At 65.3% G+C, this 55934-nt stretch carries 54 protein-coding genes (1 of these 54 only partly in view); 27 read left to right on the top strand and 27 right to left on the bottom strand.

The genetic code is table 11. The features are described from left to right. The 3 genes from TSA1_RS29280 to TSA1_RS29270 all read right to left on the bottom strand — a co-directional run. Positions 1–168, bottom strand: the start of a protein-coding gene (locus TSA1_RS29280) for a F0F1 ATP synthase subunit gamma (protein ID WP_100179355.1). It extends 705 nt beyond the left edge of the window; only the first 168 of its 873 coding nucleotides appear in the window; it begins with the start codon at positions 166–168; the stop codon falls past the left edge of the window. 174 nt (positions 169–342) lie between these two features. Further along, complete coding sequence (gene atpA / locus TSA1_RS29275; RefSeq protein ID WP_100179354.1) at positions 343–1872, bottom strand: F0F1 ATP synthase subunit alpha; 1530 nt, start codon at positions 1870–1872, stop codon at positions 343–345. Beyond that, positions 1872–2432 (bottom strand): F0F1 ATP synthase subunit delta, encoded by a 561-nt coding sequence (locus TSA1_RS29270; protein WP_100179353.1) that lies wholly within the window; start codon positions 2430–2432, stop codon positions 1872–1874. Before TSA1_RS29270 ends, atpA begins: the two co-directional genes overlap by 1 nt. 712 nt (positions 2433–3144) lie before the next feature. Between TSA1_RS29270 and TSA1_RS29265 the strand changes: the two genes are divergently transcribed. Then, entirely contained in the window at positions 3145–3648 is a 504-nt protein-coding gene (locus TSA1_RS29265) for a septal ring lytic transglycosylase RlpA family protein (RefSeq protein ID WP_100179352.1), read from the top strand. Between the two features lie 374 nt (positions 3649–4022). Here TSA1_RS29265 and TSA1_RS29260 read toward each other — a convergent pair whose 3' ends face one another. After that, positions 4023–6233 carry a primosomal protein N' gene (locus tag TSA1_RS29260; RefSeq protein ID WP_100179351.1) on the bottom strand — a complete coding sequence of 737 codons (2211 nt, stop codon included), beginning with the start codon at positions 6231–6233 and terminating at the stop codon, positions 4023–4025. A 136-nt stretch (positions 6234–6369) separates the two neighbouring features. On the opposite strand from TSA1_RS29260, the gene TSA1_RS29255 reads away from it, so the two are divergent. Beyond that, on the top strand, positions 6370–7335 hold the full coding sequence (locus tag TSA1_RS29255; RefSeq protein WP_100179350.1) for a tyrosine recombinase XerC: 966 nt from the start codon (positions 6370–6372) through the stop codon (positions 7333–7335). A 121-nt stretch (positions 7336–7456) separates the two neighbouring features. After that, positions 7457–8044: a DUF4337 domain-containing protein gene (locus TSA1_RS29250; protein WP_100179349.1), complete on the top strand. Its 588-nt coding sequence runs from the start codon at positions 7457–7459 to the stop codon at positions 8042–8044. 197 nt (positions 8045–8241) lie between these two features. Here TSA1_RS29250 and TSA1_RS29245 read toward each other — a convergent pair whose 3' ends face one another. The 10 genes from TSA1_RS29245 to zapE form a co-directional block, all read right to left on the bottom strand. Further along, positions 8242–8772: a hypothetical protein gene (locus TSA1_RS29245; RefSeq protein WP_100179348.1), complete on the bottom strand. Its 531-nt coding sequence runs from the start codon at positions 8770–8772 to the stop codon at positions 8242–8244. A gap of 34 nt (positions 8773–8806) precedes the next feature. After that, on the bottom strand, positions 8807–10207 hold the full coding sequence (gene lpdA / locus TSA1_RS29240; RefSeq protein WP_100179347.1) for a dihydrolipoyl dehydrogenase: 1401 nt from the start codon (positions 10205–10207) through the stop codon (positions 8807–8809). Positions 10208–10265: 58 nt separating this feature from the next. Next, on the bottom strand, positions 10266–11027 hold the full coding sequence (locus tag TSA1_RS29235; RefSeq protein ID WP_100179346.1) for an SDR family oxidoreductase: 762 nt from the start codon (positions 11025–11027) through the stop codon (positions 10266–10268). 55 nt (positions 11028–11082) lie between these two features. Further along, positions 11083–12318: a 2-oxoglutarate dehydrogenase complex dihydrolipoyllysine-residue succinyltransferase gene (odhB, locus tag TSA1_RS29230; protein ID WP_100179345.1), complete on the bottom strand. Its 1236-nt coding sequence runs from the start codon at positions 12316–12318 to the stop codon at positions 11083–11085. A 178-nt stretch (positions 12319–12496) separates the two neighbouring features. Continuing rightward, the gene (locus tag TSA1_RS29225) at positions 12497–15454 is read right to left on the bottom strand and encodes a 2-oxoglutarate dehydrogenase E1 component (RefSeq protein WP_100179344.1); all 2958 of its coding nucleotides are present in this window, start codon (positions 15452–15454) and stop codon (positions 12497–12499) included. A gap of 137 nt (positions 15455–15591) precedes the next feature. After that, the gene (gene sucD, locus TSA1_RS29220; RefSeq protein ID WP_100179343.1) at positions 15592–16476 is read right to left on the bottom strand and encodes a succinate--CoA ligase subunit alpha; all 885 of its coding nucleotides are present in this window, start codon (positions 16474–16476) and stop codon (positions 15592–15594) included. A 36-nt stretch (positions 16477–16512) separates the two neighbouring features. Continuing rightward, the gene (locus tag TSA1_RS29215) at positions 16513–16992 is read right to left on the bottom strand and encodes a DUF1579 family protein (RefSeq protein WP_100179342.1); all 480 of its coding nucleotides are present in this window, start codon (positions 16990–16992) and stop codon (positions 16513–16515) included. Positions 16993–16996: 4 nt separating this feature from the next. Then, positions 16997–18193, bottom strand: a complete 1197-nt coding sequence (gene sucC / locus TSA1_RS29210; RefSeq protein WP_100179341.1) for an ADP-forming succinate--CoA ligase subunit beta — start codon at positions 18191–18193, stop codon at positions 16997–16999. 204 nt (positions 18194–18397) lie between these two features. Continuing rightward, positions 18398–19366: a malate dehydrogenase gene (mdh, locus tag TSA1_RS29205; protein WP_008145224.1), complete on the bottom strand. Its 969-nt coding sequence runs from the start codon at positions 19364–19366 to the stop codon at positions 18398–18400. A 246-nt stretch (positions 19367–19612) separates the two neighbouring features. Further along, the gene (gene zapE / locus TSA1_RS29200) at positions 19613–20800 is read right to left on the bottom strand and encodes a cell division protein ZapE (protein ID WP_100179340.1); all 1188 of its coding nucleotides are present in this window, start codon (positions 20798–20800) and stop codon (positions 19613–19615) included. A gap of 184 nt (positions 20801–20984) precedes the next feature. On the opposite strand from zapE, the gene TSA1_RS29195 reads away from it, so the two are divergent. Beyond that, positions 20985–21239 carry a type II toxin-antitoxin system VapB family antitoxin gene (locus TSA1_RS29195; protein WP_028139222.1) on the top strand — a complete coding sequence of 85 codons (255 nt, stop codon included), beginning with the start codon at positions 20985–20987 and terminating at the stop codon, positions 21237–21239. After that, on the top strand, positions 21239–21643 hold the full coding sequence (locus TSA1_RS29190; protein ID WP_100179339.1) for a type II toxin-antitoxin system VapC family toxin: 405 nt from the start codon (positions 21239–21241) through the stop codon (positions 21641–21643). The genes TSA1_RS29195 and TSA1_RS29190 overlap by 1 nt, the downstream gene beginning before the upstream one ends. Positions 21644–21721: 78 nt before the next feature. Here TSA1_RS29190 and TSA1_RS29185 read toward each other — a convergent pair whose 3' ends face one another. The 3 genes from TSA1_RS29185 to TSA1_RS29175 all read right to left on the bottom strand — a co-directional run bounded on the left by TSA1_RS29185 (position 21722) and on the right by TSA1_RS29175 (position 23530). After that, entirely contained in the window at positions 21722–22168 is a 447-nt protein-coding gene (locus TSA1_RS29185) for a hypothetical protein (protein ID WP_100179338.1), read from the bottom strand. Positions 22169–22183: 15 nt separating this feature from the next. Next, positions 22184–22720, bottom strand: a complete 537-nt coding sequence (gene thpR, locus TSA1_RS29180) for an RNA 2',3'-cyclic phosphodiesterase (RefSeq protein ID WP_100181403.1) — start codon at positions 22718–22720, stop codon at positions 22184–22186. Positions 22721–22894: 174 nt separating this feature from the next. Beyond that, on the bottom strand, positions 22895–23530 hold the full coding sequence (locus TSA1_RS29175) for an arylesterase (RefSeq protein ID WP_174719120.1): 636 nt from the start codon (positions 23528–23530) through the stop codon (positions 22895–22897). 55 nt (positions 23531–23585) lie between these two features. On the opposite strand from TSA1_RS29175, the gene TSA1_RS29170 reads away from it, so the two are divergent. The 4 genes from TSA1_RS29170 (at position 23586) to TSA1_RS29155 (ending at position 28722) form a co-directional block, all read left to right on the top strand. Further along, positions 23586–24305, top strand: a complete 720-nt coding sequence (locus tag TSA1_RS29170) for an ABC transporter ATP-binding protein (RefSeq protein ID WP_100179336.1) — start codon at positions 23586–23588, stop codon at positions 24303–24305. After that, positions 24302–26872, top strand: a complete 2571-nt coding sequence (locus tag TSA1_RS29165) for an ABC transporter permease (protein ID WP_100179335.1) — start codon at positions 24302–24304, stop codon at positions 26870–26872. Before TSA1_RS29170 ends, TSA1_RS29165 begins: the two co-directional genes overlap by 4 nt. A 281-nt stretch (positions 26873–27153) precedes the next feature. After that, positions 27154–27945 carry a Bax inhibitor-1/YccA family protein gene (locus tag TSA1_RS29160; protein ID WP_100179334.1) on the top strand — a complete coding sequence of 264 codons (792 nt, stop codon included), beginning with the start codon at positions 27154–27156 and terminating at the stop codon, positions 27943–27945. 246 nt (positions 27946–28191) lie between these two features. Further along, on the top strand, positions 28192–28722 hold the full coding sequence (locus tag TSA1_RS29155) for a GNAT family N-acetyltransferase (RefSeq protein ID WP_100179333.1): 531 nt from the start codon (positions 28192–28194) through the stop codon (positions 28720–28722). 124 nt (positions 28723–28846) lie between these two features. On the opposite strand, the gene TSA1_RS29150 is transcribed toward TSA1_RS29155, so the two are convergent. The 3 genes from TSA1_RS29150 to acnA all read right to left on the bottom strand — a co-directional run bounded on the left by TSA1_RS29150 (position 28847) and on the right by acnA (position 33648). Continuing rightward, positions 28847–29218, bottom strand: coding sequence for a DUF2794 domain-containing protein (locus tag TSA1_RS29150; RefSeq protein WP_100179332.1), 372 nt, complete (start codon positions 29216–29218; stop codon positions 28847–28849). A 595-nt stretch (positions 29219–29813) separates the two neighbouring features. Then, on the bottom strand, positions 29814–30590 hold the full coding sequence (locus TSA1_RS29145; protein ID WP_100181402.1) for a DUF1223 domain-containing protein: 777 nt from the start codon (positions 30588–30590) through the stop codon (positions 29814–29816). Between the two features lie 337 nt (positions 30591–30927). After that, positions 30928–33648 carry an aconitate hydratase AcnA gene (gene acnA / locus TSA1_RS29140; protein ID WP_100179331.1) on the bottom strand — a complete coding sequence of 907 codons (2721 nt, stop codon included), beginning with the start codon at positions 33646–33648 and terminating at the stop codon, positions 30928–30930. 240 nt (positions 33649–33888) lie between these two features. Between acnA and ccmA the strand changes: the two genes are divergently transcribed. The 5 genes from ccmA (at position 33889) to TSA1_RS29110 (ending at position 37074) form a co-directional block, all read left to right on the top strand. Further along, positions 33889–34491: a heme ABC exporter ATP-binding protein CcmA gene (gene ccmA / locus TSA1_RS29135; RefSeq protein WP_100179330.1), complete on the top strand. Its 603-nt coding sequence runs from the start codon at positions 33889–33891 to the stop codon at positions 34489–34491. Positions 34492–34750: 259 nt separating this feature from the next. After that, complete coding sequence (gene ccmB / locus TSA1_RS29125) at positions 34751–35419, top strand: heme exporter protein CcmB (protein WP_100179328.1); 669 nt, start codon at positions 34751–34753, stop codon at positions 35417–35419. A gap of 91 nt (positions 35420–35510) precedes the next feature. Further along, positions 35511–36302, top strand: a complete 792-nt coding sequence (locus TSA1_RS29120; RefSeq protein ID WP_100179327.1) for a heme ABC transporter permease — start codon at positions 35511–35513, stop codon at positions 36300–36302. Next, positions 36299–36484: a heme exporter protein CcmD gene (gene ccmD, locus TSA1_RS29115; protein WP_100179326.1), complete on the top strand. Its 186-nt coding sequence runs from the start codon at positions 36299–36301 to the stop codon at positions 36482–36484. The genes TSA1_RS29120 and ccmD overlap by 4 nt, the downstream gene beginning before the upstream one ends. Then, positions 36481–37074: a DsbE family thiol:disulfide interchange protein gene (locus TSA1_RS29110; protein ID WP_100179325.1), complete on the top strand. Its 594-nt coding sequence runs from the start codon at positions 36481–36483 to the stop codon at positions 37072–37074. Before ccmD ends, TSA1_RS29110 begins: the two co-directional genes overlap by 4 nt. Positions 37075–37095: 21 nt before the next feature. On the opposite strand, the gene TSA1_RS29105 is transcribed toward TSA1_RS29110, so the two are convergent. From TSA1_RS29105 to ftsY, 3 genes are all read right to left on the bottom strand, one after another. Then, positions 37096–38292, bottom strand: coding sequence for a hypothetical protein (locus tag TSA1_RS29105; protein WP_100179324.1), 1197 nt, complete (start codon positions 38290–38292; stop codon positions 37096–37098). A 223-nt stretch (positions 38293–38515) separates the two neighbouring features. Beyond that, on the bottom strand, positions 38516–39118 hold the full coding sequence (locus tag TSA1_RS29100) for a septation protein A (protein WP_100179323.1): 603 nt from the start codon (positions 39116–39118) through the stop codon (positions 38516–38518). Positions 39119–39120: 2 nt separating this feature from the next. Then, on the bottom strand, positions 39121–40068 hold the full coding sequence (gene ftsY, locus TSA1_RS29095; RefSeq protein WP_100179322.1) for a signal recognition particle-docking protein FtsY: 948 nt from the start codon (positions 40066–40068) through the stop codon (positions 39121–39123). A 60-nt stretch (positions 40069–40128) separates the two neighbouring features. Here ftsY and TSA1_RS29090 point away from each other — a divergent pair, with 60 nt between their 5' ends. Continuing rightward, a complete protein-coding gene (locus TSA1_RS29090; protein WP_174719119.1) occupies positions 40129–40830 on the top strand; it encodes an RluA family pseudouridine synthase in 702 nt (233 codons plus the stop codon). A gap of 257 nt (positions 40831–41087) precedes the next feature. Then, positions 41088–42197 carry a DUF2336 domain-containing protein gene (locus TSA1_RS29085; protein WP_100179321.1) on the top strand — a complete coding sequence of 370 codons (1110 nt, stop codon included), beginning with the start codon at positions 41088–41090 and terminating at the stop codon, positions 42195–42197. A gap of 99 nt (positions 42198–42296) precedes the next feature. Here the strand turns inward: TSA1_RS29085 and mtaB are convergent, their stop codons facing one another. Both mtaB and dapF read right to left on the bottom strand, forming a co-directional pair. Beyond that, a complete protein-coding gene (gene mtaB, locus TSA1_RS29080) occupies positions 42297–43550 on the bottom strand; it encodes a tRNA (N(6)-L-threonylcarbamoyladenosine(37)-C(2))-methylthiotransferase MtaB (RefSeq protein WP_100179320.1) in 1254 nt (417 codons plus the stop codon). Further along, positions 43550–44425, bottom strand: a complete 876-nt coding sequence (dapF, locus tag TSA1_RS29075; RefSeq protein WP_100179319.1) for a diaminopimelate epimerase — start codon at positions 44423–44425, stop codon at positions 43550–43552. The genes mtaB and dapF overlap by 1 nt, the downstream gene beginning before the upstream one ends. Between dapF and TSA1_RS29070 the strand changes: the two genes are divergently transcribed. From TSA1_RS29070 to TSA1_RS29060, 3 genes are read left to right on the top strand one after another with little or no spacing between them, the layout of a single operon-like run. Next, positions 44424–44648: a hypothetical protein gene (locus TSA1_RS29070; RefSeq protein ID WP_145984387.1), complete on the top strand. Its 225-nt coding sequence runs from the start codon at positions 44424–44426 to the stop codon at positions 44646–44648. The two genes, dapF and TSA1_RS29070, sit on opposite strands and share 2 nt — an antisense overlap. A gap of 23 nt (positions 44649–44671) precedes the next feature. Beyond that, positions 44672–45451 (top strand): GyrI-like domain-containing protein, encoded by a 780-nt coding sequence (locus TSA1_RS29065; RefSeq protein WP_100179317.1) that lies wholly within the window; start codon positions 44672–44674, stop codon positions 45449–45451. Between the two features lie 5 nt (positions 45452–45456). Then, a complete protein-coding gene (locus tag TSA1_RS29060; RefSeq protein WP_174719118.1) occupies positions 45457–46170 on the top strand; it encodes an SIMPL domain-containing protein in 714 nt (237 codons plus the stop codon). Between the two features lie 121 nt (positions 46171–46291). On the opposite strand, the gene TSA1_RS29055 is transcribed toward TSA1_RS29060, so the two are convergent. Then, complete coding sequence (locus TSA1_RS29055; protein WP_100181400.1) at positions 46292–46663, bottom strand: hypothetical protein; 372 nt, start codon at positions 46661–46663, stop codon at positions 46292–46294. Positions 46664–46879: 216 nt separating this feature from the next. Further along, entirely contained in the window at positions 46880–47944 is a 1065-nt protein-coding gene (locus TSA1_RS29050) for an MBL fold metallo-hydrolase (protein WP_174719117.1), read from the bottom strand. A gap of 436 nt (positions 47945–48380) precedes the next feature. On the opposite strand from TSA1_RS29050, the gene ffh reads away from it, so the two are divergent. The 8 genes from ffh (at position 48381) to TSA1_RS29010 (ending at position 55926) form a co-directional block, all read left to right on the top strand. Then, positions 48381–49925, top strand: coding sequence for a signal recognition particle protein (ffh, locus tag TSA1_RS29045; RefSeq protein ID WP_100179315.1), 1545 nt, complete (start codon positions 48381–48383; stop codon positions 49923–49925). Between the two features lie 86 nt (positions 49926–50011). Beyond that, positions 50012–50344 (top strand): 30S ribosomal protein S16, encoded by a 333-nt coding sequence (gene rpsP, locus TSA1_RS29040; RefSeq protein WP_100181398.1) that lies wholly within the window; start codon positions 50012–50014, stop codon positions 50342–50344. Positions 50345–50353: 9 nt separating this feature from the next. Next, entirely contained in the window at positions 50354–50911 is a 558-nt protein-coding gene (gene rimM, locus TSA1_RS29035; RefSeq protein ID WP_100179314.1) for a ribosome maturation factor RimM, read from the top strand. A 233-nt stretch (positions 50912–51144) separates the two neighbouring features. Further along, complete coding sequence (locus TSA1_RS29030) at positions 51145–52086, top strand: IS110 family transposase (RefSeq protein ID WP_100176963.1); 942 nt, start codon at positions 51145–51147, stop codon at positions 52084–52086. Between the two features lie 84 nt (positions 52087–52170). After that, a complete protein-coding gene (locus TSA1_RS29025; protein ID WP_100179313.1) occupies positions 52171–53049 on the top strand; it encodes an SDR family oxidoreductase in 879 nt (292 codons plus the stop codon). A 109-nt stretch (positions 53050–53158) separates the two neighbouring features. Beyond that, complete coding sequence (locus tag TSA1_RS29020) at positions 53159–54112, top strand: dihydrodipicolinate synthase family protein (protein ID WP_100181397.1); 954 nt, start codon at positions 53159–53161, stop codon at positions 54110–54112. Between the two features lie 4 nt (positions 54113–54116). Next, positions 54117–54932: an NUDIX hydrolase gene (locus tag TSA1_RS29015; protein ID WP_100179312.1), complete on the top strand. Its 816-nt coding sequence runs from the start codon at positions 54117–54119 to the stop codon at positions 54930–54932. A 79-nt stretch (positions 54933–55011) separates the two neighbouring features. Next, complete coding sequence (locus tag TSA1_RS29010; protein ID WP_100181396.1) at positions 55012–55926, top strand: DMT family transporter; 915 nt, start codon at positions 55012–55014, stop codon at positions 55924–55926. Positions 55927–55934 lie beyond the last annotated feature (8 nt).

Here is a 55934-nt window from a genome sequence, read left to right as displayed (position 1 = left end):
GATGTTGGAGATCACCGCGCTCATCTTGTCGGCATAGGGACGCGCAGCTTCCGCCGCGGTCTGCGCGCGGCGCAGCTTCGAGGCTGCGACCATCTGCATGGCCTTGGTGATCTTTTGCGTCGCCTTGGTGGAGGCGATGCGGACGCGCATGTCTTTAAGTGACGCCATTCTTCGTCCCCGACGGTTCGATCCCTTGCGGACAAACCGCTAGCCTATCCCTGTCGTCATGCCCGGGCTTGTCCCGGGCATCCACGTCTTCATCGTCCACGCGGTAAGGCGTGGATGGCCGGGACATCAAATGCGAAGACGCGCTTCGCGCTTTTGGCCCGGCCGTGACGGTTCTTACGCGAAGCTCTTCGCAAAACCTTCGACCACCGACTTCAGCTTGGCAGCGGTGTCGTCGGTGAGGTCGCGGCTATCGCGGATCGAATTGAGGATCTCGGCGTTCTTGCCGCGCAGCAGCGAGAGCAGACCGTCCTCGAACGCACGCACCTTGCTGACCGGAAGCGGATCGAGATAGCCGTTGGTGCCGGCCCAGATCACGCAGACCTGCTCTTCCATCTTCAGCGGCGAGAACTGCGGCTGCTTCAGGAGCTCGGTGAGGCGCGAGCCGCGGTTGAGCAGGCGCTGGGTCGAGGCGTCGAGGTCGGAGCCGAACTGCGCGAAGGCCGCCATTTCGCGGTACTGCGCGAGCTCGCCCTTGATCTTGCCGGCGACCTTCTTGGTGGCCTTGGTCTGCGCCGAGGAGCCGACGCGCGACACCGACAGACCGACGTTCACCGCGGGACGGATACCCTGGAAGAACAGGTCGGTTTCCAGGAAGATCTGACCGTCGGTGATCGAGATGACGTTGGTCGGAATGTAGGCCGACACGTCGTTGGCCTGGGTTTCGATAACCGGCAGCGCCGTCAGCGAGCCGGAGCCCTGGTCCTTGTTCAGCTTCGCCGCGCGCTCGAGCAGGCGGGAGTGCAGATAGAACACGTCGCCCGGATAGGCTTCGCGGCCCGGCGGGCGGCGCAGCAGCAGCGACATCTGGCGGTAGGCGACGGCCTGCTTCGACAGATCGTCATAGATGATGACCGCGTGCATGCCGTTGTCGCGGAAATACTCGCCCATGGTGCAGCCGGTGAAGGGCGCGATGTACTGCATCGGGGCCGGATCCGAAGCGGTGGCGGCGACGATGATCGAGTATTCGAGCGCGCCCTGCTCTTCCAGCACCTTCACGAACTGCGCGACGGTCGAACGCTTCTGGCCGATCGCGACGTAGACGCAATACAGCTTGATGTTCTCGTCGGGCTGCGCGTTGAGCGGCTTCTGGTTCAGGATGGTGTCGAGCGCGATCGCGGTCTTGCCGGTCTGACGGTCGCCGATGATCAGCTCGCGCTGGCCGCGGCCGATCGGGATCAGGGCGTCGATCGCCTTGAGGCCGGTCGCCATCGGCTCGTTCACCGATTTGCGCGGAATGATGCCGGGCGCCTTGACGTCGACGCGCATGCGCTTGTCGGCCTGGATCGGACCCTTGCCGTCGATCGGGTTGCCGAGTCCGTCGACGACGCGGCCGAGCAGGCCCTTGCCGACCGGCGCGTCCACGATGGCGCGGGTGCGCTTGACGGTCTGTCCTTCCTTGATCTCGCGGTCGGCACCGAAAATAACGACGCCGACGTTGTCGGTTTCGAGGTTCAGCGCCATGCCGCGGGTGCCGTTCTCGAACTCGACCATTTCACCGGCCTGGACGTTGTCCAGACCGTAGACGCGGGCGATACCGTCGCCGACGGACAGCACCTGTCCGACTTCGGAGACTTCAGCTTCCTGGCCGAAATTCTTGATCTGGTCCTTGAGGATCGCGGAAATTTCCGCGGCGCGGATGTCCATCAGCCTGCCTCTTTCATCGCGTGCTTGATCGAATTGAGTTTGGTGCGAAGCGAACCATCCACCATGCGGCTGCCCAGCTTGACGACGAGGCCACCGATGATCGAGGGATCGACTTTCACGTTCAGCGCGACGTCCTTGCCGGTCACCGACTTCAGGGCAACCTTGAGGGCGTCGAGATTCTTGTCAGAGAGCGCTTCCGCCACCGTGACATCAGCCGTCGCCTCGCCCTTGAGCTTGGCGACGAGGGCGCGGTAGGCGCGGATGACGTCGGCCACCACGAACAGGCGGCGGTTGGCAGTCAGCACCTTCAGGAAATTGGCGGAGATGCCGGCGATACCGGCCTTGGCAAGCACGGCCGAAAGGGCCCTGGACTGGGCATCGGCCGCAAACACCGGGCTGCGGACGAGGCGCTTCAGATCAGCGCTCTCGTTCAGCATGGCCTCGAATTTCTCGAGATCGGCTTTGACCTCGTCGACCACTTTCTGGTCGCGGGCCAGTTCAAACAAGGCCGTTGCATAACGGCCGGACACACCTGAAACGGACGTATCTTCTGCAGCCACAGACGCGCTCTTTTTGCTGTCAAACTCGCAAGGGAAAAACCGTCGCCACAAAGCGGCGCCTAGCGATCCAAGCCCTTGGAATTCAAGCGGGACTTCGATTTTCGGCCGACACGGGAGGTGCCGGGTCCGTTAAAATCGCGGCTTTGCTAACATAGCAGGCGCGCAGGTGCAACATGACGCCAAATTAAAGGCACGAGGTTCTGTCGCCAGTTCGTCGCACATTGCGACACCTCGATCAGCGCCTGGCCCGAGGACGGGGATCAAGACTGGATCAAGGACTTGATCGGGGACATGGATCGGGGAAAGGGGCAACGACCTGCCGCGTCGCGGAATTGGCGAGAGGTCTCGCCGCGCCCTCTCCTCATGATGGTTCCTGCCCTCAGCGCATAGCGGCCATGAACACGGATCGCTGAGCCGTGATTCCGGCGCCCTGGGCTCCACTCGCCGAATACTTACCCAATTCTAAATGCTGAAAGCGATGACTTCGTTTTACAGTATTAAGCAGTAATAATGAAGTTAACAAACCGTTAAAGGCAAAGATTACGGAATATCGGCTGAATATCCCGTGGCGGTAACAAGATGTTTCATGACGACACAGAATGATCTACTGCCCAATTCACGCCGCATTGGGAATCGAAACGCCAGACCGCTCACAAACTGATGGGGGCTCCACTAGCCACATATGTGGCAATACTAGCTTAGGGACCAATAAATGCTGTCTTTGAAGACGCTGGGCTTTGCGACCCGGCCGCGCACGGCGATCGCTTTCGTTGCCGCAACTCTCCTTATCGGTGGAACTGCCACCGAAGCTTCCGCCAAATCCCGCCACCACCGGCATCACCATCATCACCGCCACCACGCCCAGGCCGATACCAACCCGACCTCCGATTGGCGCAACGCCAATGCAGCGATGACGCCGACCTCGGGCGGCGGCCACAGCTTCTCCGGCATGGCCTCCTACTACGGCAACGAGTCCGGCAGCCGCACCGCCTCGGGCCAGCGTTTCAACCAGAACGCCCTGACTGCGGCGCACCGCTCGCTGCCGTTCGGCACCAAGCTGCGCGTCACCCATCGCGGCCAGAGCGTGGTCGTCACCATCAATGACCGCGGCCCCTTCATTCGCGGCCGGGTTCTCGACCTCTCCACGGGCGCCGCCCGCGCCATCGGCCTCACCGGCGCCGGCGTCGGTCGCGTCACCGCGGAAGTCGTCTCCTAAGGCGCATCAAGCGCCTCAGCCATCGCGCAGTTTCATCAGTTTGCTGCGCGAATGAAACAAGCCCGCGGTCTTGGGGGACCGCGGGCTTTTTGTTGGGCTGTCGTGTCCCGGACAAGCTGCAACGCGTGAGCGTTGCGGCGCAGAGCCGGGACCCAGGAGCCCCGAGTTCCTCTGCGACATGGGCCCCGGCTCAGCAGCGCACCGTCGAAGTGACGCTGCGCTGCGTCCGGGGCACGAGCGAGGAGATTTGCGCGCCGCTCTCACCACGTCATTGCGAGGAGCGGAGCGACGAAGCAATCCAGATTGCCTCCGCGGAGGGATTCTGGATTGCTTCGCTTCGCTCGCAATGACGTGGGGAGAGTGTGCGCGGAGCTTTACAAAAAGCTCTGCGGATCGACGTCGACTTCCAGCTTCTGATTGCCCGTCGGCTTCGGGCACACCGCAAGCCAGCTCCGCAAATAGTCCGACAGATCGAAGCCGCGCGCCGATTTCACCAGGATGCGGAAGCGGTAGCGGCCCTTGATGACGGCGAGCGGCGCTTCCGCCGGGCCCAGCACCACGACGCGCTCGTCGCGCGGCGCGAGCGCGACCAGCCTGCGTCCGAGACCTTCGGCGCTCGGGCGGTCGCCGGCGGAGATGATCAGGCTCGCGAGCCGGCCGAACGGCGGATAGAGCGTCCTTTCACGCAGGTCGATCTCGCTGTCGTAGAAGGCCTCGCGGTCGCAGGCGATCAGCGCCTTCATCACGGGATGATCGGGCTGGTGGGTCTGGAGATAACCGACGCCGCGGCCCTGCTCGCGGCCGGCGCGGCCGATCACCTGGTTGAGCAATTGCCAGGTCCGCTCCGCTGCGCGCGGATCGCCGTTGGACAGGCCGAGGTCCGCATCGACCACGCCGACGAGATTGAGCCGCGGAAAATTATGGCCCTTGGCCACGAGCTGGGTGCCGATGATGATGTCGACGCGGCCCTCCGCGATCTCGGCAAGCTCGGAACGCATGGTCTCGATCGAGGTGATGAGATCGCTCGACAGCACCATGGTGCGCGCTTGCGGAAACAGCGCGGCGGCCTCTTCCTGCAGGCGCTCGACGCCCGGCCCCACCGCGACCAGCGATTCCTCGGCCGCGCAGTGCGGGCAGGTATGCGGGCGCGGCATCGAGAAGCCGCAATGGTGACAGACGAGGCGCTGGCGAAAACGGTGATCGACCAGCCAGGCATCGCAGATGGTGCAGGCGAAGCGGTGGCCGCAGGCCCGGCACAGCGTCAGCGGCGCATAGCCGCGGCGGTTGAGAAACAGCAGCGCCTGCTCGCGCTTCTCGATCGCGATCCTGATCTCGCCGGCCAAGCGCGGCGAGATGAAGCGGCCGCGCGCGGGCGGCTCGCGGCGCAAATCGATCGCCTCGATATGCGGCATGTGCTGGCCGCCGAAGCGCGAGGGCAGCGCGATGCGCTGATAGCGGTTCTTGCGGGCATTGACCTCGGACTCGACCGAGGGCGTCGCCGACGCCAGCACGACCGGGATTTTTGCGATATGCCCGCGCACCACCGCCATGTCGCGGGCATGATAATGCACGCCCTCGTCCTGCTTGTAGGCCTGGTCGTGCTCTTCATCGACCACGATCAGGCCGAGATTGGCGTAAGGGAGAAACAGCGCCGAGCGCGCGCCGACCACGACCGGCGCGGTGCCGCCCGAGATCGCCGCCCAATTGCGGGCGCGGGTGCGCGGGGTCAGCTCCGAATGCCATTCGATCGGCCGCACGCCAAAGCGCTGCGCGAAGCGGTCGAGGAACTGGCCGGTGAGCGCGATCTCCGGCATCAGGATCAGCGACTGCTTTCCGCGGCGGATGGTTTCCGCGACCGCCTCGAAATAGACCTCGGTCTTGCCCGAGCCGGTGACGCCGTCGAGCAGTGCGACGTGAAAGGTGCCGTTGGCCGCAAGCGCGCGCATCGCATCCACGCCAGCCCGCTGCAGCGGCGAAAAATCCGGCCGCCCGAAATCCGGATCGGGCACCGGCGGCGGCGCAGGCGGCGGCATCGGCTCGACCGTCAGCGTGCCCTCATCGACCAGGCCGTCGATCACGCCGGCCGAGACGCCCGCCTCTTTCGCCGCCTCCGACTTGCCGTGCAGCAGCCGGTCCGACAGGACCTCGATCACGCGCGCCCGTGCCGGCGTCAGCCGCTTCGGGGGATCGCCGACAAGACGCACGCCCGGACGCACCCGCTCGGGGCCGAGATTCTCGCCCATCCGCAGGCACATGCGCAGCACCATGCCGCGCGGGCTCAGCGTGTAATTGGCGACCCAGTCGACGACCTGGCGCAGCTCGGGCTTGAGCGGCGGGATGTCGAGCTTCTCGCTGACCTCCTTGAGCCGGTTGTGCAGGCGCGGATCCGGATTGGCGTTCTCGCCCCAGACCACGGCCAGCACCTCGCGCGGGCCGAGCGGCACGCCGACGAGATCGCCCGCCTTCAGCTCCATCCCGCGCGGCACCTTGTAGGAATAGGTCTGGTCGAGCGCGACCGGCACCAGCACGTCGACCATGCCGGTCGCGTTGGTGGGGGCGGTCGAGCTGCGCGACGAATGATCCATCAAGGGGGCTTTGGAAGGAGAATCGGAACCTGATGTGGCAAGACTAGCGTGGCAAGGCTAGCGCCCGGGGGCGGCCTTAGCGAACAGTAAACGGGTGTGATGCGATATACTGAGCGGAATCAATCCGTCCAGAGCGATGAGCAAAGCCGCCGCACCCCCCATCGAACTCGCCAGCGCCGATCCCTCGATCGCGCAGGAGATGACGCGCTGGCTGTCGCATCTCGGCGCCGAGCGGCGGCTGTCGCCGAAGACGCTGGAGGCCTATGGCCGCGACTTGCGGCAGTGCCTGGATTTTCTCTGTGCCCATTGGGGCGAGCGCGTGACGCTGAAGCGTTTTGCCGCGCTGGAGGCGACCGACGTCCGCGCCTTCATGGCGATGCGCCGCGCCGACGACATTGCCGGCCGCTCGCTGATGCGCGCGCTGGCGGGCCTGCGCTCGTTCGGCCGCTTCCTCGAGCGCGAAGGCAAGGGCAAGGTCGGGGCCTTGTCCGCAATCCGCGCGCCAAAGGTCGCGAAGAGCCTGCCGAAGCCGCTGCCGATGGCATCGGCAAAACGTCTTGCCGATGCCGACGAGCGCGCCGGCGAGGATCGCGAGACCTGGATCCTTGCGCGCGATGCCGCCGTGATGGCGCTGCTCTACGGCTCGGGCCTGCGCATCTCTGAAGCGCTCGGCCTGAAGCGCCGCGAGGTGCCGAAGCCGGGCGAAGGCGACGTGCTGGTCGTCACCGGCAAGGGCAACAAGACCCGCATGGTGCCGGTGCTGCAGAACGTGCTGGAACTGGTGCAGGACTATGTCGCGATGTGCCCGTATCCGCTGCCGGCGGAGGGCCCGATCTTCGTCGGCGCGCGCGGCGGGCCATTGAGCCCGCGCATCATCCAGCTCGCGATGGAGCGGCTGCGCGGCGCGCTCGGCCTGCCCGACAGCGCCACGCCGCATGCGCTGCGCCACTCCTTTGCCACGCATCTGCTCTCGCGCGGCGGTGACTTGCGCGCCATCCAGGAATTGCTCGGCCATTCCTCGCTCTCGACCACGCAGGTCTATACCGCCATCGATTCCGAGCGCCTGCTGGAAGTCTATGCCAGCGCGCATCCGCGGCGGTGATGTTGCTGAACCAGCGCTGAATGGCCGCTGCTTCCTGACATGAAGCTGTCACAGCCTGCGTGCCCCTTGCGCAGGCCGCGCGGTTCGGTCAATCGTTGCGGAACCGAAGCGGAGGGGAATCATGAGCGCACATGAAAGCATGGAGCATGCCGAGCACGCCGAACACGCGTCCGGCTCGAACAAGAAGATCGCGCTCCTGATCGCGGTGCTGGCGCTGTTCCTGGCGGTCTCGGAGACGCTCGGCAAGGGCGCCCAGACCGAATCGATCAGCAAGAACGTCGAGGCCGCCAATCTCTGGGCGTTCTTCCAGGCCAAAAGCATCCGCCGCACCGTGGTGATCACCGCGGCCGAGCAGGGCAAGCTCACGCTCGCCGCCGCGGACGAGGCGCAGAAGCCCGCCGTGCAGAAGCAGGTCGACGACTGGACCAAGACCGCGGCGCGCTACCGCTCCGAGCCCGAGACCGGCGAAGGTACCGAGCAGCTCGCCGAGAAGGCCAAGCACGCCGAGCACGACCGCGACGAGGCGACCGCGAAATACCATCATTTCGAGCTGGCGTCGGCCGCCTTCCAGATCGGCATCGTGCTGGCCTCGGCCACCATCATCACCGGCATGTTCGCGCTGGCCTATGTCAGCGGCATCCTGACCCTCGCCGGCCTGTTCATGACCGGCCTCGGCCTGTGGTGGCCGCATCTGCTGCATTTGCATTGAGGGGTTGAGGCGGCGGCGACATGCTATTTCCGTCATCCTGAGGCGCGAGGGCCGCGATGCAACGCATCGCGGGCGGAGCCTCGAAGGATGAACGGCCGAGCTGCTGCCGCGCGGATAGAGCGGGGCCGTCGCCCTTCGAGGGCCGCTGAAGAAGCGGCCACCTCAGGGTGACGGTGAGAGAACGATTGCTCCGCCGATCACCGCGCCTGGTGCACGCTCTTCCTGAACCGCTGGATCAGGCGCAGCGTCCGTGACGACCAGCCCTCGCCGTTGCCGGCGATCAGCTCGCGGATGCGGTGCTTGATCGGGTCGACGAGCGCGGTGGCCTTGGCGCGGATCTTCAGCACGAGATCGTAGATCCGCTCGAACCAGCGCATCTCCAGAAGCTTGTCGCGCGTCACGTCGAACACGAAGGCGGTGACGCCGACGCCGAGCATCTTGGCGAACAGGAACGTGGACATGCCGGTGAGCCAGTATTCATGCGTGAGCAGATACAGGCCGACCAGCTTGAGCGGAAACAGCGGAAGGATCGGCACCGCGAACACGATCAGCGTCATGGCCGGCGGGAGCGCATCGACACGCTCCGTCAGCCATTGCTTGAAGCGCGCCAGCGGGATGGCTGCGACAACCTTTGCAACGATCGGTTCGAGATGGTCCCACAGCCAGGCTTCGATCAGAAAGACGATCGCAAGCAGGACCCAGACCGGTTGAAGAAGGCGGCGCAACATGTGTTTCCCGCCCGATTCGGCGCTGGGCGCGTTACTACATATGGATGGCCCGCTTGCCGACTGCAAGCGCGGCTTCCTTGACCGCTTCCGAGCGGGTCGGATGCGCGTGGCAGGTGCGCGCGAGATCTTCCGCACTGCCACCAAACTCCATGAGAACGCAGGCTTCATGGATCATTTCGCCGGCTTCGCGGCCGATAATGTGCACGCCGAGCACGCGATCGGTCTTCGCATCTGCGAGAATCTTCACAAAGCCGTCAGTGGTCTGGTTGACCTTGGAGCGGCCGTTGGCGGTGAAGGGAAACTTTCCGACGGTATAGGCGATGCCCGCCTGCTTCAGCTCCTCCTCGGTCTTGCCGACGGAGGAGACTTCCGGCGTGGTATACACGACGCCCGGGATCACGTCGTAATTCACGTGGCCGGCCTGGCCGGCGATGATCTCGGCGACCGCAACGCCTTCATCCTCGGCCTTGTGCGCGAGCATGGGCCCAGCGACGACGTCGCCGATGGCATAGACGCCCTTCAGGCTGGTGGCGAAATGCGGATCGATCTGCACACGGCCGCGGGGATCGAGCGCGACGCCCGCTTCCTTCAGGCCGAGCGCCTCGGTGTAGGGCACGCGGCCGATGCAGACGAGCACGACATCGGCTTCCAGCGTCTCCGCAGCGCCGCCGGCGGCGGGCTCGACCGTCGCCTTCAGCGTCTTGCCGGAGGTATCGACGCCCGTGACCTTGGCGCCCAGCTTGAACGTAAAGCCCTGCTTCTCGAGGATGCGCTGGAATTGCTTGGCGATCTCGCCATCCATGCCGGGCAGGATGCGATCCAAAAATTCGACGACGACGACTTCGGCGCCGAGGCGGTGCCAGACCGAGCCGAGCTCGAGGCCGATCACCCCGGCGCCGACGATGAGGAGCTTGCCAGGGACCTTGTCGAGCGACAGCGCGCCGGTGGACGAGACGATGCGCTTCTCGTCGATCTCGATGCCCTTGAGGCGCGCGATGTCCGAGCCGGTGGCGATCACGATGTTCTTGGTCTCGACCAGCTGCGACTTGCCGTCGGCGGAGACCTCGACCTTGCCGGTCCCCAGGATCTTGCCGGTGCCCTTGAGCACGTCGATCTTGTTCTTCTTCATCAGGAACTCGACGCCCTTGACGTTGCCGTCGATGCCCTGCTGCTTGAAGTTCATCATCGCGGGCAGATCGAGCTTCGGCGCGGAAACGCTGACGCCCATCTTCGCGAAGGAGTGCCCGGCTTCCTCGAACATCTCGGACGCGTGCAGCAGCGCTTTCGAGGGCATGCAGCCGACGTTGAGGCAGGTGCCGCCGAGGGTTGCGTTCTTTTCGACCACGGCGACTTTCATGCCGAGCTGGGCTGCGCGCACCGCACAGACATAACCGCCAGGTCCGGTGCCGATGACGACGAGATCGTAGGTAGCCATGAGAGAAAGTCCCGTAAGGTTAGGCGTGATGAGGATGTGTCAGCGTCCGCGCGGCGCGTCAGCGTCCGCCGGACACATCGAGAGTGGCAGCGGTGATGTAGGACGCCTCGTCCGACATCAGCCAGATGATGGCGCTCGCGATCTCGTCGGCGGTACCGACGCGCTTCATCGGCACCATGTGGGCGAGACGATGATGCCGGTCGGGCTCGCCGCCCGATGCGTGGATTTCGGTGTCGATCAGGCCCGGGCGGATGCCCGCAACGCGAATGCCTTCGCCTGCGACCTCGTAGCCGAGACCGGTGGTGAAGGAATCGATCGCGCCCTTGGACGCGGCGTAATCGACATAGGTGTTGGGCGCGCCGAGCTTGGCCGCGACCGACGACAGGTTGACGATGACGCCGCCCGTGCCGCCGTGCTTGGTGGACATCCGCTTCACGGCCTCGCGGGCGCAGAGGATGGAGCCGGTGACGTTGACCGCCAGCACGCGCTGGATGCGTTCGGCCGACATCTCGTCGACGCGCACGCCGCTGGTGCCGACGATGCCGCCATTGTTGACGAGCGCCCCCAGCGTGCCGAACTTGTCGGCCTCCTTGAACAGATCGACGATGTCGCGTTCCTCGGCGACATCGCATTTGACCGCGATCGCCTTGCCGTTGCTGGCCTCGATCTGCGCGACCACCTCGTCGGCGGCCTTCTTGTTGCTGGCGTACCCGACCACGACCCGGTAGCCGCGCGCGGCTGCGGCAATGGCGGTCGCCCGCCCGATGCCGCGGCTGCCGCCGGTGATGACAACGACCTTATCCGTCACGCGCGCCTCCATGGTTCGACACGCGCCGTCGCGCAAGTCGGCGACGGCGCTCGCAAAGCATCAGGGATCAGAGATCGAGCACCAGGCGCGCCGGATCTTCCAGGCTCTCCTTGACGCGAACCAGGAAGGTGACGGCTTCCTTGCCGTCGATGACGCGGTGATCGTAGGACAGCGCCAGATACATCATCGGGCGGACCTCGATCTTGCCGCCGACGACCATCGGACGCTCCTGGATCTTGTGCATGCCGAGGATGCCGGACTGCGGCGCGTTCAGGATCGGGGTCGACATCAGCGAGCCGTAGATGCCGCCATTGGTGATGGTGAAGGTGCCACCCTGCATCTCGTCGATCTTGAGCTGGCCGTCACGGGCGCGGCGGCCGAAATCGGCGATGCCCTTCTCGATGTCGGAGATCGACTTGTGGTCGCAGTCGCGCACCACGGGCACGACGAGGCCCTTGTCGGTGCCGACGGCGACGCCGATGTGGTAGTAGTTCTTGTAGATCAGGTCGGTACCGTCGATCTCGGCGTTGACGGCCGGGATGTCCTTCAGCGCCTGCACGACGGCCTTGGTGAAGAAGCCCATGAAGCCGAGCTTGGCGCCGTGCTTCTTCTCGAACGCATCCTTGTAGTGGGCGCGCAGCGCCATCACGTTGGTCATGTCGACCTCGTTGAAGGTCGTCAGCATGGCCGCGGTGTTCTGCACGTCCTTGAGGCGGCGCGCGATGGTCTGGCGCAGCCGGGTCATCTTGACGCGCTCTTCGCGGGCGGCGTCATCGGCCGGCGACGGCGCGCGGACCTGAACGGCGGCGGCGGGCTGGTTGACCGGGGTCGGCGCGGACGCGGCGCGCTCGATCGCAGCGAGCATGTCGCCCTTGGTGACACGGCCGTCCTTGCCGGAGCCCGGAACGGTCGAGGCATCGATGCCGGTCTCCGCTGAGAGCTTGCGCACGGAGGGAGCGAGCGGCGCATCGGCCGGGGCCGCCTTCGCGGCCGGAGCGGGCGCGGCAGCGGCGGGCGCCGGAGCAGCGGCAGGCTTGGCAGGCGCCGCGGCGGGCTTGGCCGCGCCGGCACCGTCGGTGATCTGGCCGAGCAGCGCGCCCACGGCAACCGTCGCGCCATCGGCAGCGATGATCTCGCTCAGCGTGCCGGCGGAGGGCGCCGGGACTTCGATGGTGACCTTGTCGGTCTCGAGCTCCACCAAGGGCTCGTCGACGGCGACGGGATCGCCGGCCTTCTTGAACCAGCGGCCGATGGTGGCCTCGGTGACGGATTCGCCGAGCGTCGGCACACGAATTTCAGTCATGGTCTCTTCCTTAAGGGATCGCCAATGCGGTCATCAGTCGGTCGTCAACGGCCCGCGAAAAGCGGGCCATCCAGCAAGCCGGGACGCTTCGCCTTGACGCGGAGGCCACGAGTTACCGGATGCCCCGCTCCGGTGGGCTGGAGGCGCACGAGGCGGGGCATGACGCAGTTCAAAAAATTCAGCTCAGTGCTTCGTCCAGGAATGCCTTCAGCTGAGCCTGATGCTTGGACATCAGACCCGTGGCGGTCGCGGCGGAAGCGGCGCGGCCGACATAACGCGGACGCCGGCTCGTGCCGTTCACCTGGTTCAGCACCCATTCCAGATAGGGCTCGATGAAGTGCCAGGCACCCATGTTGCGGGGTTCTTCCTGGCACCACACCATCTCGGCCTTCTTGAAGCGCGACAGCTCGGCCACCAGCGCCTTCAGCGGCACCGGATAGAGCTGCTCGACGCGCATCAGGTAGATGTCGTCGATGCCGCGCTTCTCGCGCTCCTCGTAGAGGTCGTAATAGACCTTGCCGGAGCACAGCACGATGCGGCGGATCTTCTCGTCGGGGACGAGCTTGATCGGCTCGTTCGGCAGCATCTGGGCGTCATCATAGAGGATGCGGTGGAAGGTGGTGCCCTTCGCCAGCTCTTCGAGACGCGACACCGCCCGCTTGTGACGCAGCAGCGATTTCGGCGTCATCATGATCAGCGGCTTGCGGATCTCGCGGTGCAGCTGCCGGCGCAGCGCATGGAAGTAGTTCGCCGGGGTGGTCGGATAGACCACCTGCATGTTGTCTTCCGCGCACATCTGCAGGTAACGCTCGAGGCGCGCCGAGGAGTGCTCCGGTCCCTGGCCCTCATAACCGTGCGGCAGGAGGCAGACGAGACCGGACATGCGCAGCCATTTGCGCTCGCCCGAGGAGATGAACTGGTCGAACACGACCTGCGCGCCGTTGGCGAAGTCGCCGAACTGGGCTTCCCACAGCGTCAGCGTGTTCGGCTCGGCGAGCGAATAGCCGTATTCGAAGCCGAGCACGGCTTCTTCCGACAGCAGCGAGTTGATGACTTCGTAATGGCCCTGCTCGCCACCGAGATGGTTGAACGGCGTGTAGCGGCTCTCGTCCTCCTGGTCGATCAGGACCGAATGGCGCTGCGAGAAGGTGCCGCGCTCCGAATCCTGTCCGGACAGGCGGACGTGGTGGTTTTCGTTGAGCAGCGTGCAGAACGCCAGCGCCTCGCCTGTCGCCCAGTCGATGCCGTTGCCGCTCTCGATCGCCTTGGCGCGGTTATCGAGGAAACGCTGAATGGTGCGGTGAACGCGGAAGCCGTCCGGCACCTTGGTGATCTTGCGGCCGATGTCCTTGAGAACAGGCAGGTCGACGCCGGTGACGCCGCGCCGCGCATCCTCTTCCTGGTCGGCGATCTTGAAGCCCGCCCACTTGCCGTCGAGCCAGTCGGCCTTGTTCGGCTTGTAGGAGGTGCCGGCCTCGAACTCGGCATCGAGCCGGGCGCGCCAGTCGGCCTTCAGCTTGTCGACCTCGCCCTCGGTGACCACGCCTTCGGCGATCAGGCGCTTGGAGTAGAGCGTCAGGGTCGAGGGATGGGCCGCGATCCGCTTGTACATCACCGGCTGGGTGAAAGCCGGTTCGTCGCCCTCATTGTGGCCGTAGCGGCGATAGCACCACATGTCGATGACGACGGGCTTGTGGAACTTCTGCCGGAATTCGGTCGCAACCTTGGCCGCGAACACGACGGCTTCCGGATCGTCGCCGTTCACGTGGAAGATCGGCGCGTCGATCATCTTCGCCACATCCGACGGATAGGGCGAGGAGCGCGAGTAACGCGGATAGGTGGTGAAGCCGATCTGGTTGTTGACGATGAAGTGCACGGAGCCGCCGGTGCGGTAGCCCTTCAGGTCCGACAGGCCGAAGCACTCCGCGACCACCCCCTGGCCGGCGAACGCGGCGTCGCCGTGCATCAACAGCGGCATCACGGAGATGCGCATATCAGGGGGATCGCCGTGCTGGTCCTGCTTGGCGCGCACCTTGCCGAGCACGACGGGATCGACGATCTCGAGATGCGAGGGGTTGGCGGTCAGCGACAGATGGATGCGGTTGCCGTCGAACTCGCGGTCCGAGGAGGCGCCGAGGTGATACTTGACGTCGCCCGAGCCTTCGACCGCGTCGGGGTTGGCCGAGCCGCCCTTGAACTCGTGGAACAGCGCGCGGTGCGCCTTGCCCATCACCTGCGTGAGGACGTTGAGGCGGCCGCGATGCGGCATGCCCAGCACGATTTCCTTCACGCCGAGATTGCCGCCGCGCTTGATGATCTGCTCGAGCGCGGGGATCAGGGATTCGCCGCCGTCGAGGCCGAAACGCTTGGTGCCGGTGAACTTGGTGTCGCAGAATTTTTCGAAGCCCTCGGCTTCGATCAGCTTCTGCAGGATGGCGCGGCGGCCCTCGCGGGTGAACGAGATCTCCTTGTCGGGTCCCTCGATGCGCTCCTGGATCCAGGCCTTCTGCGCCGCGTTGCTGATGTGCATGAACTCGACGCCGAGCGTCTGGCAGTAGGTGCGCTCGCAGATCGCGGTGATCTCGCGCAGGCTGCCGTATTCGAGACCGAGCACGTGATCGAGGAAGATCTTGCGGTCGAAATCGGCTTCGCTGAAGCCGTAGGTGCGCGGATCGAGCTCCTCGCGGTTGCGCTGGGCTTCGATGCCGAGCGGATCGAGCTTGGCGTGGAAGTGGCCGCGCATGCGGTAGGAGCGGATCAGCATCAGGGCGCGGACCGAGTCGCGCGTGGCCTGGAGCAGGTCGGCGGAGGAGATGTCGGCGCCCTTGGCTTGCGCCTTAGCGGCGATCTTGCTGCCGACCGCCTTCTCGACCTCGGCCCAATTGCCGTCGAGGGCGGAGGTGAGGTCGTCCTGCGGGGTCAGCGGCCAGTTGTCGCGCTCCCAGGACGGCCCTTCCGCGTTCTTGCTGATGTCGGCGGGCGCGTCGTTCAGGCTCTTGAAGAACTCCTGCCACTCGGGATCGACCGAGGAGGGGTCCTTCTGGTAGCGGGCGTAGATTTCGTCGATATAGGTGGCGTTGGTGCCCTGCAAAAAGGATGACAAGGCAAAGGCTGCGTTCGCGTCCTGGCGAGACATACTGGAGTTCCTGGCGATTTCGGTTCGCGCGTAACAAACGGCGCTGGCGCCGAGCTCCCCGGCAGAGGCTCGGCGCGACAGGCACCCTTTACCCTATTTGCTGCGAAACTTCGCCCGGAAAAGTACGAAGAAGTGAATTAGCTTTTCAATTTTTCGGCAAGCGTGTGGCCGAGGCGTGCGGGCGACGGGGACACTGTAATGCCTGCCGATTTCATCGCTTCGGTCTTGGAACCGGCGTCGCCCTTGCCGCCCGAGATGATCGCGCCGGCATGGCCCATGCGGCGGCCGGGAGGGGCCGTGACGCCGGCGATGAAGCCGACCATCGGCTTCTTGCGGCCGCGCTTGGCCTCGTCCTTGAGGAACTGGGCGGCGTCCTCCTCGGCGGAACCGCCGATCTCGCCGATCATGATGATCGATTCGGTCTTGGGGTCGGCGAGCAGCATTTCCAGCACGTCGATGAATTCGGTTCCCTTGACCGGGTCGCCGCCGATGCCGACCGCGGTGGTCTGGCCGAGGCCTTCCTGGGAGGTCTGGAACACGGCTTCATAGGTCAGCGTGCCCGAGCGGGAGACGATGCCGACCGAGCCGGTCTTGAAGATGTTGGCCGGCATGATGCCGATCTTGCACTCGCCGGCGGTCATGACGCCCGGGCAGTTCGGCCCGATCAGGCGCGACTTGGAACCGATCAGCGAGCGCTTGACGCGGACCATGTCGAGCACCGGAATGCCTTCGGTGATGCAGACGATCAGCGGGATCTCGGCGTCGATCGCTTCGCAGATCGCATCCGCCGCGCCCGGCGGCGGCACGTAGATCACCGACGCATCCGCACCGGTCTTCTCACGCGCCTCGCGCACGGTGTCGAACACCGGCAGGTTCAGATGAGTCGAACCGCCTTTGCCCGGCGAGGTGCCGCCGACCATCTTGGTGCCGTAGGCGATCGCGGCCTCGGAATGGAAGGTGCCGTTCTTGCCGGTGAAGCCCTGGCAGATGACCTTGGTGTTCTTGTCGATCAGGATGGACATGAGGTCTGCTTTCGCGAAACTAACGGAGTGAGAGGGTCAGTGGATGCGGCGATAGACGCCGGTGAGCACGTCGGCCCAGCCTTCCGCATCCGGCGAGAACTGGATCTTCAACGAGTAGGAATCCTCATTGATGATTTCGTAGACGTGGCGCGCATTGCCGCGGAGCGAGCCGCGCACCAGCGTCAGGGTGTTGCCGACCCAGCCGCCGGAGGCGGGCGAGGGCGGCGTGTAGCCGAGCGAGTCGTACCAGAACAATTTGTAGGTCCGGTCGTCGCGGTCGTAGGTGAAGATGCCGTGGGTGGCGAAGACCTGCTTGCCGTCGCGCATCTGGACCGAGTCCTGAATCAGATAGAACCCATTGAGATCCATGCGCGCGACGGTGCGCGAGGTGGCCGGTCCGCCCGCCGTCCAGCGCGACGGGAAGACCATCTCTTCGCCATCCCATTCGCCGGCCAACGCGGAAAGACGCGCGTGCTCGGGAAGCGGAGATGATGCGGCGAGATGGTCCTGGGCCATGGCGTTAGCCTCCCTTGACGGCCTTCACGATCTTCTGCGCGGCGTCGTCGAGATTGTCGGCCGGCACCACGTTCAGTCCGGATTCATTGATGATCTTCTTGCCGAGCTCGACATTGGTGCCCTCGAGGCGGACCACCAGCGGCACGCTGAGGCCGACTTCACGAACCGCAGCCGTGACGCCCTCGGCGATCACGTCGCACTTCATGATGCCGCCGAAGATGTTGACCAGAATGCCCTTCACGTTGGGATCGGCGGTGATGATCTTGAACGCGGCGGCGACCTTTTCCTTGCTGGCGCTGCCGCCGACGTCGAGGAAGTTTGCCGGCGCCATGCCGTAGAGCTTGATGATGTCCATCGTCGCCATGGCAAGGCCGGCGCCGTTGACCATGCAGCCGATGTTGCCGTCGAGCGTGACGTAGTTGAGATCATGCTTGGACGCCTCGATCTCCTTGGCGTCTTCCTCGGTCTCGTCGCGCAACGCGAGCACCTCGGGGTGACGGAACAGCGCGTTGTCGTCGAACGACACCTTGGCGTCGAGCACGCGGAGCTGGCCCTGCTTGGTCACGACCAGCGGGTTGATCTCCAGCATCGACATGTCCTTGGCGACGAAGGCCGCGTAGAGCTGCGCGGTGAGTTTTTCCGCCTGCTTGGCGAGGTCACCGGAGAGCTTCAGCGCGTTCGCAACCGTGCGGCCATGATGGCCCATGATTCCGGTGGCGGGATCGACCGAGAAGGTCACGATCTTCTCGGGGGTGTTGTGCGCCACGTCCTCGATGTTGACGCCGCCCTCGGTCGAGACCACGAAGGAGACGCGCGAGGTCTCGCGGTCGACCAGGATCGAGAGGTAGAACTCCTTGTCGATGTCCGAGCCGTCCTCGATGTAGAGGCGGTTGACCTGCTTACCGGCGGGGCCGGTCTGGATCGTCACCAGCGTGGCGCCGAGCATCTGCTTGGCGAATTCGGTGACCTCGGCGGCCGACTTGGCGATGCGGACGCCGCCCTTGTCGCCGGCGGAGGCTTCCTTGAACTTGCCCTTGCCGCGGCCACCGGCGTGGATCTGGCTCTTCACCACATAGACCGGACCCGGCAGCGCCTTGGCGGCGGCTTCCGCGTCGGCGGCCTTGAGGACCGGGACGCCCTTTGAGATCGGCACGCCGAACTCACCCAGCAGCGCTTTGGCCTGATATTCATGGATATTCATATGGTCGCTCCCTGAACCCGCGGGCGGTGACCTCTTGGGCCCACCTCAGTCTTGTGGCTGGCATACCATATACCACAGGAACTGCAACCCGGATTCTCTGACATCGATCTGGACTGCCGACCCGGGGCCTGTCCCGACAACCGGGCCCCGGAAATGAAACCGCCGAAGACCGGTTTTCGGGCTTCGGCGGGAAGTGCTTGGCGCTTAGCGGCCAAGAAGATCGGGGGCGATCTTCTTGCAGGCATCGACCAGGCCCTGCACGGCGCCGACCGACTTGTCGAAGGCCTCGCGGTCCTTGCCGGCGAGCTCGATCTCGACGACACGCTCGACGCCCTTGGAGCCGATCACGACGGGCACGCCCACATACATGTCCTTCACGCCGTATTCGCCGTTCAGGTAGGCGGCCGAGGGCAGCACGCGCTTCTTGTCACGCAGATAGCTCTCGGCCATCGCGATCGCCGAGGCGGCCGGCGCATAGAAAGCCGAGCCGGTCTTGAGCAAATTGACGATCTCGGCGCCGCCGTTGCGGGTGCGGTCGACGATCTCGTCGAGGCGCGCCTGCGAGGTCCAGCCCATCTTGACGAGGTCGGGCAGCGGAATGCCGGCGACGGTGGAGTACTTCACCAGCGGCACCATGGTGTCGCCGTGGCCGCCGAGCACGAAGGCGGTGACGTCCTCGACGGAGACGTTGAACTCGTCGGCCAGGAAGTAGCGGAAGCGCGCCGAATCCAGCACGCCGGCCATGCCGACGACCTTCTTGTGCGGCAGGCCGGAAGCCTTCTGCAGCGCCCAGACCATGGCGTCGAGCGGGTTGGTGATGCAGATGACGAAGGCGTCGGGCGCGTACTTCTTGATGCCGGCACCGACCTGCTCCATGACCTTGAGGTTGATGGAGAGAAGGTCGTCGCGGCTCATGCCGGGCTTGCGCGGCACGCCGGCGGTGACGATGCAGACCTTGGCGTTGTCGAGCGCCTCGTAGGAATTGGCGCCGGTGTAGTGCGCGTCGAAACCGTCGACCGGCGAGGACTGCGCGATGTCGAGCGCCTTGCCCTGCGGCACGCCCTCGGCGATGTCGAACATCACGACGTCGCCCAGTTCTTTCAGGCCGATGAGGTGAGCCAGCGTTCCGCCGATCTGACCGGAGCCAATCAAAGCAATCTTGTCGCGCGCCATGTGAGCCTGTCCTTTAGACACGTAAGGAGGGAAAACTGAGACGGGTGGTTATCCCTTTCGCCTCCCCCGTTCAAGTCGCCCAATGCCCAATTGTCGGGCTTGGCGCGATAGCAGCCATACAAGCCCGTCATTCCGGGGCGCGACGAAAGTCGCGAGCCCGGAATCCATCGGGCAAGAGAGCGCGCCGATGAATGGATTCCGGGCTCGTCGCTTCGCGACGCCCCGGAATGACGGTGGGCATAGGACTTAAGTCTCCACCAGGCCCTTGGTGGAGCCGCTGGCGGTGGAATCCTTGCGGCCGTGCGCCAGGGCCAGATAGGATTCCGAGCTCATCTCGATCAGGCGCGAGGCCGTCCGCTTGAACTCCATGGCCTCGGTGCCCTCGTGGGCGAGGTAGAGCGAGATCGGGTTGGCGTCGGCCGAGGCCATCAGCTTCACCGCATTGTCATAAAGCGTATCGATCAGCGTGATGAAACGCTTGGCGGCATTGCGCTGGGAGAGATCCATCACTGGAATATGGTCGACCAGGATGGTGTGATAGTCGTGCGCCAGCCTGAGGTAGTCCGATGCCCCCAGCGGCTTCTCGCAGAGATCGGCGAACGAAAACCGCGCCACGCCATGGGCCGAGCACGGCACATGCAGGATGCGGCCCTTGATCGAAATGTCGCGCGAGCGGCATTTGGCGCCGCCCGACATCCGTTTCCAGGCTCGGTCGAGCGCAGCATCGGCATCAGCATCTGCCGGCGTCAGCCACATCGGCACGCCCTGCAGCTTCTCCAGGCGGAAGTCGGTGCGCGCATCGAGCCGCGCGACGTCCATGTGGTCGGTGATCTGCTTGATGAAGGGCAGGAACAGCGCGCGGTTCAGCCCGCCCTTGTAGAGATCGTCGGGCGCGACGTTGGAGGTCGCGACCACGACGGTGCCGAGCTCGAACAACTTTGCGAAGAGACGCCCGAGGATCATCGCGTCCGCGATGTCGGTGACGTGGAATTCGTCGAAGCAGAGCAGCCAGCTCTCCTCGAAGATCGCGTTCGCGGTCAGCGCGATGACGTCGCCATCGGCGATCTCGCCGCGCGCGATGCTCTGGCGATAGTCGTAGATGCGCTCATGCACGTCGGCCATGAATTCGTGGAAATGCGCGCGCCGCTTGTGCTCGACGCCACTGTGCTGGAAGAACAGGTCCATCAGCATGGTCTTGCCGCGGCCAACCTCGCCATGGATGTAGAGCCCGCGCGGCGCCTCGTCCTTGTCGCTGCTACTGAACAGGCGGGCGAGCAGGCCCTGCTTGCGCTGCGGCTTGTAGTTCGCAAGCCGCAGGTCCAGCGCCGCATAGGCCTCGGCGACTTCGGCCTGCGCGGCATCCGGCTCGATCGCACCGGCGGCGATCTGGGCCTGATACGCGTCGTTGAAGGGGGAACTGGGGGTCGAGAGCATGGCCCTTTACCGCCAGAGACGGACGGAAATTGCAACCGCGTATTGGCGCAACGGCTTATGCGCGACCTCTTTCGCGGAAACCGGCCGGATGCCCCGGTGGGACGACAAGCCGAGCGGGCCGTCAGAATCCAGCTTGCGGCGCCTTGAGGTAGAATATACCTATTTAGGAACCAAGGAGCCGAGCATGGCGCTGAGCATCAAGGACCCCGAAACCGAGCAATTGGCCCGGAGTCTGGCACAATTGACGGGGGAGAACATCACGACTGCGACCAAGCGCGCGATCGAGGAGCGATTGCGCCGGCTCAACGCTCAAACACACAAGGACGCGCTGCTCGAAGACCTTGCCGAGATCAGACGGCGCTGGAGCGAGATGCGCGTCCTGGACGACCGCAAGCCTGAAGAAATCCTCGGATACGACGATCATGGATTGCCACGCTGATGGTGATCGACACATCCGCGATCGTGGCAATCGCGCTCGACGAAGACGATGCCGCGGATATGGAGCGACTGATCGTGGACGATCCGATCCGCCTGATTTCCGCGGCGACGGTGCTTGAAGCGACGATGGTGATCGAGACGCGGCTGGGCGATGCGGGCGGGCGCGAGTTCGATCTCTGGCTCGTCAAGATCGGCGCTGAGATCGTCGCGGTCGATGCCGTGCAAGCCGACGCGGCACGGCGCGCCTGGCGGCGCTTCGGAAAGGGGCAACACGCCGCGTCGCTCAATTACGGTGATTGTTTTTCTTATGCGCTGGCCATGACCCGTGGCGAACCACTGCTGTTCAAAGGCGAGGACTTTGCGAAGACCGACATCAACCGGTCGAGCGTGACGCCGCTGCGATAACGCGCCGAGGTGCGGGCCCCACCCACACAGTTCGTAGACGTCCTCGGCAAGAGCGGCCGGAAGAGACCCGCAGGGGCTTCATCCCGTATTTTTGTTGCGCGCCGAAAGCTCGGCCGTCGCCAGGCCTCCGACGCAGCAGACGGCCATGCTCGACAACCAAACCCAATACCCGGCCCCATAGGCCCGGATCGGATTGAGGATGCCAGCTTCATTCATCATGACTTCCCGTTGAAGCAGGAACGATGCCGCGATGACGAGTGCAGCCAGGCCTGCACCGAATGCCAAGAATCTCGCGTCAGAGATCCTGTCCGCGACTGCGAGACCAAACCATGCCGAAAAAAGGACGGGGTTGGCGAGCCAGGTCCAATTCGTGACGGACGCTAACAGGCCGAACGGCCCGGCGATCAAGATGTCGTATCCGCGCTGGCATGCAGGCGCGCAAAAAGCATCGAGGGATAGGCACCAGAGGTACAGCGCAATACTGAGGCCCAGCGAGCCGTATCGCCAAAATTGATCGACCCGCACCGTTCGATTTTCCGCCTACTCACACAGCTCGTAGGCGTCCTCGACCACGTACGGGCCGCCGCCGGTCGATGCGCGCGAGGAAAACAGAACAAACCGTTCGGCCATGAACGCCTTGCTCGGGAAGTAGCCGCGCAGGGAGAGATAGTCGGCGACGTCGCGATCGCTGGCGTCGTGCAGCCGGGCCAGCGTGACATGCGGGATGTATTTGCGCCCCTCGGGGTTGAGACCGATCCGCTGCATCATCCGTTCGAGCTCGGCCTGCAATTCCATCAGCGGCTTGCTCGGCACGATCGTCGCAACGACGGCGCGCGGCTTGCGGCCGCCAAAACTCGTGAGGCCCTGCACCTTGACCTCGAAAGGCCTGCGGTCGACGCGAAACAGCATCGAGGCGATCTCGTTGGCGGACATGCCGTCGATATCGCCGATGAAGCGCAGGGTGACGTGATAATTTTCGGGATCGATCCACCGGGCGCCGGGAAGGCCGCCTCTGAGATTGGAAAGCGACTGGCCGATCTCGGCCGGAATTTCCAGACCAGTGAACAAACGCGGCATCGTTTCGCACTCCCGATGCTTGGGCATGATCCCAGGGAAAGACCATATCCAAATTTTAGAGCCGGTGACGAATCACCGGTACCCTGATTCCTATCGCAGTTGTGTGACTCTGCGAAGCATCGCGCGGGCCACCCCGTGAAAACCCTGGGAATTAGGGTTAGCGTTGCCTGCTTTTCATCGCCGCTGCTCGCTTATGTTGCGCAAGAATGCCTCCACACTGGGCATGATGTTGCCGACGATGATGTCGACGCCGGCCGCGGTCGGATGAATGCCGTCGGCCTGGTTGAGCTTGGCGTCGGCGGCAACGCCCTCGAGGAAGAACGGATAGAGCGGCACCTCGAATTTCTTCGCGAGATCCGGATAAATCGAATTGAAGCGCGCGGCATAATCGGCGCCGTAATTCGGCGGCGCCAGCATGCCGCACAGCATCACCGCGATCTTGCGCGTCTTGAGCCGCTGGACGATGTCGGCGAGCGCGGCGCGCGCCAAATCGGGATCGATGCCGCGCAACGCATCGTTGGCGCCGAGCTCGACGATGACGCCCTCGGTTCCTTCAGGCACCGACCAGTCGAGCCGGTCGCGCCCGCCGGAGGTGGTGTCGCCGGACACCCCGGCATTGATCATGTCGACCGCTATGCCTTTGGCCTGCAAGGATTTTTGAAGTTTTTGGGGAAACGCATCCTGGGCCGGCAGGCCGAGACCCGCGCTCAAGGAATCGCCGAGAACGACCAGCTTGACCGGTTTTGTCGCCTCCGCCCAGGCCGGGTTCGCCATTGTCATGAAGACGAGCATCAACACGGCTATGTGCATGAACAATCCGTAACGCCTCTCGACCGCGCTATCGGAGTTGCCATATGACCGGACCATGGACACTCGCATCGAACCCTCTTCGCTCGCCGCTACGGCGGACACCATCGCCATCTCCAACGTCAATCTCTCATTGGGCACGGGCGCGGCACGCGTACACATCCTCAAGGATATCAGCCTGCGCGTCGCCTCGGGCGAGACGATCGGCCTGATCGGCCCGTCAGGCTCGGGCAAATCCACGCTGCTGATGGTGATGGCGGGGCTGGAGCGTCCTGATAGCGGAGAGGTGGTGGTATCGGGCACGCCTTTCAATGCCCTCGACGAGGACGCGCTGGCGCGCTTCCGCGGCCGCCAGGTCGGCATCGTCTTCCAGTCCTTCCATCTGATCCCGACCATGACGGCGCTGGAGAACGTCGCGGTGCCGCTCGAGCTCGCCGGCAATCCCGACGCGGCCAGGCGCGCGGCGCAGGAGCTGCAATCGGTCGGGCTCGGCGACCGCCTGCATCATTATCCGACGCAGCTCTCCGGCGGCGAGCAGCAGCGCGTCGCGCTGGCCCGCGCGCTCGCGCCCGATCCCGCCATCCTGGTCGCGGACGAGCCGACCGGCAATCTGGACGAGGCCACCGGAAAGCAGATCGTCGACCTCCTGTTCAGCAAGCATGCCGAGCGCGGCATGACGCTGGTGCTGGTCACGCACGATTCCTCGCTCGCGCATCGCTGCGATCGCGTGATCCGGCTGCGCTCGGGCCGCATCGACACGCAGTCCGCACCGGCATGAGCGCGGCGGCTGAACCCTTCGCGAAGCCGAGCGGCATCGCGCTATCATTGCGTTATGCGCTGCGCGAATTGCGCGGCGGCCTGCGCGGCTTCTACGTCTTCATCGCCTGCATCGCGCTCGGCGTGATGGCGATTGCCGGCGTCGGCTCGGTGTCGGCGAGCCTTTCCGACGGCCTTGCCCGCGAGGGCCGCACGCTGCTCGGCGGCGACGTTTCCTTCGTGCTGTTCCAGCGCGAGGCCAAGCCCGAAGAGGTCGCCTTCCTGCGCTCGCGCGGCACGGTTTCGACCGCCGCCACCTTGCGCGGCATGGCGCGCGCGGCCGATGGCCAGCTCGCACTGGTCGAGATGAAGGCGGTCGACGACACCTATCCGATGCTGGGCCAGCTCACGTTGGTCCCGCAGCTTCCGATGTCCGATCTGCTCGCGGAGCGCGACGGCGCATTCGGCGCCGCCGCCGATCCGACGCTGCTGGCGCGGCTGTCGCTCAAGACCGGCGACCGCGTCACCATCGGCTCGGCGACCTTCCAGATCCGCAGCACGGTCGAAGCCGAGCCGGACAAGCTCGCGGGCGGCATCGGCTTCGGCCCGCGCTTCCTGATCAGCCAGGCGGGCCTGCGCGCCACCGGCCTGATCCAGCCCGGCAGCCTGGTGCGCTGGGTCTACCGGGTCAAGCTGCCCGATCTCGCCAACAACGAGCGGGCCACCGAAGCCTTCATCGCGGATGCGCGCAGCGCCGCGCCGCAGGCGGGCTGGGAGATCCGCAGCCGCTCCAACGCATCGCCGCAGCTCGAGCGCAACATCAGCCGCTTCACGCAGTTCCTGACCCTGGTCGGCCTCGCCGCGCTGCTGGTCGGGGGCGTCGGCGTGGCCAATGCCGTGAAGAGCCATATCGACCGGCGGCTCGAGGTGATCGCGGCGCTCAAGGCCGTCGGCGCCACCGGGCGCGACGTGTTCGGCATCTATCTCGCGCAGGTTCTGCTGCTCGCCGCGATCGGCTCGCTGATCGGCCTTGCGCTCGGCGCCGCCATGCCGTTCGCGATCGTCGGCCTGTTCGGCAAGCTGCTGCCGCTGCCGGTGGTGCCGGCCGTGCATGCCGACGAGCTCGCGCTGTCCTTCGTCTACGGCCTGCTGACCGCGCTCGCCTTCGGCCTGTGGCCGCTCGGACGCGTCCATGACGTGCCGGTCGCCGCGCTGTTCCGCGACACCATCAGCTCGGACTGGCACCGGCCGCGCGCGGGCTATCTCGTGCTGATGGGCGTGGTGATCGCACTGCTGATCGCGGTCGTGATCGGGCTGTCGTTCGACAAGCGCATCGCCGCGGTGTTCGTGGCCTCCTCCGTCGTCGTGTTCGCCCTGCTGCGCGGCATCGCTGCCCTGTTGATGGGAATCGCACGGCGATTGCCGCGGACGCGGCTGCCGATGCTGCGGCTCGCGATCGCCAACATCCACCGGCCCGGCGCGCTGACGCCCTCGGTCGTGCTGTCGCTGGGGCTCGGGCTCGCGGTGCTCGTCACCATCACCCAGATCGACGGCAATCTGCGCCGGCAGTTCCTGGCGGCCCTCCCCGATCGCGCGCCGTCGTTCTTCTTCATCGACATTCCGAGCGCGCAGGCCGCACCGTTCGACGAGTATCTGCGCAAGATCGCGCCCGGGGCGACGGTCGAGGACGTGCCGATGCTGCGCGGACGCATCGTCGCTGCGCGCGGGGTGCGCGCCGAGGACCTCAAGCCCACCACCGATTCGGAATGGGTGCTGCAGAGCGACCGCGGCCTGACCTACACCGCCGAGCTGCCGAAGGGCTCCAAGGTGGTCGAGGGCGAGTGGTGGCGCGCCGATTATTCCGGCCCGACGCTGGTCTCGATGGAGAAGAAGATCGCCGACGGGCTCGGCCTCAAGCTCGGCGACGAGATCGTGGTCAACGTGCTCGGCCGCGACATTCCCGCCAAGATCGGCAATCTGCGCAGCATCGACTGGCAGGGGATGGGCATCAACTTCGTCCTCGTATTCTCGCCGAACGCCTTCAAGGGCGCGCCGCACACCCACATCGCGACCCTGACGGAGACGGGCGGAACCGCGGCAGGCGACGGCAAGATCATCAAGGACGTCGCCGCCGCCTATCCGATGGTGACGAGCGTGCGCGTGCGCGAGGTGATGGAGACGGTCGGTTCTGTCGTGACCAATCTGGCACTGGCGATCCGCGGTGCCAGCGCCGTGACCCTGATCTCGGCGATCCTGGTGCTCGGCGGGGCGCTCGCCGCCGGCCATCGCCACCGGGTCTACGATGCGGTGATTCTGAAGACGCTGGGCGCGACGCGGCTGCGGCTGCTCGGCGCCTATGCGCTCGAATACCTCCTGATCGGGCTCGCCACCGCGGTTTTCGGCGTGATCGCCGGCAGCTTAGCTGCCTGGATGATCGTGACGCGGCTGATGACGCTGAGCTTCGTCTGGCAGGCCGGCAGTGCGGCCGGAGTGGTCGCGGCCGCGCTCGTCGTCACCGTCGGACTCGGGCTCGCAGGCACGCTGCTGGCATTGAACAAAAAGCCCGCCACGGTGTTGCGGAATTTGTGACAAAATGTAGCGGATGGCCGCTCGGATGCGGAATCGCACGATTCCCGCGATTAACCACGACTGCTCGTCAGGTTCGCGTCAGGATTGCCGCCAAGGGCGACATTCAGCCGCGCGTGGAAGGTTGCAGTGAATGTGTTAGTTTCCCACATATCGAATGGGTTCGGAGCCCGGATTGTTAGCCAAAATTTAGTCGGCTGGCATTGGTATCCGAGATAGAATTTGACGAACCGGCGGCATGGCGACCCTCATGCCGGACCGGACCAACCAACGGGAATTCGACCATGTCGGACCTAGACCGTAACTACGCTTCTCCTTTCGGCAGGGCCGCCGGGCGTGTTGACGCCGCGACGGTCGATGCCGGCCTGCGCGCCTACATGCTGCGCATCTACAACTACATGAGCATTGGCCTCGCCATCACCGGCCTGGCCGCGCTCGGCGTCTACATGGCTGCCGTGACTGACGTCCCGACCGCCGACGCCGTCCGCGTCGGCAATATGTTCCTGACGCCGTTCGGCTACGCGATGTTCGTCAGCCCCCTGAAGTGGCTGTTCATGCTCGCGCCGCTCGCCATGGTGTTCGTGATCTCGGCGGGCATCAACCGTCTGGCGCCCTCGACCGCCCAGATCCTGTTCTGGGTGTTCTCGGCGCTGATGGGCATCTCGCTCTCGTCGATCTTCCTGGTGTTCACGCACACCTCGATCGTGCGGGTGTTCTTCATCACCGCGGCGACCTTCGGCGCGCTGAGCCTCTACGGCTACACCACCAAGCGTGACCTGACCGGGATGGGCTCGTTCCTGTTCATGGGCCTGATCGGCATCATCATCGCGAGCCTGGTGAACCTGTTCCTGGCCAGCTCGATGCTGCAGTTCATCGTGTCGGTGGTCGGCGTGCTGGTGTTCGCGGGCCTCACCGCCTGGGATACCCAGCGGCTGAAGAACGACTACATCTACGGCTACGCTTCGGCCGGCGGTGACATCGCAGAGCGTGCGGCCATCACCGGTGCCCTGTCGCTGTACCTGAACTTCATCAACCTGTTCACGCTGCTGCTGCAGCTCCTCGGCCAGCGCGACTAAGCTCTGAGACGAGAGGACGGACACGAACCCCGGCCGAAAGGCCGGGGTTTTTGTTTGGGCAGGTGCACGCCCGTATCCCGGATGGAGCACCGCTCTCTCCCCGTCATTGCGAGGAGCCCTTACGACGAAGCAATCCAGAGTCCCTCCGCGGATGCATTTCTGGATTGCTTCGCTGCGCTCGCAATGACGGGTGGGGCAGCACCGGAGCCCCTTCCAGCACCTGCGGGAAGGCTCTAATCTTCTCCCATGTCCGCACCAGAAATCAGGCCCACGCTTGAGGCCGACCTCCCCGCCATCACCGCCATCTATCAGCAGGCCGTCCGCGAGGGCACTGCGACGTTCGAGCTGGAGCCGCCTGACCTTGCCGAGATGACGCGCCGCTATCGCGCGCTGATCGACGGCGGCTATCCCTATTTCGTCGCCATCCTCGACGGACGCGTGGCCGGCTATGCCTATGCCGGCGCCTACCGGCCCCGGCCGGCCTATCGCTTCACGGTCGAGAACTCGATCTATCTCGATCCCTCGTTCCACCGCCGCGGCGTCGGCTCAAGGCTGCTGGAGCGGCTGGTCGCCGAATGCGAGGCGCGCGGCTTCCGCCAGATGATCGCGGTGATCGGCGATTCCGCCAATGCCGGCTCGATCGGCGTGCACACCAAGGGCGGCTTCAAGATGATCGGCACGCATCCCAATGTCGGGCTGAAATTCGGCCGCTGGCTCGACACGGTGATGATGCAGCGCGACCTCGGCGAGGGCGGGAGCACGGTGCCGGGGAAGTAGGGCTCACTCGTCATTCCGGGGCGCGCAGCACGTGTCCGAAATCCATTGAACGGCACGGACGATGGACCAACGAATTCCGGGCTCGCGACTTCGTCGCGCCCCGGAATGACGACCGTACGCGAGGCTACACCACCGCCAATTTCCGATCGATCACCAGCAGCACGCGCTCGAGCTCGTGGCCGCGGCGCAGGATCAGGCCCGTCGCCGAGATCACGCTGTACATGCCCTGCTTGCGCGCCAGCCGCGGGTCCTTCTCGATGCGGTAGATCGGCACTTCCGAGGCGCGGCGGTAGACCGAGAACACCGCGCGGTCCTTCAGGAAGTCGATGGCATAGTCGCGCCACTCGCCATCGGCGACCATGCGGCCGTAGAGATTGAGAATACGGTGCAGCTCGAGCCGGTTGAACGTCACCCTGCCCTGTTGCGCATTCGCAGCGGCGGGGCGCGCCGCCGCGCGCTGCTCGCTCGGATCGGCATCCTCCGACATCAGACTCATAGGAAGCGCCTCCTCATCGCACAACATGACCCTCGTCCGCGAAAACCGTCCCCGGAACCGCGGATCATGACGGATACATGATCGCCCCAACCGTTCCCCGCCGCAAGACCCTCGATGGAACTCGATGCACGCAACCGGTGGAATCGGTTGCGAATCAGGACACACGCCAGGGTGGAACTCTGTCGCGACGAACCGTCACGGGATCGTGCTCAAGAATCTTAGTCTCGCCGCTTTTCCGCCTAGCGACTGCCGCCCTGCATTGCGAAAAGATTCATGTGCGTTGACCCGGTCCTTTCGGTTCCGGATTCCTCAGCCCCCAGCCCCCCGGGGTCGAACAGGATCGGGTCTGTACGCGCGACAAGGAGGGCCAACGCAAGTTGGTCCTTTTTTGTTTTTGTCGGGATGTTTCTGCCTCGACGAGTTTCTCCGAACATCCGCGCGAAGATTTTCTGTCCTCATCCTGAGGGCCGCGCTCTTGCGCGGCGTCTGGAAGGATCGAGGCCGAGCGAGCGGGGCCTGCATGGTTCGAGACGCGCGCAAGGGCGCGCTCCTCACCATGAGGGGAGAGAGTGAGTACGACGCTAGAGAATTGAAATCAGTGCAGCGACGTGTAGGCAGCGCCCAGCATCGGGCCGGGCTTCTCGCGGCTGCCGTCCTGGACATAGACCACCGCGCCGTCGACGCCGTCGCGCGTCAGGTTCTCGATCGGCACCGTCCAGCTTTCCTGACGTCCGGTCCAGTCACCGACCTTGAGCAGGTTGCGCACCACGTTGTGATAGGTGACCTGCTGTCCGCGATTCTCACCGCGGGTGATCGCGATCGGGACCGACTTGGCGATCGAGCAGATCCAGACCTCGCCATGCGAGACGGCCGGCTCCTTGCTTGCGGCCACCGACACGTTGATCTGCTTGCCGGCGAGCGACATCGTCACCGGCACGCTCATCACGCCCACACCCTTGTCGGTCTTGCCGATCGCGCTCTCGATGCCGGCGCGATCGCTGCCGATGACATGGGTGGAACCGTTGACCACGACCTGCGGCGTGTAGACCTCGCGGTCGCCGCGCATGCGCGAATAGGCGCGCTGCCGTGCGGAGAAGCGCGAATCCGCCAGCGTGTCCTTCCAGCCGAGATAGTCCCAATAATCGATCGGCATGCTCAGCGCGATGACCGAGGGATCCTTGGAGAGGTCGCCGATGATCTGGTCGGCGGGCGGGCAGGACGAGCAGCCCTGCGAGGTGAACAATTCGACAACGGCGCGGGGATCTGCGGAGGCGGGAACGACGACGGCGAAGATGGCACAGATGCCGAGAGCTCCCGACCAGAGCGCACCGGACCAACGCGAAACCAGATGAGAGGCCGTCATTGCTGTCATGTCGAACGTCACACACCGTCACTCGTGGGGGAAGATCTTATCGTCTGATGGTCACCGTAGTCTTACGGGGCACGACACATTCATCCGTCCAGTGAACCGTCAAATGACCGTTTCCCGCCGGGCGGGCCCATCCGAAACGTGCCGTTAACGCGCGAAGGCGGCCTTGTGATAGGCCGCCTTCGTTTAACCTTCTACTCACGTCGCGGTGAGCCATCGTTCACAAATTCGCGCGCTAAAGTGCGGCGGGCGCACTTTAGCGGTTGTTGTTGGAGCATGATCTTCCCGGAAAACCGCTCCGCACTTTGCGCTAACGCGGCCCTTCGGGTCCGGATCATGCTCAGGCCGCGAGCTTGCGCAGCACGTAGTGCAGGATACCGCCGTTGCGGTAGTAGTCGAGCTCGTCCAGCGTGTCGATGCGGCAGAGCAGCGAAACGCGCTGCAACGAACCGTCGCCGGAGACGATCTCCGCGGTCAGCTTCTGGCGCGGCTTGAGGTCGCCGACGAGGCCGCGGAGCGTGACCTTCTCGTCGCCCTTCAGGCCGAGCGACGACCACGAGGTGCCGTCCTCGAACGTCAGCGGCAGCACGCCCATACCGACCAGGTTGGAGCGATGGATGCGCTCGAAGCTCTGGCAGATCACGGCGCGAACGCCGAGCAGACGCGTGCCCTTGGCAGCCCAGTCGCGCGAGGAGCCGTTGCCGTATTCGGCGCCGGCGAACACCACCAGCGGCACCTGCTCCTGCTGGTACTTCATCGCGGCGTCGTAGATCGACATCTGCTCGCCGTCGGGCCAGTGCTTGGTCAGGCCGCCCTCGGGGATGTTGCCGTCGGCGCCCTTCAGCATGAAGTTCTTGATGCGGATGTTGGCGAAGGTGCCGCGCATCATCACTTCGTGGTTGCCGCGGCGCGTGCCGTACTGGTTGAAGTCGGCCGGACGCACCTGGTGCTCGCTGAGATATTTGCCCGCGGGCGAGGTGAGCTTGATCGAACCGGCCGGCGAGATGTGGTCGGTGGTGATCTTGTCGCCGAACATGGCGAGGATGCGCGCCTCGACGATGTCGGTGACCGGCTCCGGCTCCTTCTTCATGCCTTCGAAATAAGGCGGGTTCTGCACGTAGGTCGACGACATGTTCCAGCGATAGGTCTCGCTCTCGACCGTCTTGATCTTGCGCCAATTGGTGTCGCCCTTGAACACGTCGGCATACTTCTTCTTGAAGATCGCCGAGGTCACGAACTTCTTCATGAAGGCGTTGATTTCCTTCGTCGTCGGCCAGATGTCCTTCAGGTACACCGGCTTGCCGTCCTTGCCTTCGCCGATCGGCTCGACGGCGAGGTTCTTGGTCACGCTGCCGGCGAGCGCGTGGGCGACGACCAGCGGCGGCGAGGCGAGATAGTTCGCCTGCACGTCCGGCGAGACGCGGCCTTCGAAGTTGCGGTTACCCGAGAGCACGGCGGCGGCGACGATGCCGTTCTCGTTGATCGACTTCGAGATCTCCTCCGGCAGCGGACCGGAATTGCCGATGCAGGTGGTGCAGCCGAAGCCGACCAGGTTGAAGCCGACCTTGTCGAGATCCTTCTGCAGGCCGGAATCGGCGAGATAGCCGGCGACGACCTGGCTGCCCGGGGCAAGCGAGGTCTTCACCCACGGCTTGGCTTTCAGGCCCTTCGCGGCGGCATTGCGGGCCAGCAGGCCGGCGCCGATCAGCACGCTCGGATTCGAGGTGTTGGTGCAGGAGGTGATGGCGGCGATCACGACGTCGCCATGGCCGATCTCGAAGTCCTTGCCTTCGACGGCGAAGCGCTTGTTGGGCTCATCGGCCTTCTTGTACTCGGTGCTGAGCGCGAGCGAGAAGCCTTCGGCGACCGACGGCAGCGCGATGCGGCCTTCGGGACGCTTCGGACCGGCCATCGACGGCACGACGTCGGCGAGGTCGAGCGTCAGCGTTTCCGTGAACACCGGGTCAGGCGACTTGGCGGTGCGGAAGAGCCCTTGCGCCTTGGCATAGGCCTGCACCAGCGCGACGCGGGGCGCCGCGCGGCCGGAGGTCTTGAGATAGTCGATCGCGGCGGCGTCGACCGGGAAGAAGCCGCAGGTCGCGCCATATTCCGGCGCCATGTTGGCGATGGTCGCCTTGTCGGCGACCGAGAGATGGTCGAGGCCGGGGCCGAAGAATTCGACGAACTTGCCGACCACGCCGAGCTTGCGCAGCATCTGCGTCACGGTCAGCACGAGGTCGGTCGCGGTGACGCCTTCCTTCATCGCGCCCTTCAGCTTGAAGCCGACGACGTTGGGCAGCAGCATCGACAGCGGCTGGCCGAGCATGCAGGCTTCCGCCTCGATGCCGCCGACGCCCCAGCCGAGCACGGCCAGACCGTTGACCATGGTGGTGTGGGAATCGGTGCCGACGAGCGAATCGGGATAGGCGACCTCGAAGGTGCCGGTCTTCTTGCCGACCGTCATCTTCTCCTTCTTGGTCCACACGGTCTGGGAGAGATATTCGAGATTGACCTGGTGGCAGATGCCGGTGCCGGGCGGCACGACGGAGAAATTCGAGAACGCCTTCTGGCCCCACTTCAGGAACTCGTAGCGCTCCTGGTTCTGCTTGTACTCTTCAGCGACGTTCTTGCCGAAGGCCTTGTTGTCGCCGAAGAAGTTCACGATCACGGAATGGTCGATGACGAGGTCGACCGGCACCAGCGGATTGATCTTCTCGGCATCGCCGCCGAGCTTCTGCATCGCGTTGCGCATCGCGGCAAGGTCGACCACCGCCGGAACGCCGGTGAAGTCCTGCATCAGCACGCGCGCCGGGCGGAAGGCGATCTCATGCTCCAGCGACTTCTTGCGCAGCCATTTCGAGACGGCGACGATGTCCTCTTTCTTGACCGAACGCCCGTCCTCGTTGCGCAGCAGGTTCTCGAGCAGGACCTTCATCGAATAGGGAAGTTTGGAAATCCCCTTCAGACCATTCTTCTCGGCCGTGGGCAGGCTGTAATAGACATAGGTCTTGGCGCCGACCTTGAGGGTCTTTTTGCATTTGAAGCTGTCGAGCGAGGTCATGTAGGAAATCCCAATTGTTAGTTATACCCGGCGGGGTATCTTAACACCGTCAGCGTATCAGGCTGGGCTGCTTGCAGGGGCAGGTTGAGTTGCTGCATCAAGTAGTTCCGGGCTTATAGAAGCTTTCTAACCGCGCCGCCACAGCCACAATCGTGCCGCAGCAACCGCGAGCCAAAAATTCCCATGCGCTACCCCAAGTTTTCCTGAGGCCTGGTTTTGAGTGACTTGAAACGAGGCGAGATGCAGCTGTCCGGGCACGGACTCACCTGCGTGCGCGGCGGCCGCCAGGTGTTTGCCGGGCTCGATTTCGCGGCCGTCTCCGGCGAGGCCGTGGCGGTCGTCGGCCGCAATGGATCGGGCAAAACCTCGCTGCTGCGGCTGATCGCGGGCCTGCTCGTGCCGGCGGGAGGCAAGATTGCGCTCGCAGGCGGCGATGCCGAGCTGACGCTGCCCGAGCAGTGCCACTATCTCGGCCATCGCGATGCCCTGAAGCCGGCGCTGAGCGTGGCCGAAAACCTGACATTCTGGGCCGAATTCCTGGGCGGCGAGCGTCTGGACTTCGCCGAGAGCCTCGCCACGGTGGGGCTCGAGCACGCCACCCACCTGCCCGCGGGCTTCCTGTCGGCCGGCCAGCGCCGCCGGCTGTCGCTGGCGCGCCTGCTGACCGTCCGCCGCCCGGTCTGGCTGCTGGACGAGCCGACCAATGCGCTTGATGTGGCCGGCCAGGACATGTTCGGCGGCCTGATGCGCGAGCACCTTTCGCGCGGCGGCATGATCATCGCGGCGACCCACGCGCCGCTCGGGATTGATTCGCGGGAGCTGCGGATCGGGGGGACGGCATGAAGTTCGCGGACCCTCAGCTTTCCAAGCGGCTGGGCTGCGGCCCATCCGTTCCCTCCCCCCTTGCGGGGGAGGGTCAGGGAGGGGGGTGCCACACGACGCGCTCTCGCGGTTCAAGCGCTTGGGAAGCCTGCCCCAAACGAATATCTCGCCCCGGGCCACCCCTCTCCCCCACCCTCCCCCACAAGGGGGGAGGGAGCGCAGTTTGCCAGAGGCGAGAGCAGGGCTCACAAGACGACCTCACTGGCCAGAGAGCCGCCCCATGACCGCCCTCTCCGCCCTGATCCGCCGGGACATCCGGATCGCGCTCCGCGTCGGTGGCGGGGCGCTGGTCGGGGTGCTGTTCTTCCTGACCGTGGTGGTCCTGATGCCGTTCGCGGTCGGGCCGGATCTGGCCCTGCTGTCGCGGCTGGGGCCGGCCATTCTCTGGCTCGGCGCGCTGCTGGCGAGCCTGCTCACCCTCGACCGGCTGTTCATGGCCGACCACGAGGACGGCTCGCTCGACCTGATCACCATGAGCCGGACCCCGCTGGAACTGGCCTGCGCCGCCAAGGCGCTGGCGCATTGGCTCGCGGCCGGCCTGCCGCTGATTGTCGCAACCCCCGTGCTCGGCCTCCTGCTCAACCTCGACATGGTCGCGACCGGCGCGGTGGCGCTGACCCTGCTGGCGGGCACCCCGGCGCTGACGTTTACCGGCATGATCGGCGCGGCGCTGGCGGTGACGCTGCACCGCGGCGGACTTTTGATGGCGGTGCTGGTGCTGCCGCTGTCGATTCCCGTGCTGATTTTCGGGGTTGCGGCCTCGCAGGCCGTGATCGTGGGCCCGATGACGTTCGGCGCGCCATTCTCGATCCTGTGCGCGCTGTCCCTGGTCAGCCTCGTGATCGGGCCGTTCGCAGCCGCAGCGAGCCTGCGGCATGGACTCGACTGAGACGGGCTCGATTGATGTTGACCCCGATCAACTTTCGCCCCCCGCTTTCGTGCTGATTGCCTGAGCGGCCATCGATGATTATCAGGGTACCATGACACTGATCGACCTCGCCAACCCCACGCGGTTCCTCGCGCTGACAGCGCGGGTCCTGCCGTGGCTTGCGGCCGCGACCGTTATCCTGCTTGCGATCGGTCTCTATCAAACCGCGCTGGCGCCCGACGACTACCAGCAGGGCGCGACCGTGAAGATCATGTTCATCCACGTGCCCAATGCCTGGCTGTCGATGTTCGTCTGGGGCGTGATGAGCATTGCCTCGCTGGGCACGCTGGTGTGGCGTCATCCGCTTGCCGACGTCGCCGCGAAAGCCGCAGCTCCGATCGGCGCCGCCTTCACCTTCCTCGCGCTGCTGACGGGCTCGCTGTGGGGTCGGCCGATGTGGGGCACCTATTGGGAATGGGACGCGCGCCTGACCTCGGTGCTGATCCTGTTCCTGATGTATCTCGGCCTGATGGCGCTGTGGCGCGCGGTCGACGATCCCTCGCGCGCCGCCCGCGCTGCCGCGGTGCTGACGCTGGTCGGTGCGCTGAATTTGCCGATCATCAAGTTCTCGGTCGACTGGTGGAACACGCTGCACCAGCCGGCGTCGGTGATGCGCATGGGCGGATCGGCGCTCGACAAATCGTTCCTGATACCGCTCTTGGTGATGGCGATCGCCTTCACGCTGCTGTTCGTCACGCTGCATCTGGCTGCGATGCGCAACGAGATCCTGCGCCGCCGCGTCCGCTCGCTGCAGATGATGCAGGCGAGCCGCGTGGCGTTCTCGAGCGAGATGGGCGCCGCCTCGCGCGGACAGAACGCGTCGAAAGAAGCTGGGGCCGCATGATCATGTCGCTTGGTCCTTATGCGTCCTTCATCGTGACGTCCTATGCCGCAGCGGCCCTCGTGGTCGCGATCCTGATCGGCTGGATCGCGCTGGACTATCGCAACCAGACGCAGCGCCTGCGCGAGCTCGAGGAGCGCGGCATCACCCGCCGCTCCGGCCGCAGCGCCTTGGACGCGTCATGAGCGATCAATCGACCTCCGCACCGCCGCAGCGCCGCACCTTCCTGATGGTGCTACCGCTGATCGCCTTCATCGGACTGGCGCTGCTGTTCTGGTTCCGGCTCGGCAGCGGCGACATCTCGCGAATTCCCTCCGCGCTGATCGGCCGTCCCGTGCCGCCGACCACGCTGCCGCCGCTGGAGGGATTGCAGGCCGACAATGCGCCGGTGCCCGGCCTCGACCCCGCCGCGTTCAAGGGCAAGGTCAGCCTGGTCAACGTCTGGGCCTCCTGGTGCGTGCCGTGCCACGACGAGGCGCCGCTTCTGACCGAGCTCGCCAAGGACAAGCGCTTCCAGCTGGTCGGCATCAATTACAAGGACGCTCCCGACAATGCGCGGCGCTTCCTGGGGCGTTACGGCAACCCGTTCGGCCACGTCGGCGTGGATGCCAACGGCCGCGCCTCGATCGAATGGGGCGTCTACGGCGTGCCGGAAACCTTCATCGTCGGCCACGAGGGCACCATCGTCTACAAGCTGGTCGGCCCGATCACGCCGGACAATCTGCAGAAGATCTTGTTGCCGCAGATGGAGAAGGCGCTGAAGGCGGGGAGCTGACCGCGCGCAGCCAAGCTGAGTTCACGGCAAATTGTCGCGGCGATTGGGCGTGTCCGTGGTGCCTGCGAGCAGGCCGGACACGACGTCCCATCCCTTCTCGAACATATGGCCGACCTTGTGGCCGAAGGAATGGCCCGGGCGCAATCGCGGCGATTCCAAAATATGCGTCAAGTGCCGGTGATCGCCCGGAATGCTGCTGATCTCGGCGTCGACGGCGGCCTGGACGGCCGTCATCAGACCATCCAGACGCCGGGCCCAGTCCGATCCCTGGAGCTCGATCTGCGTTCTCAGCGCCTGCTCGATCCGGTAGATCTCGCCAACGATCTCCTTGGCCCGCACCGGGCGGTTGTTCCTGAGCGCAAACTGCATGAGGAGATGCTTCTCCTCGATCTGATCGAGCACCATCGACACCGCGATGGCGAAGGAGCCCGTGGCGATCCGCGCCGCGGCCCGGTCGTCGGCCGGGGTGGTCGCGACGGAGAGCAGTTCCCAGGAGGTTTCCAGGCGCTTTGCGAGAATCGTGAGCGCGAACGGCACGGCATCGACGCGCCTGGCCTTGAGCCCGCTCAGAAGGCCGAGAACCTTGTCCAGGCCGGCGCCCTCGAGCCGAACAATCTTCGGCGCAAGCGCGCCGCCAAAATCCTCGAGCTCCCGCTGCATGTCGAGGTAACGCAGCATCTTCTTGAGGTCGTCGAACGTCGCATGCGAGCTGGTATAGGCCATCAGCCCGTCGTGAAGGCTGGCGGCGCCCTCGGCAGAACCAAGCAGACCGTTGAGAGAGATCAGCGCCTTCTTCTGGAACGCCCGAGCCATCTGCCGCGCTTCGGACTGCCTGCCGGCGGAAATGACCTCGTTCGCACTGGCGATGTAGTCGGCAGCCATGCTGCGCAGCAATTGCTCGGTGACGAGGCTCCAGATCGGGGCAAGCGATCCACGCGCGATCTGACCGCTGTTGGCACGCTCCGGTGCGCCGTCCATCAGAACCGGCTCGAGCGGCTCGAAGAAATAGCGTGAGGGATTTCCGACGCGATAGTGGTTCTGACCGGTGTTGCGAAACTCGGCGCGCAACGCCGCGATCAATGGCTCGGAATGCGGAATGTCCTCGCCGAGAAGATGGAGCCGCTCCAATTCGGCAAGCAGGCGGCGCCGGACCTGCGGAGCGAGCTGCCGCAGGTACTGAATCAGGTGTTCAGCGGCATGGTCCTGTTTTGCGCTCATCACCGGGCTCTCCGGCGTGCCGTCCTCTCGTCACAACGAGAGGCTATCGCCTCCGACCTTCCGGGCAAGGGAGAGAGCCGAACAATCTTGGTTTGCGGTTACAGAGCGATGAAGAATCCGATCGGCTTGATCGCGCGATCCGATCGCAGCGTCCGACGGACCGGCCCGAGTGCACGTCAGCGTGAATAGCGTGGTCGCGACCAGGGGCTGCTCGGAACCGCCGTCACCCCTTGCTCACATCCCCCGCCTCGGCCTCGCTTCTCTCCAGCGAGACCGGCTCGATGTGGTAGCGCTTGGTCAGGGGCATCTGGGCGATTGCGAAGATCATGGTCAGCGGAATCACGCCGAACACCTTGAAGTTCACCCAGAAGTCCGTGCTCTGCGTCCGCCAGATGATCTCGTTCAGCACCGCCATGCCGGCGAAGAACAGCGCCCAGCGCAGCGTGAGGATGCGCCAGCCCTGCGGCGTCAGGTTGAACACCTGGTCGAACATCACGGCGATGAAGGAGCGGCCGAACAGGAGGCCGCCGCCGAGGATCGCGGCGAACAGGCCGTAGATGATGGTCGGCTTGACCTTGATGAAGGTCTCGTCGTGCAGCACCAGGGTCAGCGTGCCGAACACCAGCACGATCACGCCCGTCACGATCGCCATGATCGGGATGTGGCGCGTCACCACGTAGGATGCGATCATCGCCGCCACGATCGCGACCATGAAGGCGCCGGTCGCGGCGAACAGATTGAACTTCGCGTTGACGAAGAAGAACACGAGCAGCGGCCCGAGCTCGGTCGCCAGCTTGAACAGCGGATGCGGCTGGGTCTTGTCCATCTCTAGCTTTCGATTCCGGCGATGGCGCGGGCGAAGTCGCGCGCGGTGAAGGGCGCGAGATCGTCGACGCCTTCGCCGACGCCGATGAAGTGCACCGGCAATTTGAATTTCTCCGCGAGCGCCACCAGGATGCCGCCGCGCGCGGTACCGTCGAGCTTGGTCATCACGAGGCCGGTGACCCCCGCTGTGCGATGGAACGCCTCGACCTGCGACAGCGCATTCTGGCCGACGGTGGCGTCGAGCACCAGCAACACGGCATGCGGCGCAGTGTCGTCCACCTTGCGGATGACGCGCACGACCTTTTCGAGCTCGTTCATCAGCTCGGCCTTGTTCTGCAACCTGCCGGCAGTGTCGATCAGCAGCACGTCGATGGCCTGCTCCTTCGCCGCGGTCAGCGCGTTGAAGGCGAGGCTCGCCGAATCCGAGCCCTGCGCGCCCGCGATCACCGGCGTCTTCGTCCGCTCGCCCCAGACCTTCAGTTGCTCAATCGCCGCGGCGCGAAACGTGTCGCCGGCGGCGAGCATCACCTTGCGGCCTTCGGAGGCGAATTTCTGCGAGAGTTTTCCGATGGTGGTGGTCTTGCCGGAGCCGTTGACGCCGACGACGAGAATGACGAACGGCTTCTTGCCCGCGTCGATCTCGAGCGGCTTGGCCACCGGCGCCAGCACCTTCTCGACTTCGGTGGCGACGACGTCCTTGACCTCGTCCGCCGAGATCGCCTTGTCATAGCGCCCGGTGCCGACGGCCTCGGCGATCCGCACCGCGACCGAGGTGCCGAGGTCGGCGCGCAAGAGCACGTCCTCGATGTCGTCGCGCATGGCGCGGTCGAGCTTGCGCTTGGTGACGAGGTCGGCGACCGCGGTCCCGAGCGAGGACGAGGTACGCTTCAGCCCGTTGGACAGGCGGCGCCACCAGCTCAGCTTGGGGGGATCTGACGTGGTATCGTTCATGGCGGGGGTGTGTTAGCCGTTCCCGCCCCTAAACGAAAGTCTTGACCGAAAGTCCTGCAATTGCTCGATGTTCCCCAATTGACCGCCGAGGAGATCCAGGCGCGCGTGCTCCACCGCGACGGGCTGATGCTGATCATCGACAAGCCGGCCGGCCTGCCGGTGCATCGCGGCCCCAAGGGCGGCGCCAATCTGGAGGACTCCTTCGACGCGCTCCGGTTCGGCCTGCCGCGGCCGCCTGTGCTGGCCCACCGGCTGGACAAGGACACTTCCGGATGCCTCGTGCTCGGCCGTCATCGCAAGGCGACCGCCTCGCTCGGCCTCCTGTTCAAGCACGGCAAGATCGGCAAGACCTACTGGACCGTGGTCGAGGGCGGGCCTGCCGAGGACGAAGGCACCATCGACATGCCGCTGGGACGGCTCAATGCCGAGCGCGGCTGGTGGCAGAAGCCGGACCCCGAGGGCCAGAAGGCGATCACGAATTGGAAGGTGATGGGCCGCGGCGACGGCTTCACCTGGCTTGCCATGGAACCCGTGACCGGGCGGACCCATCAACTACGGGTGCATTCCTCGGCGAGCGGCTGGCCGATCTTCGGCGATAACATTTACGGCAACGGCCCGCGCTTCGGCGAGCCGAAGCTGCATTTGCATTCCCGCGAGATCGTGGTGCCGATCTCCCGGAACAAGGAGCCGGTCCGCGTCGTGGCGCCGGCCCCGGTGCATATGCATGAGAAGCTGCGCGCCTGCGGGTGGAATGGGGAGTAGCGGCTGTGTTGCTTAACCTCTCCCGCTTGCTTGCGGGAGAGGTTAAGCCGAAGGCGCGGGTGAGGGTTCTGTCCTCTGGGGGATTGTCCCGTTGCGGAGACACCCTCTCCCCAGCCCGTCCCCGCAAGCGGGGGAGGGAGCGCACCGACGCCGCGGCGCTCTCCGGCCCATGGTTTACGAAACGTTCAGTGCTCGTCCGTAATGATAGCGGTTGCTTAGAACAAGCTTCTGTAACCGCTCAGGACGAGCAACGCGTCATGTCCACGGCCGGGCTATCGATCATCGACGAGGTCGAATCCGCGATTCGCACCGGCTCGCCGGAAAAGGGCCTGGCAACGGCCCGGCGCGTCACCGACCTGTTCCTCTCCTCCGCCGGCAGTTTCGACGACGAGCAGATCGCGCTGTTCGACGACGTGCTCGATCGCCTGATCGGCACCATCGAGCTGCGCGCGCTTGCCGACATGGGCGCCCGCATCGCGCTCGCCGAGATCAGCGCGCAACTGGCGCCGGTCGCGCAGGCACCGCCCTCCGTGATCCGCCGCCTCGCCAGCAACGACGAGATCCGCATCGCCGGCCCGGTGCTGCAGGAATCCGCGCGCCTCGACGACGGCGAGCTGGTCAAGATCGCCTCAGCCAAGGGCGAGCCGCATCTGCTCGCGATCGCCGGCCGCTGGTGGCTGAAGGAGATCGTCACCGACGCTTTGCTGGCGCGCCGCTATCCCAGCGTCAGCCGCAGGCTTGCCGCCAATCCCGGCGCGCGCGTCTCCGGAAACGGATTTTCCGTCATGGTCGCCCAGGCGGAGGCGGATCCCGAACTCGCCGTCAGCGTCGGCGTCCGCGTCGACCTGCCGTCGGAGCTGCGCCGCCGATTGCTGCGCTCGGCGACCGATACCGTGCGCGCCCGCCTGTTGTCGCGCGCGCCGCCGCATCTGTTCGAGGAAATTCAGAGCGCGATCGCCGCCGTCACCGTCGGTGTCGACCGCGAGATGTCGGGCGTCCGCGATTTCGAGGGCGCCAAGCGCGCCATCGCCGGCCTCAAGGCCACCGGCCAGCTCAACGAAGCGACGCTATCAGGCTTTGCCAAGCAGCGGCGCTATGAAGAGACTGCCGCGGCCCTGGCGGCCCTGTCCGGTTCCACCGTCGAGGTGATTCGGCCGCTGATGCAGAGCCTTCGCGAGGACGGCCTCCTGGTGCCGTGCAAGGCGGCGCAGCTCAGCTGGGAAACGACGGCCGCCGTGCTCGAATGCCGCTTTGCGACCGGCGCGATGAAGCCGGCGGACCTCGCAAGAGCGCAGGGGCATTTCGCGCGGATGACGCCGGATGATGCAAAGCGCACGCTGCGGTTCTGGCAGGTGCGAGCGTCGTAGGCGCGCGTTCTGGGGCAAGGCGTCTCCACACCCTCGGTGTCGACCCTGCGCACGCAGGGACGACATCGGGGATGCAATGCGCCGCAACTTCGAGACCGACTATGTGGTCAGCCGCTCGCCATCGCTGCCGGCAATCACCCGCGGCACCACGCTCCCCACGCGCTCGCCCGCAATCGCCACCGGCAGATAGTGCTCCGTGCGCCCCTGACCCTCGCTCTCGATCAGCACATCGCGTGTCGCACCGACCTCGGCTTGCAGCCGTTGCCGCAGCGCCGACTCGCCTGCTGCTCGCAGCCGCTTCGCGCGCTCCTTGATCAGCGCTCCCGCCACTTGCGGCATCCTTGCAGCCGGCGTGCCGGGGCGCGGCGAATAGGGGAAGACGTGCAGGAATGTCAGGTCGCATTCTTCGACGAGATCGAGCGAGCGTGAGAACATCTCCTCGCTCTCGGTCGGGAAGCCCGCGATGATGTCGGCACCGAAGACAACATCGGGACGCAGCCGGCGCACCTGGTCGCAGAAGGCGATCGCATCGCTTCGCGAATGCCGCCGCTTCATGCGCTTCAATATCATGTCGTCGCCGGATTGCAGCGACAGGTGCAGATGCGGCATCAGCCGCGCATCGCCGGCGATGGCGTCGAGCAGATCGTCATCCGCCTCGATCGAATCGATCGATGAGATGCGCAGGCGCTTCAGCTCCGGCACGTGCCGCAAAATCTGCTTCGTCAGCATGCCGAGCTTTGGCGCGCCCGGCAGGTCCGCGCCGTAGCTGGTGAGGTCGACGCCGGTCAGCACGATCTCGGCATGGCCGCGTTCGGCCAGGTTGCGCACCTGCTCGACCACCGCGCCCATCGGCACCGAGCGTGAATTGCCCCGGCCATAGGGGATGATGCAGAAGGTGCAGCGATGGTCGCAGCCGTTCTGCACCTGAACGAACACGCGCGGCAGGCCGCGCGCATAGCCGTCGACGAGATGCGGCGCCATCTCCCTGATAGCCATGATGTCGCTGACGGCGATCTTCTCGCTGGCGCCGAGATCGAATGCATCGCGAGCCTCGCGCCAAGCTTCGCCGCGCATCTTGTCGTCATTGCCGACGACGCGATCGACCTCGGCCATGTCGGCGAACATGCCGCTTTGCGTTTGTGCCGCGCAGCCGGTGACGACGATGCGCGCCGAGGGGCGCTCGCGCTTCAACTTGCGGATCGATTGCCGCGCCTGCGCCACCGCCTCGTTGGTGACGGCGCAACTGTTGATGACGATGGTGTCTTCGAGCCCCGCAGCTTCGGCTTTGCTGCGGATCACCTCGGCCTCAAAGGCATTGAGGCGGCAGCCGAAAGTGACGATGTCGACGGCCATCAGGCCGCGGGCGCGAACAGCGCCGGATCGAATCTGCCCTCATATTCGAAGGTCGCCGTGCCCGTCATCAGCACATGGTCGTCGCGCTCGCGCCATTCGATGCCGAGCTTGCCGCCGGGCAGCGTGATCTCCACGCTGCGTTCGGCCCGCTTCAGCCGCGCCGCGGCGACCGCCGTGGCGCAGGCGGCCGAGCCGCAAGCCTTGGTCAGGCCGGCACCGCGCTCCCAGGTGCGGATGGTGATGTGCTTGTCATCGACGATATGGGCGAGTGTGATGTTGGCGCGCTCCGGGAAGATCGGATGGTTTTCGAGCAAGGGGCCGAAACGCTCGAGGTCGTAGGCGTTGACGTCGTCGACCCAGAAGATCGCATGCGGATTGCCCATGCTGACCACGGAGGGCGAATGCAGGATCGGATTGTCGATCGGGCCGATCTGCAATTCGATGTAGCGGGTGTCGCGGAACTCTTCCGCCAGCGGAATGTCCTGCCAGCCGAACTTCGGCACGCCCATGTCGACGGTGTAGAGATCGGGCGCCGGACCCTGCCAGGCATTGAGCAGGCCGGCCGCGGTCTCGAACGTCGCATTGGTCTGCCCGTTCTTCTCGAAGATGCGCCGCACCACGCAGCGCATGCCGTTGCCGCAGGCGCCGGCCTCCGAGCCGTCATTGTTGTAGATGCTGATGAAGGCCTCGGTGCCGTCGAGCCGCGGCTTCTGCAGCACCATGAGCTGGTCGTAGGCCACGCCGCCATTCGCCGACGCCACCGCGCGGGCGTCGTCCGGCGTCACCTTTGCCGTGGAATCGCGCATGTCGACAACGACGATCTCGTTGCCGATGCCGTTCATCTTGGCAAATGCGTGGTTGGCCAGCGCGCTCATGAAAATTCCTGAATTTCGCCTGTGTTATATGGCGATCCTTGCCGGCTTGGCCAGTGTTTTGCCGCCGGGCGCCAGCAAGCCCGCCAAGGGGCCTGCCATGACGCATCTGTCATGGGACGAATTTGGCGCCCGCGTGTTAGAACGGCGAAAGTTGGCGCGAAGCGGGATGCGCGGCCGGGCGCAAAGCGGATTGGCCTTGGTGGTTCAGGCCTTGGTGACTTAAGGCCTTGGGGAGAATAAAATAAAATGTTCAGGTTTCGTCGTCTCGCTCTGGCCGCGCTGATCCCGGCAGCGGCCTTGTCGCTCGGCCTGCCCAAGGTTCTGGCGCAAACACCGAGCCCGGCGCCGGCCGCCTCGGCGAGTCCCTCACCCGCCCCGTCGGCCTCCCCCTCCCCGGCGGCAAGTGCCTCGCCCGCGCCTGCGGCAACGCCCTCACCCGCGCCATCGCCCGCGGCCAGCGCTTCGCCGGCCCCGACGACGTCGCCCTCGCCCGCCGCCAGTGCCTCACCCAGCCCGACGGCCCCGCCGCCGGCCGCCGCCGCGACCCCCGCCCCGGTGCAGACCGCCGATCCGTTCGGCCTGGAAACCACGCTCGAGGCCAGGAAGGTCGTGATGGTCAAGGGCACCGCGAACTGGGACTCGGCCTTCGACACGCTGATCGACGCCTTCAAGGCGCTGAACACGCTCCTGGACAAGCAGGGCATCAAGCACGCCGGCAATGCGATGATCGTCTACACCTCGACGGACGATACCGGCTTCACCTTCCTTGCCGAGATCCCGGTCGAGCAGGACCCGAAGAACCTGTCCAAGGACATGAGCATCGGCAAATCGCCGGAAGGCAAGGTGCTGAAATTCGTCCATCGCGGCTCCTATGACAACATGGACAACACCTACGAGGCGATCACCAACCACCTCGACGACAAGAGGCTGGAAGCCAAGGACACCTTCATCGAGGAGTACCTCACCGATCCCCTGAAGACCGCTGAGGACAAGCTCGTGATCAATGTTTTCGTGCCGCTGAAGTGAGACTGATGAAAAAGCCTGCCGTACTTGCTGCTCCCTTTGCCGCCGTTCTTGCCGCCACGCTGCCGGCAACCTCGGCAATCGCCGACGATGTCGTCACCGCCATTGCGGTGAGCGGCGAAGCCACGATGTCCGCAACGCCCGATCTCGCCCATATCGATGCCGGCGTCGCCAGCGACGCCAAGTCGGCGAAGGAAGCCTCCGATGCCAACAACGCCGCGATGGGCAAGATACTGCTGGCGCTGAAGGGCGCCGGCATTCCCGAGAAGGATTACCAGACCTCCCGGCTGTCGCTGCAGCCGCAATACGGCCAGAACAAATCCACCGGCGCATCCCCGGTGGTCGGTTTCCGCGCCTCCAATCGCGTCACCGTGAAGATCCGCGACGTGACCAAGGTGGCCAGCGTCATCGACACGCTGGTCAGCGCCGGCGCCAATGATATCGGCAACATCTCCTTCGAGGTGACGCAGGCCTCGAAGCTGCTCGACGATGCGCGCGAGCGGGCGGTGGCCGACGCGCGCCGCAAGGCCGAGATCTACGCCAAGGCCACCGGTGTGACGCTCGGCGCGCCGCTCAGCGTGTCCGAGGGCGGCGCCCCGGTGCCGCTGTTCAAGACGCTGAGAGCGGGAGCGCCGATGGCCGCGCCGGCTGCGGTCGCACCGGGCGAGGAAACGCTGTCGGTGACGGTGAATGTGAGCTGGGCGATCAAGCAGGGGCAGTAAGCCGTAAGAGGCACAGCGTGTGCGGCAACCACAGCTGTCGTCCCGGACAAGCGCGCGTAGATCCGGGACGACGAGCTGCATGTGTGGCGAGCGCGGAGCTAAATCTCCACCACCTGCCCGATCAGTCGTTCGCGCCGATATCTGTCAGAAGGAAACCCGCCGGCGTCTTGGTAAAGACGAAGATGAGCTCGCCGCAGAAGACGAAATAATTGTCGTTCTTCTCCTGATCGCGATCGTAGACGGCCTTGCCGCGCTGGATACACGCGCGATTTTTCGCCGTGAACGAGGTCCGATAGATCTTGGCGCCAAATTGCGCGGCGTCGCGAATTGCGTTGTCGTTCATGAACGGCAATCGTGTCATAGCGGCGACGGCGGCGGAATCGTTGGCCTTCAGCGCCGCGCGAAACTTCTCGATGAAGCCATCGAATTCCTTCTGCAAGGCAGCAGAAGCGACGGCATTCTTCGCCTGGGCGACGGCCGGAGCAAGGTTCACGAGAACGGTCGCAAGCACAACTCTCAGCAAAAATCCCACAGGCCGGCTCCATCCATCGATCAATCAAGGTCTTCCGACCGAAAGAAATCCATGGTGTTTTGTTGCGTCATGGGCTTTCTGGTTCAACGGCGCAGCGCCGCACGAACCTGTCGCTATGGGAGCAAAGCGGACATTGCTTTCGTCGCATCACGCCGCCGGGTTTATGGGTGCGCGACCTTAGATCTCCACCACCTGCCCCGGCTTCATCGCCACGAATCTCTCCTGCGGAATCCTTGCGGCATCCAGAGCTTCGACCAGCGCTTTCGCCGGCGCATCGATCGCCTCGTCGGTCAGTTGGAACGTGCCGTGATGATGCCCGAGCGCGACCTCGGCGCCGCAATCGCCTAGCGCCTTCACCGCATCTTCCGGATTCATGTGCTGGTCGCGCATGAACCAGCGCGGCTCGTAGGCGCCGATGGGCAGGATGGCTAGACGCAGCGGTCCATGCTTCTCGGCGACGCGGCGGAAATGCCGGCCATCGCCGTAACCGGAATCGCAGACGACGTAGATCTTCCCGGCCGGCGTCTCCAAGACGAAGCTCGCCCACAGCGCCTTGTTGCGATCGAACATGCCGCGCGCGCTCCAATGCCGCGTCGGCACCAGGTGCACGGCGATCCCGCCGCCGAGCTCGACGCGGTCGTGCCAGTCGAAGGCTTCCACCCTGATCGTGGAATCCGAGCTGCGCATCGTCACGTCGTTGCCGAGCGGGGTGACAACGCGCGGGGCAAAATTCTTGGTAAGCCGCGACAAGGTCGCGATGTCGAGATGATCGTAGTGGCCGTGCGAGACCAGCACGATATCGACCTTCGGTAACTTCTCGAACGCAATGCCGGGATCGTTGTGCCGCTTCGGCCCCGCAAAGCTGACCGGCGAGACCCGCTCCGACCAGACCGGATCGACCAGGATGTTGAGGCCGCCGGCCTGGATCAGCCAGCTGGCATGGCCGACGAAGGAGAGCCGCACCTTGTCGCCGTCGACCCGCTCCGGCGGAGTGTCGGCATGGGGGCTGGGGGCCCAATCCGGCCATTTCGCGCGCTGCCGCTTACCGCCGAACTGCCAGCGCAGCACCTCGCGCAGCGACTTTGGCGGCACGCCGTCCGGATCGAAGAAGGTCAGGCCGTCGAAATGGTCGGAAGCGGGACCGTCATAGGTTTTCATGCGGGACATCCAGAGAGAGGGGGCGCCGACCAGCGCGCCGGCGCCGGCGAGCAGTCCGAGAACGCGGCGGCGGGTGATCGGCACAGGCTGGCTTCTAGGGGCAGTTAGGGCGGTAAGACATCACCGCTATATGGGCGGCACCGCAGGAAAAGGAACCCGTTGCCGGAAATGGCGTAATTTCAAGGTGTTGCCCTGGCAAAGCCGCCCCGGCGCCCTAACTTTCCTTGACTTTTGGGCGGGAGCGGCGTTTAACCCCGCCACTTTCTCGGAAAGGCTTTCTTTTCGACCCGCCGACTGGCCCTGGAGGCCAGAGGCCAACGCCCGACAGCGCGATGCGCCCTCGGGCGCAAAGGTGTTTGGTTAACTACTCCCTCGCCCCGCTCTTGCGGGGAGAGGGTCGGGGTGAGGGGCTCTCTCCGCGCATGGTGCGCGTAGATGAGTCCCGTACCCCCTCACCCGCCGCCCAAGAGGGCGGCGACCTCTCCCCGCAGGCGGGGAGAGGTAAAGAAGGACGATTGCATTGTTCGACAATCTGTCGGAACGGCTTGGTGGCATTCTCGATCGTCTGACGGGGCGCGGTGCGCTGACCGAAAAGGACGTCGACGCCGCGATGCGCGAGGTGCGTCGCGCGCTGCTGGAAGCCGACGTTGCGCTCGAGGTGGTGCGCAGCTTCACCGAGCGCGTCCGCGAGCAGGCGATCGGCGCCACCGTCGTCAAGTCGGTCACGCCCGGCCAGATGGTGGTCAAGATCGTCCATGACGAGCTGGTCAACACGCTCGGCAGCGAAGGCCAGACCATCGACGTCAATTCCGTGCCGCCGGTGCCGATCATGATGGTCGGCCTGCAGGGCTCCGGTAAGACCACCACAACCGCAAAGCTCGCCCGCCGCCTGGTCCAGCGCGACAAGCGCAAGGTGCTGATGGCCTCGCTCGACGTCTATCGCCCGGCGGCGATGGAGCAGCTGGCCGTGCTCGGCCGCGATCTCGACATTCCGACCCTGCCGATCGTGGCGGGCCAGCAGCCGCCGCAAATCGCAAAACGCGCGCTGGAAGCCGGCAAGCTCGGCGGCTACGACGTCGTGCTGCTCGACACCGCCGGCCGCACCACGCTCGACGAAGACATGATGGCGGAAGCCGCGGCGATCAAAGCAGCGGCGAATCCGCATGAAGTGCTGCTGGTCGCGGACTCCCTCACCGGTCAGGACGCCGTCAACCTTGCGCGCGCGTTCGATCAGCGCGTCGGCCTCACCGGCATCGTGCTGACCCGCGTCGACGGCGACGGCCGCGGCGGTGCCGCACTGTCGATGCGCGCGGTCACCGGCAAGCCGATCAAGTTGCTCGGCACCGGTGAAAAGACCGACGCGCTGGAAGATTTCCATCCCGATCGTATCGCCGGCCGCATCCTCGGCATGGGCGACGTGGTCTCGCTGGTCGAACGCGCCGCTGCCAATATCGACGCCGAGAAGGCCGCCCGCACCGCCGAGCGCATGCGCAAGGGTCAGTTCGACCTCAACGACATGCGCGAGCAGCTGCTGCAAATGGCCAACATGGGCGGCATCAGCGGGCTGATGGGCATGATGCCCGGCATCTCCAAGATGAAGAACCAGATCGCGGCCGCCGGCATCGACGACAAGATCCTGAAGCGCCAGGTCGCGATCATCGATTCCATGACGCGCGACGAGCGCCGTCATCCCGACCTGCTGAAGGCCAGCCGCAAGAAGCGCATCGCCGCCGGCTCCGGCCAGAGCGTCGAGCACGTCAACAAGCTGCTCAAGATGCACCGGAACATGGCCGACGTGATGAAGGCCATGGGCTCGGGCAAGCGCGGCCCGCTGGCCGGCATTGCGCAAGCCATGGGCTTTGGCGGCGGCATGAAGATGCCCTCGCCCGAAGAGATGAAGGCGATGCAGGAAAAGATGCAGGCCGGCGGCGGTGGCCTTCCGAACCTGCCGAAGGATCTGCCGCCCGGTCTTCGCACCGGCCTGCCGAACCTTCCCGGACTGACCGGGATGAGCGGCAAGCCGACACTGCCGGGCCTCGGCGGTTTCCCGGGCAAGAAGAAATGAGGAATTCGTCGCGGCGGGATCGCACCGGTCTCACGTGACGCGGAATACCAATCAACCGAACAAAACGTACTTTGAAGGAGAACCAGATGTCCGTCGTTATCCGCCTCGCCCGCGCAGGCACCAAGAAGCGTCCCGTCTATCACGTCGTCGTCGCCGACTCGCGTTTCCCCCGCGATGGCCGCTTCATCGAGCGTCTCGGCCATTTCAATCCGCTGCTGCCGAAGGACAACGAGACCCGCCTGAAGCTCGACATGGACAAGGTGAAGGCCTGGCTCGCCAAGGGCGCGCAGCCGTCCGACCGCGTGTCGCGTTTCCTCGATGCCGCCGGCGTCAAGAAGCGCGAAGCGCGCAACAACCCCGAGAAGGCCGTGCCGCGCAAGGAGCGCAAGGCGCAGGCCGAAGCCGCCGCGAAGGGCTAAGGCCAGGTCATGTCGGCGCTGGTCTGCGTCGCGCGGATCGGCGCCGCGCATGGTGTGCGCGGTGCGGTCAAATTATGGACCTTCACCGAAGATCCGTTTGCCGTCAGGCATTACGGTCCGCTTCTGTCCAAGGACGGCAAGCGCCAGTTCGAGGTGGCAACGGCGCGCGAAGCCAAGGACCATCTGGTCGCGACCTTCAAGGGTGTCACGACCCGCGATGACGCCGAGCGCCTCAACGGCATCGAGCTCTATGTCGCGCGCGAAAAACTGCCCGCGACGGACGATGACGAATATTACCACACCGATCTGATCGGGCTCGACGCCGTCTCCACCGACGGCGACGCGCTCGGCCGCGTGCTCGCGATCCATAATTTCGGCGCCGGCGACATCATCGAGATCGCCCCGCTGAAGGGGCCGACGATGCTGCTGCCGTTCTCCAATGCGGTGGTGCCCGAGGTCGATATCAAGGGCGGCCGCGTCGTGATCGCGCTGCCGCAGGAGATCGAGGGCGAGGAGCGAGGCGAAGCTCTCTCCACGGGTCGTCCCCGCGAACGCGGGGACCCATAACCACAGACCGTGGTTTTTGGCTAAGCTGTTGGCTCCAGCCATCGCAAATCTAACAACGGTGGTTATGGATCCCTGTGTCTGAAAAGCCTGTCATAATGATGGTGGGCGGGAAGCCGTTGGGTCCTTGGCGCTTGACGCCGTGAGCCGGCTCGGTCTCCCGCCCGTTCCATTCAACAACCTGAACAGTTGCACGAGGCTGCGCCAACAGACCTCGCATCACAGGGACAGGCACCGTGATCATATCCTCTCGTTGCGTCGGAATCGACGTCTCCAAACATCATCTCGATATTTTCGATGAGGCCGTCGGTGTATCGGAACGCATCGACAACGCGACACACGCCATCACACAGCTGGTGGCGCGTTGGCGATGCGATGCGCTGGTCGTCTTCGAGGCTACGGGGGTCTACGACCTCGAGCTTCGTGAGGCACTGCATCGGGCCGGCATCCGCTTTGCCCGTATCAATCCGGCCCGTGCCCGCGACTTTGCCCGTGCCAGCGGCCAACTCGCCAAGACCGATCCGATCGATGCGCAGATGCTGGCGGCCTTCGCCCGCGCCATGAAGCCCGCCACCGAGCAGGCCGCGACACCCGCCCGCAACGCTTTGGCAAAGCTTGCAAAACGGCGGGACCAACTGGTTGCTATGCGAGCCCAGGAAAAGAACCGCCGCAGCGAAGCCGAGGACCGCGCCATGGCGGAACGCATCGCTCGCCTCATCGAGGTCCTCAATTATGAGATCGCTGAAATCGAGACCGAGATCAATGCGCTCGTCAAAGCCGAGCCGGAGCTTGCGGACGATGCACAGCTGATGCGCTCGGTGCCCGGCGTGGGGCCCGTCGCCTGCATGCAACTCCTCACCCAGATGCCCGAACTTGGGCGTCTCGGGCCGAAGGAAGTGGCCGCTCTTGCCGGCCTGGCTCCCTTCAATGTCGATAGCGGGGCTTATCGAGGCAAGCGCAAGATCGGCGGCGGACGAAAGCGCGTCCGCGACGCCCTCTACATGGCTGCTCTCAACGCCATTCGCCGCGCCGACCGCTTCAAGGCCTTTTACGACCGGCTGCGCCAAGCCGGCAAACCAGCGAAGCTCGCCCTCATTGCTGTCGCCAGGAAGCTGCTGACCATCCTCAACGCTATGCTGCGCGACCGAAAAATCTATAAGGTCGCACCGTCAACATAACAGTTGCCGGCTCTGCGACGCAGCGTTTCACGCTGCATCGCGTCCGGGACACGAGAGAAGAAAAACAAACAGGGAGGAGCCACCATGGGATTACTCGACGGCAAGGTTGCGCTGATCACCGGTGCGGGTGGGGGGCTTGGTGAGGCCTACGCAAAACTGTTCGCGCGGGAAGGGGCCTCGGTCGTCGTCAACGATCTCGGCGGCCCCCGCGACGGTTCCGGCGCTGACAAATCCATGGCCCAGCAGGTGGTCGACGCCATCAAGGCCGAGGGCGGCAAGGCGGTCGCTAACGGCGCCGACATCTCCACCATGGAGGGCGGCCAGTCGGTGTTCGACGACGCCATCAAGCATTTCGGCCGCGCCGACATCCTGGTCAACAATGCCGGCATTTTGCGCGACCAGACCTTTCACAAGGCCTCCGAGTCAGACTGGGACAAGGTCATCAAGGTCCACCTGAAGGGTACCTTTTGTTGCACCATGCCGGTGTTTCGCTGGATGCGGGAAAACGGCGGCGGCGTCATCGTCAACACCTCCTCGACATCGGGCCTGATCGGCAATTTCGGCCAGACCAATTACGGCGCGGCCAAGGGCGGCATCTGGGGCCTGTCCAACGTGCTCGCCATCGAGGGCCGCAAGTACAACATCCGGATCTGGACGCTGGCCCCGGGCGCCCTGACCCGCATGACCGCAGACCTGCCCCGCTATAAGGAGAACCCCGGCGCGGCGCTCGGGCCGGACGGCATCGCGCCGGCCGTGCTATACATGGTCAGCGACTTGTCGGGCGAGCAGACCGGCAAGGTGCTGGGCGTATCCGGGCCCCGCGGCGTGCGCGAGATGCGGATGATGGAAATGGAAGGCTGGAAACCGCCGCACACGGGCTGGAACGCCCGGGACATCGCCGATCATGCCAAGGAGATTTTCTTCTCCGAGGAGCAGATCAAGATGGGCGCGAGGAGGTTTTAGGCTGTTCCGTCATTCCGGGGCGTGCGAAGCACGAACCCGGAATCTCGAGATTCCGGGTTCGGCTCTTTGAGCCGCCCCGGAATGACGAACAGAGAGACAGGGAATGACGATGAAACTCACCGCCGACGCCAAGGGCACCTTCGCAATCGCGCCGACGCCGTTCCACGACGACGGCCGGATCGATGAGCGCTCGATCGACCGCCTGACCGATTTCTACGAGGAGGTCGGTTGCGACGGCGTTACGGTGCTCGGCATCCTCGGTGAAGCCCCCAAGCTCGACGCGGCCGAGGCGGAGCAGGTGGCCGTGCGCTTCATCAAGCGCGCCAAGAAGATGCAGGTGATCGTCGGTGTCTCAGCGCCGGGCTTCGCCACCATGCGCTCGCTGGCCAAGGCCTCGATGGATGCCGGTGCGGCCGGCGTGATGATCGCGCCGCCGCCGAGCCTGCGCACCGACGATCAGATCGTCGGCTATTTCAAGCAGGCGGCGGAAGCCATCGGCCCCGACGTGCCCTGGGTGCTGCAGGACTATCCGCTCACCTTGCAGGTGGTGTTCACGCCGTCCGTGATCCGCAAGATCGTCATGGACAATCCGAACTGCGTGATGCTCAAGCACGAGGACTGGCCGGGCCTGGAGAAGATCACGACGCTGCGCGGCTTCCAGAAGGACGGATCGCTCCGTCCGCTCTCGATCCTCTGCGGCAATGGCGGCACCTTCCTCGACTTCGAGATGGAGCGTGGCGCCGATGGTGCCATGACGGGCTACGCCTTCCCGGAGCTCCTGATCGACGTCGTCAACCTCTCCAAGGCAGGCAAGCGCGATGCCGCGCACGATCTGTTCGACGCGCATCTGCCGCTGATCCGCTACGAGCAGCAGCCCGGCGTCGGCCTGACCATCCGCAAATACGTGCTGCAGAAGCGCGGCATCATCGCCTCCAGCGCGCAGCGCAAGCCGGGCGCCACCATCACGGCGACGGCGAAGGCGGAGGTCGAGTACCTGCTGTCGCGCGTCGCCCGCTTCGACAAGCGCGCCAATCTCGGCCCGCAATCCAGCGCCGCGGGTTAGTTGCATGGCCGAGACATCAGCATCACGCCCGGCCTCGACGATCCTCCTGCTGCGCGACGGCGCAAAGGCCGACGGCAAGGGCCGCGGCGAAATTGAAGTCTTCATGATGGTCCGCCATCATCAGATCGAGTTCAACTCGGGCGCGCTGGTGTTTCCCGGTGGCAGCGTCGATGCCGGCGACAACGAGATCGTCGCCCGCGCCGACCTGTATTCAGGCGGCGAGGGCCTCAGCGAAGCGGACCGCGGTTTTCGGATCGCTGCGATCCGCGAGACTTTTGAGGAGAGCGGCATCCTGCTCGCGCGGTCCAAGGACGCGGGCACGCCGGTCGACGCCAAGCGTGCCGGCGAGCTTGCCGATGCGCATCGCATCGCGCTCAACGAGCACAAGATCAGCTTCCTGAAAATTCTCGAGGACAACGGCCTCCAGCTCGCGCTCGACACGCTGGTGCCATACGCGCACTGGATCACGCCGGAGGGCATGCCGAAACGCTTCGACACCTGGTTCTTCCTGGCTGCAGCGCCGCCCGATCAGCTCGGCGCCCATGACGGCCGGGAGTCCACCGACTCGATCTGGGTCTCGCCGCGCGAGGCGGTGGAGGGTGGCGAGAGCGGCCGTTTCAAGCTGCCGTTCCCGACCACGCGCAATCTGATCCGGCTCGCCCAGCAGGGCAGTGTGAAGGACGCGCTGGACCATGCCCGCGGCCTGTCGATCGTTACGGTGATGCCGGTCATGACCAAAACCGAAACCGGCCGCCAGCTCCGCATCCCCCGCGAAGCCGGCTATGACGGCGAGGTGTTCGAGGTCGGCGCGGTCGGCTAATACACTTCGACGGCCGACGAAGTATTGAAGGCCGCAGCCGCGCTAGGTTCCGTCCATCATGGAATGGACGGGACGCATGATGGACAACCGGCAGGACACCAACATCGCTGGCGAGCTGGCGCTGCTGGTCGCGCTCGCAACGCTCTGGGGCGGCTCCTACACATTCATCAAGCTCGGCGTCGCCACCATTCCGCCGATCACGCTGATTGCGGCGCGCACGGCCGTTGCCGGCGTGCTCCTGCTCGTCGTGATGTGGGGGCGGGGCATCGGGATGCCCACCGACGCCGCGACCTGGCAGCGCTTCGCGTTCCAGGCCGTGCTCAACAGCGTCATTCCCTGGACGCTGATCGCCTGGGGCGAGCGTCATGTCGATGCCGCGCTCGCCACCATCCTCAACTCGGCCGGGCCGATCTTCACCTTCCTGCTCACCGCAATCGTCACCCGCCACGAGGCGACGACCCCGCGAAAGCTGTTCGGCGTGGTCGCCGGCATGGCCGGCATCCTGCTGATCGTCGGCACCGATGCCTTCCACGACATCGGCAGCGGCCTCCTTGCGGAAGCCGCCATCGTCGCCGCCACCATCTGCTACGCCTGCGCTGCGATCTTCGGCCGCAGCTTCAGGGGCCTCGATCCCATGGCGCCGGCCGCCGGCTCGCTCCTGGCCGGGGCCGCGGTCCTGATCCCGGCCTCGCTCGTGGTCGAGCAGCCCTGGACGCTGTCGCCCTCGCTCAGCTCCGTGCTGGCGTTGCTCGCACTCGCCGTGTTCTCGACCGCCGCGGCGTTTGCGATCTATTTCCGCCTGATCCAGACCCTGGGCTCGGTCGGCACCACGGCGCAGGCCTATTTGCGCGTCCCCATCGGGGTCGCCATCAGCGTTGCCTTCCTTGGCGAGACCCTGAGCCGGACCGCCTGGATCGGGCTTGCCTGCGTCGTCCTCGGCGTCGCCGCCATGACGATCCCGGCCCGGCCGCAGCCGAGCGTCAAACCGTCATAGGCGGGGGA

The sequence above is a fragment of the Bradyrhizobium nitroreducens genome (assembly GCF_002776695.1).
GTDB lineage: Bacteria > Pseudomonadota > Alphaproteobacteria > Rhizobiales > Xanthobacteraceae > Bradyrhizobium > Bradyrhizobium nitroreducens.
This window is presented reverse-complemented; position numbering and strand designations above follow the sequence as displayed.

Excerpts from the sequence above, each read along its gene's own strand:
- TSA1_RS29060 (WP_174719118.1), top strand. The coding sequence starts at position 45,457 with ATGAAAAAGCCTGCCGTACTTGCTGCTCCCTTTGCCGCCGTTCTTGCC.
- TSA1_RS29145 (WP_100181402.1), bottom strand. The coding sequence starts at position 30,590 with ATGACAGCAATGACGGCCTCTCATCTGGTTTCGCGTTGGTCCGGTGCG.
- mdh (WP_008145224.1), bottom strand. The coding sequence starts at position 19,366 with ATGGCGCGCGACAAGATTGCTTTGATTGGCTCCGGTCAGATCGGCGGA.
- TSA1_RS29225 (WP_100179344.1), bottom strand. The coding sequence starts at position 15,454 with ATGTCTCGCCAGGACGCGAACGCAGCCTTTGCCTTGTCATCCTTTTTG.
- mtaB (WP_100179320.1), bottom strand. The coding sequence starts at position 43,550 with ATGGCCGTCGACATCGTCACTTTCGGCTGCCGCCTCAATGCCTTTGAG.
- rimM (WP_100179314.1), top strand. The coding sequence starts at position 50,354 with ATGTCGGCGCTGGTCTGCGTCGCGCGGATCGGCGCCGCGCATGGTGTG.
- odhB (WP_100179345.1), bottom strand. The coding sequence starts at position 12,318 with ATGACTGAAATTCGTGTGCCGACGCTCGGCGAATCCGTCACCGAGGCC.
- TSA1_RS29265 (WP_100179352.1), top strand. The coding sequence starts at position 3,145 with ATGCTGTCTTTGAAGACGCTGGGCTTTGCGACCCGGCCGCGCACGGCG.
- TSA1_RS29250 (WP_100179349.1), top strand. The coding sequence starts at position 7,457 with ATGAGCGCACATGAAAGCATGGAGCATGCCGAGCACGCCGAACACGCG.
- TSA1_RS29010 (WP_100181396.1), top strand. The coding sequence starts at position 55,012 with ATGGACAACCGGCAGGACACCAACATCGCTGGCGAGCTGGCGCTGCTG.
- atpA (WP_100179354.1), bottom strand. The coding sequence starts at position 1,872 with ATGGACATCCGCGCCGCGGAAATTTCCGCGATCCTCAAGGACCAGATC.
- TSA1_RS29085 (WP_100179321.1), top strand. The coding sequence starts at position 41,088 with ATGTCCACGGCCGGGCTATCGATCATCGACGAGGTCGAATCCGCGATT.
- TSA1_RS29260 (WP_100179351.1), bottom strand. The coding sequence starts at position 6,233 with ATGGATCATTCGTCGCGCAGCTCGACCGCCCCCACCAACGCGACCGGC.
- rpsP (WP_100181398.1), top strand. The coding sequence starts at position 50,012 with ATGTCCGTCGTTATCCGCCTCGCCCGCGCAGGCACCAAGAAGCGTCCC.
- sucD (WP_100179343.1), bottom strand. The coding sequence starts at position 16,476 with ATGTCCATCCTGATCGACAAGAACACCAAGGTCATCTGCCAGGGCTTC.
- TSA1_RS29065 (WP_100179317.1), top strand. The coding sequence starts at position 44,672 with ATGTTCAGGTTTCGTCGTCTCGCTCTGGCCGCGCTGATCCCGGCAGCG.
- zapE (WP_100179340.1), bottom strand. The coding sequence starts at position 20,800 with ATGCTCTCGACCCCCAGTTCCCCCTTCAACGACGCGTATCAGGCCCAG.
- TSA1_RS29015 (WP_100179312.1), top strand. The coding sequence starts at position 54,117 with ATGGCCGAGACATCAGCATCACGCCCGGCCTCGACGATCCTCCTGCTG.
- sucC (WP_100179341.1), bottom strand. The coding sequence starts at position 18,193 with ATGAATATCCATGAATATCAGGCCAAAGCGCTGCTGGGTGAGTTCGGC.
- ccmA (WP_100179330.1), top strand. The coding sequence starts at position 33,889 with ATGCAGCTGTCCGGGCACGGACTCACCTGCGTGCGCGGCGGCCGCCAG.
- TSA1_RS29100 (WP_100179323.1), bottom strand. The coding sequence starts at position 39,118 with ATGGACAAGACCCAGCCGCATCCGCTGTTCAAGCTGGCGACCGAGCTC.
- TSA1_RS29245 (WP_100179348.1), bottom strand. The coding sequence starts at position 8,772 with ATGTTGCGCCGCCTTCTTCAACCGGTCTGGGTCCTGCTTGCGATCGTC.
- TSA1_RS29165 (WP_100179335.1), top strand. The coding sequence starts at position 24,302 with ATGAGCGCGGCGGCTGAACCCTTCGCGAAGCCGAGCGGCATCGCGCTA.
- TSA1_RS29255 (WP_100179350.1), top strand. The coding sequence starts at position 6,370 with ATGAGCAAAGCCGCCGCACCCCCCATCGAACTCGCCAGCGCCGATCCC.
- thpR (WP_100181403.1), bottom strand. The coding sequence starts at position 22,720 with ATGCCGCGTTTGTTCACTGGTCTGGAAATTCCGGCCGAGATCGGCCAG.
- TSA1_RS29120 (WP_100179327.1), top strand. The coding sequence starts at position 35,511 with ATGACACTGATCGACCTCGCCAACCCCACGCGGTTCCTCGCGCTGACA.
- ccmB (WP_100179328.1), top strand. The coding sequence starts at position 34,751 with ATGACCGCCCTCTCCGCCCTGATCCGCCGGGACATCCGGATCGCGCTC.
- ccmD (WP_100179326.1), top strand. The coding sequence starts at position 36,299 with ATGATCATGTCGCTTGGTCCTTATGCGTCCTTCATCGTGACGTCCTAT.
- TSA1_RS29025 (WP_100179313.1), top strand. The coding sequence starts at position 52,171 with ATGGGATTACTCGACGGCAAGGTTGCGCTGATCACCGGTGCGGGTGGG.
- TSA1_RS29170 (WP_100179336.1), top strand. The coding sequence starts at position 23,586 with ATGGACACTCGCATCGAACCCTCTTCGCTCGCCGCTACGGCGGACACC.
- TSA1_RS29195 (WP_028139222.1), top strand. The coding sequence starts at position 20,985 with ATGGCGCTGAGCATCAAGGACCCCGAAACCGAGCAATTGGCCCGGAGT.
- TSA1_RS29215 (WP_100179342.1), bottom strand. The coding sequence starts at position 16,992 with ATGGCCCAGGACCATCTCGCCGCATCATCTCCGCTTCCCGAGCACGCG.
- TSA1_RS29105 (WP_100179324.1), bottom strand. The coding sequence starts at position 38,292 with ATGAGCGCAAAACAGGACCATGCCGCTGAACACCTGATTCAGTACCTG.
- TSA1_RS29160 (WP_100179334.1), top strand. The coding sequence starts at position 27,154 with ATGTCGGACCTAGACCGTAACTACGCTTCTCCTTTCGGCAGGGCCGCC.
- TSA1_RS29175 (WP_174719120.1), bottom strand. The coding sequence starts at position 23,530 with ATGCACATAGCCGTGTTGATGCTCGTCTTCATGACAATGGCGAACCCG.
- TSA1_RS29155 (WP_100179333.1), top strand. The coding sequence starts at position 28,192 with ATGTCCGCACCAGAAATCAGGCCCACGCTTGAGGCCGACCTCCCCGCC.
- TSA1_RS29190 (WP_100179339.1), top strand. The coding sequence starts at position 21,239 with ATGGTGATCGACACATCCGCGATCGTGGCAATCGCGCTCGACGAAGAC.
- acnA (WP_100179331.1), bottom strand. The coding sequence starts at position 33,648 with ATGACCTCGCTCGACAGCTTCAAATGCAAAAAGACCCTCAAGGTCGGC.
- TSA1_RS29070 (WP_145984387.1), top strand. The coding sequence starts at position 44,424 with ATGAAAATTCCTGAATTTCGCCTGTGTTATATGGCGATCCTTGCCGGC.
- TSA1_RS29235 (WP_100179346.1), bottom strand. The coding sequence starts at position 11,027 with ATGGAGGCGCGCGTGACGGATAAGGTCGTTGTCATCACCGGCGGCAGC.
- lpdA (WP_100179347.1), bottom strand. The coding sequence starts at position 10,207 with ATGGCTACCTACGATCTCGTCGTCATCGGCACCGGACCTGGCGGTTAT.
- ftsY (WP_100179322.1), bottom strand. The coding sequence starts at position 40,068 with ATGAACGATACCACGTCAGATCCCCCCAAGCTGAGCTGGTGGCGCCGC.
- TSA1_RS29110 (WP_100179325.1), top strand. The coding sequence starts at position 36,481 with ATGAGCGATCAATCGACCTCCGCACCGCCGCAGCGCCGCACCTTCCTG.
- TSA1_RS29150 (WP_100179332.1), bottom strand. The coding sequence starts at position 29,218 with ATGAGTCTGATGTCGGAGGATGCCGATCCGAGCGAGCAGCGCGCGGCG.
- dapF (WP_100179319.1), bottom strand. The coding sequence starts at position 44,425 with ATGAGCGCGCTGGCCAACCACGCATTTGCCAAGATGAACGGCATCGGC.
- TSA1_RS29020 (WP_100181397.1), top strand. The coding sequence starts at position 53,159 with ATGAAACTCACCGCCGACGCCAAGGGCACCTTCGCAATCGCGCCGACG.